The organism is Cupriavidus sp. YAF13, from assembly GCF_052113425.1.
Taxonomy (GTDB): Bacteria; Pseudomonadota; Gammaproteobacteria; order Burkholderiales; family Burkholderiaceae; genus Cupriavidus.
In genome coordinates, this window is the sequence record NZ_JBFRDD010000044.1 from 1 (window position 1) to 56,302 (window position 56,302).

Sequence of the window (56,302 nt, forward strand, 5' to 3'; positions counted from 1 at the left end):
GCCTTAAGGCGATACTCAGACATGGGTCCCTCTTTTCCGCTCTTTGCGCCGAATCCCGAGGCGCCCCATACGGCCTAGGTGAACCTTGACGGCTCGCTTCGCATCGCGTTGGGGTGTTTCCCGCCCTTCGGGCGCTTTACACGGCTACCACAGTTGGTTGATCTTGCCGCTGGTTGGCTCCCCTCTCCCGCCTGCGGGAGAGGGGATGGGGGAGAGGGCGGGCGATTGCAATTTCGTGATGGTTCCACGCCGCAAGGCTTTCTAACTAACAATCCCCAGATGCCAGGGCACGAACTCGTTGTCGCCCAGCCCTAGCGCCTCGCTCTTGGTCGGTCGCCCAGAGGCCGCGTCCAGGATATGTTCAAAAATCCGCTGGCCCATCTCGTCCACGGTCAATTCGCCGTCCAGCACCAGCCCGCAGTTGATGTCCATATCGCCTTCGAGCCGCGTGTACATCGGCGTATTGCTCGCTAGCTTGATGGTCGGCGCCGGCTTGGAGCCGAACATCGACCCGCGCCCGGTGGTGAAGCAGATCAGGTTGGCGCCGCTGGCGATCTGGCCGGTGGCGGCGACGGGATCGTAGCCGGGGGAGTCCATGAAGACGAAGCCGGCTTGCTCGATGGGCTCGGCGTATTCATAGACGGCTTGCAGCGGAGTGGTGCCGCCTTTCATGGCGGAGCCGAGCGACTTCTCGAAGATGTTGGCGAGGCCGCCTTGCTGGTTGCCGTGGCCGACCACGCCGTTGAACTGGGCGTTCTGGCCGGCGGTGTAGCGCTCCCACCAGGCCAGGCGGTCCAGCAGTTTCTGGCCGACTTCCGGCGTGACGGCGCGGCGCGTGAGCATGTATTCCACGCCATGGATCTCGGGGGTTTCCGACAAGATGGCGGTGCCGCCGTGGCGCACCAGGATGTCCATGGCCGCGCCAAGCGCCGGGTTGGCGCTGATGCCGGAGAAGCCATCGGAGCCACCGCATTCCAGGCCGATCTTCAGGTGGCTGGCGGGCACGGGCTGGCGTGTGGCGGTATTGGCGCCGGGCAGCATTGCCTCGATGGCGCGGATGCCGGCCTGGATGGTGGCCGCCGTGCCGCCGCTGTCCTGCATRACCATGGTGCGCACGTGGCTGCCGGGCACCAGGCCTTGCGACTCCATCAGGCCCGCTACCTGGTTGCGCTCGCAGCCCAAGCCCACGATCAGCACGCCGGCCAGGTTGGGGTGGCGCGCATAGCCCGCCAGCGTGCGCCGCAGCACGTCGAAGTGCTCGCTGGGCGAGGACATGCCGCAGCCGCTGCTTTGCGCGAAGGCGGCCACGCCGTCCACATTGGGATAGGCCGCCATGCGCTCGGGCGTGAAGTGGTCCGCGATATGCCGGATCACCGTGGCCGAGCAGTTCACCGACGACAAAATGCCGATGAAGTTGCGCGTGCCAACGCGGCCGTCGGGCCGCACGAACCCCATGAAGGTGGCGCGCTCGGCCTCGGGCACATAGTCCACCGGCCGCACGTCCTGGCAGAAACCCGGGTCGCGATAGAAATCCACCAGTGCCAGGTTGTGCGAATGCACGTGATCGCCGGCCTCGATGTCGCGCTCGGCCACGCCGATCACGGTGTCGAACTTGCGGATCTGGGTGCCCTTGGCAATGGCGCAGGCGGCAATCTTGTGCCCCGCGGGCACCTGGGCGCGCACGCGCAGCCCCAGTTCAGGCAGGCTCTGGCCAAGGCTCAGGGCGTCCCGGGCAATCAGGACGTTGTCGTTCGCATGCAGGCGGATCAGGGCGGCGGAGTTCACGTTGGGTCAGCCTTGTTGCAGCAGTTCTTTGAGCTTGAGGCGCTGGATCAGGTGGGTTTCCTGGTCGTACACCGTGCTGATGTAGCGCTTGTATTCCGGGCCGTCCAGGTACATCACCGGCGCGTCGATGCGGGCCGCGACCTGCTGGAATTCCTTGCTGGCCACGGCCTGGCGGAAGGCGTCGCGCAGCTTCTTTTCCACCGTGGGATCCAGGCCGACGGGCGCGCCGATGCCGTTGGGCGCTTCCACCACCACGTTGTAGCCCAGTTCCTTGAGCGTCGGCGTGTCCTTGAAGCGCGGCGTGCGCTGGTCGCCCCAGGTGGCCAGCAGGCGCAGCTTGCCGGCTTCCACGTGGGGTGCCCAGGAGCTGGAATCGGCCAGCAGGTCGACCTGTCCGGCGAGCACGTCCTGCAAGGCCTGCGCGCCGCCCTTGTAGGCAATGGCATTGAAGCGCACACCGGCGGCCTGCGCGAATTCCTCCATGCCCACGTGGGTGGCGCCGCCGATGCCGGCATGCGCATAGGTGAGCTTGCCGGGATGCGCCTTGGCTTCCGCCACGACGTCCTTGAGCGACTTGAAGCGCGAGTTCGCCGGCACTGCGATGCCGAAGGTCTGGCCGGAGGTGCGCGCCAGGTAGGTCAGCTCGCTGCGCGGGTCCAGCTGCAGCATGCCTAGCTGCGAGAAGCGCGTCACCGAGATCGGCACCTGGCCGATGGTGTAGCCGTCCGGCTTGGCGCGGGCCAGTGCCTTGGTGCCGATCATGCCCGATGCGCCGGCGCGGTTTTCCACCACGATGGATTGCTTGAGTACGCCGGACGCCACCTGGCACAGCGCGCGCATGGACTGGTCGGCGGTGCCGCCGACGGGCCACGGGCAAATGAAGGTGATGGGCCGGTCCGGATAGCCGGCGGCACGTGCGAGGCCCGGCAGCAACAGGCCGGCACTACCAGCCGTCGCAGCCGTGGCGGCAGCGGCGCCGCTGATGAGCAGTCGGCGCCGCCCGTGGTTGATGCCGTGGGGTGCGGTCATGTGTCGTCCTCGCAGGGTGTCGTTATTGGAGTCATGGGCTGGTGGCAATGTCCACCGGTCAGGCTGGATTGTGGCAAAGCCGTTCATAACAATCCAATCAATCATCGGAATGGCTTCATAACCTTAAAGTTAAGTAGAATCGCGCCATGCCCCAGATCGACCGCGCCCTGCGCTCCAATATCAAGCTGCGCCACCTGCAACTGGTGGTGGCGCTGGACGAGTTTCGCCATCTCGGCCACACCGCCGAGTTCCTCTCCGTCAGCCAGCCAGCCGTCTCCAAGATGCTCACCGAGGTGGAGAAGACGCTGGGCCTGACGCTCTTCACGCGTTCCACGCGCGGCACCGAGCCCACGCCGGCGGGCGCGTCGCTGGTGCGTTTTGCCCGCTCGGTGCTGGCGCAATACGAGCGCACGCGCGACGAGATCGCTGCGGAGGCCAGCGGCGCCGCCGGGCGCACCCGGGTGGGATCGATGGGCGCGGCCCTGCCGGTGCTGCTGGCGCAAGCCGTGGGCCTGCTCAAGCAGCGCTCGGCCCAGGCCACCGTGCTGGTGGAGGAGGGCGACCTGCCCCACCTGCTGCCCAAGCTGCGCATCAGCGAACTGGACCTGATCGTGGGGCGGCTGGAGCCTGGCTACGCCGCACCGGACCTCATTACCGAGCCGCTCTATAACGAGCCGATGGTAGCGGTGGTGCGCAGCGGCCACGCGCTGGCAAGCCAGCGTGCACCGGGCTGGGCGGACCTGGCCGGCATGCCTTGCGTGGTACCGCCGCCATGGGCCTCGCTACGGGTCAAGATCGAGCAGGAGTTCTACCGCCACGGCCTGCAGCCGCCAACCGACCTGATCGAGTCGTCGTCCTACCTTGCCATCACCACCTTCGTCTCCCAGCTAGATGCCGTGGGCTTCCTGGCCAGGTCGGTGGGGCAGCAGTTCGAGCGGGAAGGCCGCTTCCATGTCCTGCCGATGGACGTTGCGCTGGAGCTGCCGCCGGTGGGCGTGATCACACTGCGCGAGGGGCGGCCCACGCCCAGCAGCATCCAGCTGGTCGAATGCCTGCGCGCGGCGGCGGGGCAATTGGCCACGCCGCCGGGTGGCGCGAAAAAGCCGGCGCGCGCGCCGCGGCGCGCGAATTAGCCAGCCCGCCGCGATCAGCGCGGCGTGGCTAGCAGGGACTTCGCCAGAGCATGAAACGCCGGGATCGTCGTCGCGTCGTGCCGAGCTCGGCGTGGAAGCCGGCGCGGCGGCGAATGTCAGCGTTGGCGTGAGCTACCGTGGGCAACTGGCCTCGCAGGTGCGGCTCTAAGGCGCCGGGACGACGCACCACATTGCGGCGTCGTCCTGCCAGCTGGCACTGATATAGTACGCACCCGCGCCGCCCCATGGTGCGGCGCGGGTGCGTGCCGCGCATGTGCCTTCGGCCCGCGAGTGCGCCCTGATCCCGATTCCCTCGACATGTAAGAAGAATCTATTTTTTTGTCTTACATGGCATGTCTCCTGCTTTGTTGGTCTGCAACGCCTTCATGTATACAACGCGGGATACAAGCGATGACCAGCAAGACGCCTCTGCGCCGATCCGCCGCCAGCCTCGGCAGTTGCCGAACGCTGCCTGAGTGGCAACAGCTCTACAGAACGCAAGGCGCCTCGCCCGCGGACGCGCTGGCGCCGTTCCTGGCGCTGGACGCAGCGGACCCGGCGTGGATCGCGCGCCTGGATGCGGCGCGGTTGCAGGCCCAGCTGGCTGCGCTGGCGGCGCGCGTTGAAGAAGCGGGCGGCAAGCTCGATGGGTTTCCCCTCTACGGCGTGCCGTTCGTGGTGAAAGACAACATCGACGTGGCGGGGTGGCCCACCACGGCGGCGTGTCCCGCGTTTGCGTATGTGGCCGAGCGCGATGCCGGCGCGGTGGCGCGGCTGCGCGCGGCCGGGGCCATCGTGGTGGCCAAGGCTAACCTGGACCAGTTCGCCACCGGCCTGGTGGGCGTGCGTTCGCCTTACGGCGCGGTGCCTAACAGCTTCGATGCGGCATATGTCAGCGGCGGCTCCAGTTCGGGCTCGGCGTCTTCGGTGGCGCGCGGCTGGGTGCCGTTCTCACTCGGGACCGATACGGCGGGCTCGGGGCGCATTCCCGCGGCATTCAACAATATCGTGGGCCTCAAGCCCACCCGGGGCTGGCTCTCCAGCGCCGGCGTGGTGCCGGCTTGCCGCACGCTGGACTGCGTCTCCGTGTTTGCGCTGACGGTCGAGGATGCCGCGCTGGTGGCGGAGATCGCCGGCGGCTTCGACCACGACGATCCTTACTCGCGCACCTATCCGCAGTGCGCGCCTGCCGCGCTGGCGCCATCGCCCGTGCTGGGCATTCCCGATGAGCTGGTGTTCTTTGGCGATACGCAGGCGCAGGCCAGTTTCAAGCAAGCGCAGGCGGACTTGCAGGCCATGGGCGCCAAGCTGGTGCCGATTGATTTTTCGCCATTCGCCGAGCTGGCCGCGCTGCTCTACCAGGGGCCATGGGTGGCCGAACGCTTCCTGGCGGTGGGCCAGCTTCACGCCAGCCAGCCGGAAGCCATCGATCCGGTCGTTCGCGTCATCGTCGAGGAAGCGGGCCGCTATAGCGCGATGGACGCGTTTGGCGCCGAGTACCAGCGCGCGGCGCTGACCCGTGCTATCCACCAGGCGCTGGCAAATGTCGATGCGCTGGTGGTGCCGAGCGCGCCGTCGATCTATACGCTGGCCGCCGTGCAAGACGATCCGATCGGCCTGAACGCGCGGCTTGGCACCTATACCAACTTCACCAACCTGGCCGACCTGTCGGCGCTGGCGCTGCCGGCCGGTGCGCGCGAGGATGGCCTGCCTGCGGGCATCACGCTGATTGCCCCGGCCTGGTCGGACCGCGCGCTGGCCCGTCTTGGCCGGCAGTGGCAGGCGGCGCAAGCGTTGCCGCTGGGCGCCACCGGGCGGGCTTGTCCCGTTGGCGCACCGCGCGCCACGCCGGTCACGCCGGGGTCGGTGCGGCTGGCCGTGGTCGGCGCCCACCTTAGCGGCATGCCGCTTAACCATCAACTGCTCACGCGCCACGCGGCCTTTGTGGAGGCTTGCCGCACGGCGCCGTGCTACCGGCTTTATGCGCTGGCGGACTCGATCCCGCCCAAGCCCGGGCTGGTGCATATCGGCAAGGGGCAGGGCGCGCCGATCGAAGTCGAGCTCTGGGATGTGCCACTGGCCAGCTTTGGCGCCTTCGTCGCGGAGATTCCCGCGCCCCTTGGCATCGGCAAGCTGCTGCTGGAAGACGGCCGCCAGATCACCGGGTTCATCTGCGAACCCCGGGGCCTGGAAGGCGCCCGCGATATCACGGCATTTGGCGGCTGGCGCGCTTATCTCGCCAGTGCAAACGCCAGCGCGAACTGATCCGGGAGCGCCGATGTTCCACACCGTACTGATCGCCAATCGTGGCGAGATCGCCGTGCGCGCCATTCGCACCTTGCGTGCCCTGGGGATCAAGAGCGTGGCCGTGTATTCGGATGCCGATCGCAATGCCGCGCATGCCCGGCTGGCCGATGTGGCCGTGCCGCTGGGTGGCGAGCGTGCGGCGGATAGCTACCTGGTGGCCGAGCGCGTGTTGCAAGCTGCGTTGGACACCGGTGCGCAAGCCGTGTTTCCGGGCTACGGCTTTCTGTCGGAGAGCGCGGAGTTTGCCGAGGCCTGCGAGGCGGCGGGACTGGTTTTCATTGGCCCGACGCCGCACCAGCTCCGCGAGTTCGGGCTCAAGCACCGGGCGCGCGAGCTGGCGGCCGAAGCAGGGGTGCCGATGACGCCCGGCACCGGCCTGCTCTCCAGCGTGGAAGAGGCCCTGCGGGAGGCCGCGCGCATCGGCTATCCCGTCATGCTAAAGAGCACGGCCGGCGGGGGCGGCATCGGCCTGTCGCGTTGCGCTGATGACGCCGAGCTGAGCGCGGCCTTTGACAGCGTGCAACGGCTGGGCGAGCAGTTCTTCAAGGATGGCGGCGCCTTTATCGAGCGCTGCCTGGACCGCGCGCGGCATATCGAGGTGCAGATCTTTGGCGATGGCGCGGGCCGCGTGGTGGCGCTGGGCGAGCGGGATTGCTCCACGCAGCGCCGCAACCAGAAGGTGGTGGAGGAAACCCCGGCGCCGCACTTGAGCGAGGCCACGCGCCACGCGCTGCACCAGGCCGCGATCCAGCTGGGCGAATCGGTGCGCTACCGGTCTGCCGGCACGGTGGAGTTCATCTACGACGTGGAGCGGGAGGATTTCTACTTCCTGGAGGTCAATACCCGGCTGCAGGTGGAACATCCCGTGACCGAGCTGGTCACCGGGCTGGACCTGGTCGCCTGCATGCTGAAGGTGGCCGCGGGCGATGCGCTGGACTGGGATGCCATCTCCCGCCCGCCCCAGGGCACGGCCATGGAGGTGCGGCTCTATGCGGAGGATCCGCTCAAGCAGTTCCAGCCCTCGCCGGGCACGCTGACCGAGGTGGCGTTTCCGGACGGCGTGCGCGTCGACGGCTGGGTCGAGGCTGGCACGGAGGTGTCCGCCTTTTACGATCCGCTGCTGGCCAAGCTGATCGTCCACGGCCCCACCCGCGAAGCCGCGCGCGCAAGGCTCGCAGCAGCGCTGGCCGCTACGCGCCTCTGCGGCATCGCCACCAACCTGGACTACCTGCGCCAGATCGTCGACTCGCCCGAGTTCACCGCGGGCCGCGCCTTCACGCGCATGCTCGACAGTTTTCCCTACGCGCCGGCAGTCATCGAAGTGCTGGAGCCGGGCACCTATACCAGCATCCAGGACGTGCCGGGGCGCATGGGCTACTGGCATATCGGCGTGCCGCCGTCCGGGCCGATGGACGACTACGCCTTCCGGCTGGCCAACCGCATCGTCGGCAATCATCCGGGCGCGGCCGGACTGGAATGCACGCTGGTGGGGCCGCGCCTGCGTTTTCATAGCGCAGCCGTGGTCGCGCTGGCCGGCGCGCCTTGCACGGCGACACTCGACGGGATGAACGTCCCGCTCTGGGCGCCAATCAGCGTAGCCCCGGGACAGGTCCTGGCGCTCGGCAAGGCCACGCAAGGCTTGCGCACCTACCTTGCCGTGCGTAATGGCTTCGATGTGCCGGTCTATCTGGGCAGCCGGTCGACCTTCGTGCTCGGGCAGTTCGGCGGGCATGCCGGCCGCACGCTGCGGCTGGGCGACATGCTCCCGCTCGGCCAGCCACATCTGGCGGCCAGCGGCATCGAGGCGCCCGTGACGGCGCCGCAGGCCGCACCCGCGGCACTGGTGCCGGCCTACGGCCAGCACTGGGAGATCGCGGTCCTGCACGGACCGCATGGCGCTCCCGACTTCTTTACGCCGGCATCGATGGAGACTTTTTTCGCTACGGAGTGGGAGGTGCACTACAACGCCAACCGCCTTGGCGTGCGCCTGGTCGGGCCCCGGCCCGAATGGGCGCGGCGCGACGGCGGCGAGGCGGGGCTGCACCCATCCAACGTGCACGACTGCGAATACGCAATCGGTGCCATCAACTTCACCGGGGACTTCCCGGTGATCCTCACCAACGATGGCCCGAGCCTCGGCGGCTTTGTGTGTCCCGTCACGGTCGCCAAGGCCGAGCTGTGGAAAGTTGGCCAGCTCAAGCCGGGCGACCGGATCCGCTTCCGGCCAATCTGCTTCGATGCCGCGCGCGCCTTGCAGGCGGCGCAGGACCAGGACATTGCCGGGCTGCGGCAAGTCACGCGTGCGCCGCCGGCGCCGGCGCCGGCGTGTTCCACCGCCATCCTTGCCGGGCGCGCGGCCAGCGGGCATCACCCGGCCATCGCCTACCGCCAGGCGGGCGATGGCTACCTGCTGCTGGAGTACGGCGAGAACGTGCTCGACATCGGCCTGCGGCTGCGGGTGTACCTGATGATGGAGGCGCTCAAGGCGCAGCCGGTAGACGGCGTGCTGGAGCTATCGCCCGGCGTGCGCTCGCTGCAGGTGCGCTATGACGGCCAGCGCATCCATCAGGCGGCGTTGATCGAGGCGCTGCTCGCCATCGAGACCGGCTTGCCGGACGTGGCCAAGCTGAAGATCCCCACGCGCGTGGTGCACCTGCCGATGGCCTTCGAGGATGGCGCCACGCTGGACGCCGTGCAGCGCTACCGCGAGACGGTCTGCGCCGACGCGCCATGGCTGCCGAACAATGTCGATTTTATCCAGCGCATCAACGGCCTGGCGCATCGCGACGAGGTGCGGGACATCGCGTTCTCGGCGCGCTATCTGGTGCTGGGGTTGGGCGATGTCTACCTTGGCGCGCCGTGCGCGGTGCCGCTTGACCCGCGCCACCGGCTGCTCACCTCCAAGTACAGCCCCGCGCGCACCTTCACCGCGGAAGGCACGGTTGGCATCGGCGGGGTCTATATGTGCATCTACGGCATGGACTCCCCGGGCGGTTACCAGTTGATCGGCCGCACGCTGCCGATCTGGAACAAGTTCCTCAAGAACCCGGTGTTCGCGCCCGGCGCGCCGTGGCTGCTGCGCTTTTTTGACCAGGTGCAGTTTTACCCGGTGGCCGAGGTGGATCTGGACCGGCTGCGCGAGGATTTTCGCGAAGGACGCGCCACGGTGCGCATCGAGCACGATGTCTTCGACTATGGTGCGTACCGCCAGTCGCTCGTGGACAGCGCGCACAGCATTGCCGCCTTCCAGGCGCGGCAGCAGGCGGCCTTCAGCGCGGAGGTGGCGCACTGGAAAGCCCATGAGGCCAACGCCGCGCCCATCGAAGTACCGGCCGCCTTGCTCCAAGACGAGCACGACGGCCATGCCGTGACGGCAGAGATGAGCGGCAGCGTGTGGAAGGTGCTGGTGCAGCCCGGCGAGCAGGTGCGGGCCGGGCAGCCGCTGCTGGTGGTCGAGGCCATGAAGATGGAGCTGACCGTGCTGGCCCCGGTGGCGGGCACGCTGTTGGCCATGCGCTGCCGCGCGGGCTCGGCGATCAAGGTGGGCGACCGCCTGGCGTCGATCGCCTGACAAGCGCGGAGCGTGCCTCAGCGCGGCTTGATGAACTTCAGCGTCATGCGGTCCGATTCGCCGATGGCCATGAAGCTCGCGCGGTCGCGCTCGCCGCCGCGCAACGTCGGCGGCAACGACCACACGCCATCGGGATGGTCGTGGTTGTCGCGCGGGTTGGCGTTGATCTCGCTGCGCCCGGCGAGCGCAAAGCCGGCCGCGCGGGCGTGGTCGATGACGTAGTCTTCGGTGACGTAGCCGGTGGCGATCATCTGCTCCAGCGAGGTGCCGGGCGTGGCCCGGTGCTCCTCCACGCCCAGCACGCCGCCGGGTTTGAGCACGGCGTAGAAGGCGCGCAGGCTGTCGTCCAGGTGGCCGTCCTTGATCCAGTTGTGGATGTTGCGAAAGGTCAGCACCAGGTCGGCGCCGCCCGGCGGGGCGATATCGGTAAAGGCGCGCACCGGCAGCGTGCCGACTGCGACCTTGCCGTAGTTGCCCGGATCCTGCGCCAGTTTCTTCTCGAAGTTTGCCCTTGAACGCTTGCCTTCCTCGCTGGCATCCGCGGCGCTCACATCGTAGTGCGCGGCGTACAGCTTGCCGTGGTCGCGCAGCACCGGGGCCAGGATCTCTGTGTACCAGCCGCCGCCCGGCGCAATTTCAATCACCGCCTGGTCCGGCTGCAAGCCGAAGAACCGTAGCGTTTGCAGCGGATGGCGGTACACGTCGCGGGCCTTGTTGGCGGCGCTGCGCTGCGGGCCGGCGATGGCGGCGGCGAGTGCTTCGTCTCCTGCGGCAGGCGCGGCGTTGGCCGCGCTGGCCAACATGCCGGCACTGGCCAGCAACAGCAGGGCGTGCCGCACGAATCGGCGCCGGGCAGAGGAGGGAGTCATGGCATTCCTTGCTGACGGTAAGTGGTAAGTGGTGAGTGGTAAGTGGTGAGCGGTGAGCGGTGAGCGGTGGCTATCCATCGCCGCCCCTGAATCTGGACGCAGCCTGGCCGGTTTGTCAAGCCGGGTCATGCCTTTGCCGCGTTGGCCCGTGCCGCCCTCAAGGAAGCGTCTTAGGAAATGCGTTTTTATTCGTTCTCAATCCAGCAGCGTCATTTCATAGTTGAGCCGTGATGGCTATAGGCGGTTGCCGTCAACGACAAAGCGTGCATCGGGCAGGCCCGGCTTAGCCCGCACGCGGACAACATGCTGCAAGGAGAGCGTTTCATGACAGTCGCATTGGAAGACAAGATCAAGCATCCCGTGCTGGAAGCCGCTCGCGGCGTGGCACGTTCCTCCGGCCTGCCCTATGCAGGCCGCGTGACGCCGCAGCAGGCCTGGGCGCTGTTCAGCGCCGGCGATGCGGTGCTGGTCGACGTACGCACGGCGGAAGAACGCAAGTTCGTCGGCTATGTGCCCGATACCCTGCACGTGCCCTGGGCCACCGGCACCAGCCTGACCCGCAACCCGCGCTTTGCGCGCGAGCTGGAAGCCAAGACCGGCAGGCACGCCGTGGTGCTGCTGCTGTGCCGCAGCGGCAACCGCTCCGCGCTGGCTGCCGAAGCCGCCACCAAGGCGGGGATCGCGCATGTGTTCAACGTGCTCGAAGGCTTCGAAGGCGAGATCGACGAGCGGCAACGGCGCGGCAAGAGCGGCGGCTGGCGCTTTCACGATCTGCCGTGGATCCAGGACTGAGCCGCGGCTGGCGCAAGCAATCAATCGAGATCCACAAGCATAGCGATCAACAAGCCGCCGGAACCATCGCGCGGACAACGCAGAACGGGGAGTACCACAGTGGCTGACTTCGAGATCGGCGAGATCGTGCTCGCCCTCCAGCAGGTGCGCCAGCAATGGAGAGAAGGCCAGCAACGCTTGCTGGAGCCGGGCGGGCGCGACCTGCCTTCGCGCGATGCGCTGGCGCAGGTGGTCGCCACGCTCAAGGGTGTGCTGTTTCCCATGCGGCTGGGGCCGCCCGATTTGCGCCAGGAAAGCGAGAACCTCTACATCGCGCATTCATTGGACGCGGCGCTGCATGGGCTGCTGGCCCAGGCCAGGTTGGAGTTCCACTACGCCGCACGCCATGCCGAACGCGATGAAGCCGCGCTAAGGGCGCGCGCGCTAACGGCCGTGCGCGAGTTCGCCGCCGAGTTGCCACGCATCCGCGGCCTGCTCGACAGCGACGTGCTCGCCGCCTTCCATGGCGACCCCGCGGCCGGCAGCGTGGATGAGGTCCTGCTCTGCTATCCCGGCATCCTGGCCATGATCCATCACCGCATCGCCCACGCGCTCTATGGCCTCGGGCTGCCGCTGCTGGCGCGCATCGTGGCCGAGCTGGCGCACGCGGAGACCGGCATCGACATCCATCCCGGTGCGCAGATCGGCGGCGGCTTCTTTATCGATCACGGCACGGGCGTGGTGATTGGCGAGACCACCATCATCGGCGAGCGCGTGCGGCTGTACCAGGCGGTGACGCTCGGCGCCAAGCGCTTCCCGCGCGATGCCACGGGCAAGCTGGAGAAGGGCCTGCTGCGCCATCCCGTCGTCGAGGACGATGTGGTGATCTACGCTGGCGCCACCATCCTTGGCCGCGTCACGCTGGGCCGCGGCGCGGTGATCGGCGGCAATGTGTGGGTCACGCAGGATGTCGCCGCCGGCGCCCATGTGACGCAGGCCGTATCGCGCAACGAGACCGCCAGGGCGCCGGGCGCCAGCGAGCTGCCGCGCGTGATCGAGGCGAGCTTGCCATGACTGACCTGGTGCGGACTTTGGGCGCCACCGTGCGCCAGTTGCGTGAGGCGCACGCGTGGTCGCAGGAAGAGCTTGCGGAGCATGCGGGCATGAACCGCTCGTATATCGGCGAGATCGAGCGCGGCAGCGCGATTGCCTCGATCGTCACGGTGGAAAAGCTGGCCGCGGCGCTGGGCGTGCCGATCTCGTGGCTGCTCGGATCGGGCGCCGCACACGTCTCGCTGCGTGATGCGCAGGTGGCTGGCACGCGGTCCTAGCCATCGCCGCCGATCCACACGAACCACGCGCAAATTCATGCGCAAATCCACGCGCATTGCCGTCTATAGCATGTTGAACGGGCCGGGCCGTCTCCCGATAATCGCTGCGGCAATAACGATTCTTGTTTTTCTCATATAGCAATCAGCTCACAGCTAAACGGAGTAGCACATGTCGGTAAACGGGAGCGGCCAGACGGCGCTCGGCGATAACGCAGCACGGCAACTAGCCAATGCCACCAAGACCATCCCCCAGCTTGCGACCATCACGCCACGCTGGTTGACGCATTTCCTGCAGTGGGTGCCGGTGGAAGCCGGCATCTACCGCCTCAACAAGGTACAGGACCCCGAGTCCGTCAAGGTCGCCTGCACGCAGCGCGATGACGAGGGCAAGCTGCCGCGCACCTTTGTCAATTACGAAGAGCAGCCGCGCGAGTATTTCCTGAACGCGGTCAGCACGGTGCTGGACGTGCATACCCGCGTCTCCGACCTGTACAGCAGCCCGCACGACCAGATCAAGGAACAGCTGCGTCTCACCATCGAGACCATCAAGGAGCACCAGGAAGGCGAGCTGATCAACAACCCGGACTACGGCCTGCTGGCCAATGTGGCTGAAGCGCAGCGTGTTTTCCCGCTGACCGGCGCGCCCACGCCGGACGACATGGATGAGTTGCTGAGCAAGGTGTGGAAGGAGCCCGCGTTCTTCCTGACCCACCCGCTGGCGATTGCCGCTTTTGGCCGCGAATGCACGCGCCGTGGCGTGCCGCCACCCACCGTGAGCCTGTTCGGCTCGCAGTTCATCACCTGGCGCGGCATTCCACTGATCCCGTCGGACAAGGTGCCGGTGGCCGACGGCAAGAGCAAGATCCTGCTGCTGCGCGTGGGCGACAAGCGCCAGGGCGTGGTCGGCCTGTTCCAGCCGGGCGTGGCGGGCGAGCAGGGCCCGGGCCTGTCGGTACGCTTCATGGGCATCAACGACCAGGCTATCGCTTCGTACCTGATCTCGCTGTACTGCTCGCTGGCCGTGCACGCTCCGGATGCGCTGGCGGTTCTCGATGACGTGGAGATCGGCAAGTACCATGACTATCCTGACACCTACAAGTAATCCGGTGAGTCCGTCGAATCCGCCGGCCAGCCCGTCGGCCGCGCTGCCGGGTGCGCCTTCGGTGCCGCCCGGCCTGCCGGATCCGGCGGTGCTGGCGCGCCTGGCGGGGGCGTTTTTCTCGGCCCTGCCGGGGACATCGCCGGCTGCCGCGCAGTCGCTGCCCGTGGTGAACAACCCGGCGCCGCCGGGTTCGCCGGTGGCGGGTCCTGGCGGCACGGGCACCGGCGTGCCGGGCGCGGCGATCCCGCAGGGCCATGTGCCCGGCGCCAACCTGCTGCCCGCCGCGCCTACGCATGTGCTCTTGCTGCCTAACCGCGCGCCGGCCTTGCGGCCGGCCTCGGTGGCGCAGAATGGCCTGCCCGACACGGTAGCCACGGTGGCGCCCGCGGTGGAAAGCCGCTTCGGCGGGCAGGCGCTGGGCGTGCCGCATGCCGCGGCGCCGTCGCCGCAGTCATCGGCCGCGCCTGCCTACTACTTCCTGGAGGGCGTGGGCCGCGACGGGCATGGCGGCGCGTCGAGCCTGCGCGAGATCGCCACGCTCGGCGATCCGCTCTCGCTGCATCTGCCGCAGCAAGGGCCGGGCGCTTATGGCTATGGGCGCGAGCAAGAGGAGACGCTGCCGTGGGCTTCGTCCTCGGCGCGCGTGCCGTTCGACGTCAACGCCATCCGGCGCGATTTCCCGATCCTGCAGGAGCGCGTCAACGGCAAGCAACTGGTGTGGTTCGACAACGCCGCCACCACGCACAAGCCGCAGTCGGTGATCGACCGCATCTCGTACTTCTATGCGCACGAGAACTCCAACATCCACCGCGCCGCCCATGCACTGGCCGGGCGCGCCACGGATGCCTACGAGGCCGCGCGCAGCAAGGTGCAGCGCTTTATCGGCGCGTCTTCGCCCGACGAGATCATCTTCGTGCGCGGCACCACCGAGGCGATCAACCTGATCGCCAAGACCTGGGGCGCGCAGAACGTGGGCGAGGGCGACGAGATCATCGTCTCGCACCTGGAGCATCACGCCAATATCGTGCCGTGGCAGCAGCTTGCCGCGCAGACCGGGGCCAGGCTGCGGGTGATTCCGGTGGACGATTCCGGGCAGGTGCTGCTGGATGCGTACCGCCGGCTGCTCAACGACCGCACCAGGATCGTGTCCGTGACCCAGGTCTCGAATGCCCTGGGCACCGTGGTGCCGGTCAAGGAGATCGTCGACCTGGCGCACCGCGCCGGCGCCCTTGCGCTGGTGGACGGCGCGCAGTCGGTCTCGCACATGCGGGTGGACGTGCAGGCCATCGATGCGGATTTCTTCGTGTTCTCGGGCCACAAGGTGTTCGGGCCCACCGGCATCGGCGTGGTCTACGGCAAGCGCGAGCTGCTGGAGGCCATGCCGCCCTGGCAAGGCGGCGGCAACATGATTGCCGACGTGACCTTCGAGCGCACCGTGTTCCAGCCGCCGCCCAACCGCTTCGAGGCCGGCACCGGCAACATTGCCGATGCGGTCGGGCTGGGCGCCGCACTGGACTATGTGGAGCGGGTAGGCATCGAGAATATCGCCCGCTACGAGCACGACCTGCTGGAGTACGCCACCCACCTGCTGCAGCCCATCCCGGGTGTGCGGCTGGTAGGCACGGCGCGCGACAAGGCCAGCGTGCTGTCCTTCGTGCTCAAGGGCTATGAGACCGAGGAAGTCGGCCGCGCGCTCAACGAGGAAGGCATCGCCGTGCGCTCCGGGCATCACTGCGCCCAGCCCATCCTGCGCCGCTTTGGCGTGGAGGCCACGGTGCGGCCGTCGCTGGCCTTCTACAACACCACGGACGAGGTGGACCGGCTGATTTCGGTGGTCAGGCGGCTTTCGGGGCGCCGTTGAGCCTGAAAACGCGGGGCGTGGGGCGGATAACCCCCCTGAATATGCATGAATCGGGACGCGCCCTGCGTTTTCTTCTAAAATCCGCTATCTTCTCACCTTGATCGGCGCGTCTTCCAGCCTTCGGACCGGAGCCCGCCTTGTTGAACGCAACCGGCAAGCTACCGCCAAGCCTTTGGTATCAGGCCACAACAGGCCATCGACGCCGGCGCCATCCAGCGCATACAGCGCCTTATTCATGAGCAATCTCAACCAGCAAGCCATCCTCTCCGTCCACCACTGGACCGACACGCTCTTCAGCTTCACCTGCACCCGCGACCCCGGCTTCCGCTTCGAGAACGGCCAGTTCGCCATGGTTGGCCTGGAAGTGAACGGTCGTCCGCTTCTGCGTGCCTACAGCATCGCCAGTGCCAACTACGAGGAAACGCTGGAATTCTTCAGCATCAAGGTGCCGGACGGCCCCCTGACGTCGCGCCTGCAGCACTTGAAGGAAGGCGACCAGATCTTCGTCGGCAAGAAGCCCACCGGCACGCTGCTGGTCGACAACCTGCTGCCGGGCAAGACCCTGTGGCTGCTGGCCACCGGCACCGGCCTGGCCCCGTTCCTGTCGATCATCCGCGACCCGGAAGTGTACGAGCGCTATGACAAGGTCGTGCTGACCCACACCTGCCGCTTCGTCGAGGAGCTGGCCTACCGCGAGCTGATCCAGGAACACCTGCCGCAGCACGAACACCTGGGCGAGCTGATCCGCGAAAAGCTGGTCTATTTCCCCACCGTGACCCGCGAAGAGTTCGACAATCAGGGCCGCATCACCGACCTGATCGCCAACGGCGAGCTGTTCGAGCGCCTGGGCGTGGAGCCGTTCTCGCTGGAGAACGACCGCATCATGCTGTGCGGCAGCCCGGACATGCTCAAGGACATTCGCGCGATGTTGACCGAGCAGCACTTCACGGAAGGCAATATGAGTGCGCCGGGCCACTTTGTGCTTGAAAAGGCATTTGTTGGCTAAGCGTTCCGGCACGTAGCGCGGCACATGGCGCCTTAGCGCGATGAAGGCCGCGAAAGCCATGACGATCGCCGGGGTTCCCCGGTGATCGCTCAATCCCGCTGGCGGGACATCACCCAGAAGTGAATTCCCAGGGTGGTCAGGAAGACACCCCCCAGCTGTATCCACGCCAGTTCCGTCCCCAGCGACAGACAGAGCCCCGCAGCGCCGGCGGCGGTGCCCGCACGCCCGTGCCATCTACGCGTCCTGTCATGTCTCTCTTGCGTCATGCTTGCGTTCCTTCGCTGACGAGCGCCACTCACCCAGTGCGCCGCCACTAAGCCACCGCCACCACCGGCACCCCCCGTTCCCGCCCCACATCCGGCACCGCAGCCATCAGCGTGCGCGTATAGCCATGCCGGGGTGCGGCAAAGACCGCATCCGCCGGCCCGACTTCGACCAGCCGCCCGTGCTGCATCACGCCCACCTGGTCGCACAGCTGGCGGATCACCGCCAGGTTGTGGCTGATCAGCAGGTAGGTCAGGCCGAGTTCGTCCTGCAGGTCGCGCATCAGGTTGAGTACCTGGGCTTGCACCGAGACGTCCAGCGATGACGTGGGCTCGTCGCAGATCAGGAAGTCAGGGTGGCTGACCAGGGCGCGGGCGATGGCGATGCGCTGGCGCTGGCCGCCGGAGAACTGGTGCGGATAGCGCCGGCCGGCGTCCGGCGACATGCGCACGCGGCGCAGGGCCTGCGCCACACGTTCCGCGGTGTCTTCCGGGCTCTTGCTGAGCCCCAGCGCCTGCAGCGGCTCGGCGATGAGGCGGTCGATGCGCCAGCGCGGGTTGAGGCTGGCGTACGGGTCCTGGAAGATCATCTGGAAGCGCCCGGGCAGGGTGGCCGCGGCTTGGCGGTCCGCCCAGCGGTCCACGCCGTGGATGCTGATGCGTCCCGCGCCGGGCCGGGTCAGGCCGGCAATCATGCGCGCCACGGTGGACTTGCCCGAGCCGGATTCGCCCACCAGCCCGAAGGTGGTGCCGCGCGGGATGGCGAAGCTGACGTCGCGTACCGCGTGCAGCACCTTGCGCGGCTGGCGCGCGAGGGTGCGCAGCAGCCAGCCGGCGGAGAGATCGAAGTCGCGCGCCAGGCCCTGCACCTGCACCAGTGGCGCGGCGTCTTGCTTGGGCTCAGGGCGGGATGCCTGCGCCGGCAGCGGCGCCACGGCGCCTTCCTCCGGCACCGGCAGGCGGTGCAGCCGCTGGTGCACGGAGGGAATGGCGGCCATCAGCGTGCGCGTGTAGGCCGCGCGCGGGTGGTCGAGGATGTCGCGTACCGCCCCGGTCTCCAGCACGCGGCCCTGATACATCACCAGGACGCGGTCGGCGGCCTTGGCGATCACGCCCATGTCGTGGGTGATCAGCATGGCGGCGGTGCCGCGCTCGCGGCAGACGCGGCGCAGCACCTGGATCACTTGCGCCTGCACGACCACATCGAGCGCGGTGGTGGGCTCGTCGGCAATCAGCAGTTCGGGCTCGCCGCACAGCGCCAGCGCAATGGCCACGCGCTGGCGCATGCCGCCGGAGAACTGGTGCGGGTACTGGTTGAAGCGCGTGGCGGGGTCGGGGATTTCCACGTCCGCAAGCCATGCCAGCGCGCGCTGGCGTGCCTGCGCGGGCGATAGCGGCAGGTGGGTGCGGATGGTCTCGGTGAGATGGCGGCCGATGGTGCAGACCGGGTTGAGGCTGGTCAGCGGGTCCTGGAACACCATGCCGATGTGCTTGCCGCGAATGCGGCGCATGTCTTCGCCGCGCAAGGTGTCGATGCGTTCCCCGCGCAGCGTCACGCTGCCGGCGCTGATGCGCCCGGGCGGCTCGATCAGGCCGGTGACGGCATTGCCGGTCATCGATTTGCCGGCGCCGGATTCGCCCACCACGCCCAGGATTTCGCCGGGGGCGATGTCGAAGGACACGTCATCGAGCACGTTCGCCGTGCCGCGATAGGAGTCGAACGCCACGGACAGGCCGCGCACGCTGAGGACGGGCAGGTTTACAGGCATCTTGGTCATTGGAGCTTGGGGTTGAGTGCGTCGCGCAGCCAGTCGCCCGCGAGGTTGACCGAGAGCGCCAGCGCCAGCAGCACCAGCGCGGGGAATAGCAGGATCCACCACTCGCCGGAGAACAGGAAACCCTGGCCAACGCGGATCAGCGTGCCCAGCGAGGGCTGGGTGGGCGGCAGGCCCACGCCCAGATAGGACAGCGTGGACTCCGCCACCACCGCCAGCGCAAAGCTGATGGTGGCGATCACCAGCACCGGCGCCAGCAGGTTGGGCAGGATATGGCGCAGCAGGATGGCCGTGCGCGAGCGCCCGATGATGCGGGCCGCCAGCACGTAATCCTTGTGCTTTTCCACCATCACCGCGCCGCGCACGGTGCGCGCGTATTGCACCCACTCCGACAGGCCGATGGCGGTCACGATCACGTAGAGCGCCATCTCGTCGCGGTAGCCAGCGGGCAGGATGCCGCGTGCAATGCCAAAGATCAGCAGCGCCACCAGCAGCACCGGAAAGGTGAGCTGGACATCGGCCAGGCGCATCACCACGGTATCGAACCAGCCGCCGGCATAGCCGGCCACCAGGCCAAGCGTGACGCCGATGGCCAGCGACAGCGCCACCGCCGCCGCGCCCACCAGCAGGGACATGCGCAAGCCGTAGAGGATGGCGGAAAAAATATCGCGCCCCTGGTCGTCGCTGCCAAGCGGATAGAACGCGCCGGACGCGCCATGCTGCCAAGGTGGCGTGAAGGCATCGAGCAACTCCAGCCCGGCGGGATCGAAGGGGTTCTGCCGCGCCAGCCAGGGCGCGAACAGGGCGGCGAGCACCAGCAGCGCCAGCAGCAGCACGGTAAATTGCGCGGTACGCGAGCGCGCCAGCGCCCGCACCACGGGCGACTCGGCATTGCGCCAGCGGTTTTGCGCCGGGGCGGCTGGAGCGGGGGCGTTTTGCATTGGGTTCATGGCGGAGTCAGGCATGGCGCAGGCGCGGATCCACCAGCAGGTAGACCAGGTCCACCGCCAGGTTGATGCACACGTACAGCACCGCGATCATCAGCAGGTAGGCGGCGATCACTGGCACGTCCACCGCCTGGATCGACGAGATGAATAGCAGCCCGACGCCGGGCCACTGGAACACCGTCTCGGTGACGATGGCGAAGGCGATCAGCGAGCCGAGCTGCAGCCCGGTGATGGTGACCACCGGGATCAGCGTATTGCGCAGCGCGTGGCCGTAGTGGATGCGCCGCTCGGGCAGGCCGCGCGCGCGGGCAAAGCGCACGTAGTCGGTGCGCAGCGCTTCCATCATTTCCGCGCGCACCAGGCGCATGATCAGCGTCAGCTTGAACAGGCCTAGCGTGGCCACCGGCAGTACCAGAGAGGCCCAGCCGGAGCGCGTGAGCAGGCCCGTGTTCCACCCGCCCACGGCCACGGTGTCGCCGCGCCCGAACGAGGGCAGCCAGCGCAGTTCCACGGCAAACAGGTTGATCAGCAGGATGCCGATCAGGAAGGTCGGCAGCGAGACGCCGACCAGCGACACCGTCATCAGCGCGCGGCTGGCCCAGCCGTCGCGCTGTATCGCCGTGTAGACGCCCAGCGCCACGCCGCCCAGCACGGCGACCACCGCCGCCACCAGCGCCAGCTCCAGCGTGGCAGGCGCGCGCTCCAGGATGACTTGCGTCACCGGCCGCTTGACCCGGTACGAGATGCCGAACTGGCCATGCAGCACGTTGCCGAGATAGCGCGCGTACTGCACCGGCACGGGCCGGTCGAAGCCCAGTTCGGCCACCAGCGCCTGGCGGTCTTCGATCGAGGCATCCTCGCCCAGCAGGCTGACCGTGGGGTCACCGATATGGCGAAACACCAGGAAGGCGATAAAGGACACGGCCAGCAGCACCAGCAGCGACTGGCCAAGGCGGCGGAGAAGGTGGACCAGCATCAGCGCGCGCCCATTGTCACGACTTCGCCAGCTTGAACAGCTTGAAGTAGGGCGTGTTCGACGGGTTCACCGGGATGTCGAACTTGCGCACCATGGCGTAGGTCTGGATCTGGTCGTGCAGCGGCAGGTAGACCAGTTCCTTCTGCACCGTGGCCCAGATGCTCTTGATGGTGGCGTCGCGCTGCTTCTGGTCGCCCTCGCTAGAGAGCGAAACGATCTTCGCATCCAGCTCCGGGTTGCTGTAGCGCGTGGCATTGGTGGCGCCGCGCGCGTTCTTGCCGCGCGTGTGGACCAGGTAGTCGAAGATGTAGGCCGAGTCGTAGGTCGGCACGCCCCAGCCATACAGGTAGAAGTCCGTATCCAGGTTGTTGATGGCGGCGGTCTGGATCGCCAGCGGGCGCGAGACCACCGTGGTCTTTATGCCGATGCGGCCCAGGAAGCCGGCAGCGGCCTGGCAGATGGCTTCGTCGTTGAGGTAGCGGTCGTTGGTGCAATGCAGGGTGATGCCGAAGCCGTTGGGATAGCCTGCTTGCGCCAGCAGCGCCTTGGCGCGCGCCACGTCGGGCTTGCCGACCACGTCGAAGGCCTTGTCATAGCCATGCACGAACGGCGGCGCGATGATATTGGTCGGCACCGACAAGCCGCGCATCACGGCCGTCTTGATGGCGTTGCGGTCGATGGCGAGCTGGAACGCCTCGCGCACGCGGCGGTCGGCCAGCGGGTTGCGGTCCTTCACGTCCGAGTACTTCAAGGGCGCGTTGCCCACGTTCAGGCCGAAGAAGATCACACGGTTTTCCGCTGCCTGGTTCACGCGCAGCTTGGGGTCGGCGCGCAGCCGCGCCGTGTCCTGGATCGGCAGGTCCTGCACGAAATCCACCTCGCCGGAGAGCAGTGCGGCCACGCGGGTGGCGGGCGACTTGATCGGCAGGTAGACCAGCTCGTCGATCTCCAGCGGGAACTGGCCGCGGCCCCAGTACTGCGGGAAGAGCTTGAGCACCGTGCGCACGTCCTGCTCGCGCGACACCAGCGTGTACGGGCCGGTGCCGTTCACATTGCGCGTGGCGTAGGTCTCTTCCTTGGCCGAGGCGTTCTGCGGCTGCTCCACGTTGTGCGACTTTGACCATGCCGCGCTCAGGATCTGGATATTGGTCAGGTTGTCGGGCAGCAGCGGGTTGGGGCCAGCGGTCTTGATGCGGATGACGAAGGGCGAAACCTTGGTCACCTCGGTGATCGAGACCAGCAGCGATTTCATGTCCGAGGTGGGCGACTTGGCGCGCAACAGCGAGAACACCGCATCGTCGGCGGTAAACACGCTGCCATCGTGGAACTTCACGCCCTTGCGCAGCTGGAACTCCCATACCGTGGGGTCGTCCGTGCGCTGCCACGAGGTGGCCAGCGTGGGCAGCAGCTTGCCATCGGCGGTGCGGATGATCAGCGGCTCATAGACCTGGTGCAGCAGGTTGTGGTTGGGCCCGTTGTTGACGGCGTGCGGGTCCAGCGTGGAGGCGTCGGCCGAGCGCGCCCAGCGCAGGGTTTCGGCGTGCAGCGCGGGAGCGGCCAGCAATACGGCGGCCAGGGTGGCGACCAGCGCCAGTCGTTGGATCATGTCTGTTGTTCTCACTTACGGTGGTTGTCTTGTAATCAGGAATGCATGGGCTTGCCGGCAACCGCGGGAAAGCGCTGCGACAGCAAGCCGAAGAGCGCGCGCAGTCCCTGCGCCTCGCCGCCGCGCGGGCGGCCCGGGCGGTCGTCCTGGTTCCAGGCGTACAGGTCCAGGTGCAGCCAGGGCGTGCCGTCCGGGACAAAGCGCTGCAGGAACAGGGCAGCGGTAATGGCGCCGGCCAGCGGCGCGGCGGCGGCATTCTGCGTATCCGCGAACGACGATTTCAGCATGGCGTGATAGGGCTGCCACAGCGGCATGCGCCACAGCGGATCGGCCAGCCGCTGGGCCTGCGCGAGCAGGTCGGCGGCAAGGGCATCGTCATTGCTGAACAGCGCGGGCAGCTCCGGCCCAAGCGCCACGCGGGCCGCGCCGGTCAGCGTGGCCAGGTCGATGGCGATGGCGGCGGGCGCGTGCCGCTCGCCCAGCGCGTGATGCAGGGCATCGGCCAGCACCAGCCGGCCCTCCGCATCGGTGTTTTCGATTTCCACCGACGTGCCATTGGCAGCGCGGATCACATCGCCTGGGCGCAGCGCGCCGGAGCCGATGGCGTTTTCCACGGCCGGCACCACCAGGGTCAGCCGCACGGGCAGGCGCGCCTGCATCACCAGTTGCGCAAGCGCAATGGCGTGGGCCGCGCCGCCCATGTCTTTCTTCATCCAGCGCATGCCCTGCGCCGGCTTGATATCCAGCCCGCCTGAATCGAAGCACACGCCTTTGCCGGCCAGCACCACGCGCGGCGCAGCCGGGTCGCCCCAATGCAGCGTGGCCACGCGCGGCGCTTGGGCGCCCGCGCGGCCGACGGCGTGGACCAGCGGGAAGCCCGCATCCGGCAGGGCGTCGCCAATCCATTCCCGGAACTCGGCGCCATGCGCCTGCGCCAGTGCGCGGACTGCGTCCGACAGGCGTGCGGGGCCGAGGACGTTGGCCGGTGTGTTGACCAGCCGGCGTACCAGGCCGATGGCTGTGGCCAGGGGCTGGAGGGTTTGCTGCGTGGCCTGTGGCACGACCAGTTGCGCGAGGTCTTGAGCGCCGCTCGCCGCGTCGTCCACTGTGTCGTCCACCGTGTCGTCCCAGCGCGCGGGCAAGGCGCCGATGGCCCAGCCGAGCGCGGCCAGCGGCGGTTCATCCTGCGCGGCGGCGATTGCATAGCGCCCTGGCGGCAACTGCTTCGGCAGGCCCGCCAGTTGCCACAACGGCTGGGCCGGATCGGCGCCGACGATCACGCCCGCCAGCGCGCCATCGGCATCCGGCAGCAACAAGGTCTTGCCAGGCAACGGGACGAAGCCGGTTGCGCGTGCCCACTGTGCTTGCACCGGCGGCAGTTGTTCCAGCAAGGCCGCAAGCGTTTGCGGTGCCGCCACGTGGAGCGGGATGGCCCCATCGGGCAGCGCGGAGAAGCTTTGAGGCATAGAGCAGGTAGCGGCGGGCTTGCCATGAACAAGGACTTGCTAGACTACCGGCCGGTGCGCATCGGCACAAAGAAGCATATTGCGCTTCCATATTCGCTTGTTGAGGGGGCAGTGCCTGCTTGCCTTTCCAGGCTGGAACCACTCAGAAGAGAACGCGCGTTGTGAATGTAAACATCAGGAATGTCTCGTCGCTGGTCGCCTTGTTGGCGCTGTATGTCCCTGCCGCACAGGCTGCGCAGGCCGGCATGCAATGCGACCGCGCGGCGAGCGGCACGGAGGTCGCGATCTGCGCCGATGCGGATCTGCGCAAGCTCGACGGCAAGCTCTCGGCCGTGTATGGCAAGCTCGCCGGCGCCCAGGCCCCGCAGCGCGCCGCGCTACGGCAAGCCCAGCTTGCGTAGCTGAAGACCCGGGATCAGTGTGGCGCGGACAAGCGCTGCATCAAGGCACGATATGACGAGCGCCTTGCGGCATTGCGGGCGCAGCTGCGCGAAGCCGCCGCCTACAAGCCGGACAGCGTGGACCGGCAGGCGCTGGAGGACCTGCGCCAGGCGGTGGAAGCCATGCGCAAGACCGAGCCGGTGTTCCCGCTAGAGAAGGCCCTCGATGCGATCCGCATCAAGACGGGCATGACAACGTTCGCCAACGTGAAAGAAGACAAGCAAACGGGCGACGACGCGCATTTCCCGGCGACACGCCCCCCAGGCGTCACCAGCGACGAATGGCGCGCCTTGCTGGCCTCGGGCATCGAAGGCGGCGGGGAGAACGGCAACGCTTCCTACACGCTGATGGAAATCGACGGCGACGGCCAGCGCGATCTGATCATCGACCACGCTGGACAGCACCTTGCATGCCGCCCTGACGCGCGCGCTTAGGCAGGCGAGCAGCGCGGTGGCCCGTGATGCCGGCACCATGGACAAGCCTCTTTGCCCGGTTCCGGACACCGTCAAGGGCGATGACCGCGGCGTCTACTACAGCTACGGCCCGGGCCACTACACCTTTGAAATCGTGGCAGACATGCCCGTCTGGGTGGGGCGCCAGTGCTACGTCGGGCAACTGGTCGACTGGTTTGGCGGCTATTCACCCAAGGACGGGCTGTTCGCGCAACTGTGGATGCGCATGCCGGAGGACCAAGCGCAGGCGCAAACGCAAACGTATTCCGTCAAGGGCTTGCGCACCGCTGTCGGGATCAAGGCGTCGATCGGCAAGGTGGAGGGCGACAACGGCATGTAATCCGCCGCTCGCCGCCGCTCGCCGCCCGGCAGCCGGATCACTCGCCGATCTCGACCTCCATGTTGGTGATGGTCGGGAAGTATTTGTCCTCCTTCAGGTTGACGGAAAACGCCACGCCCTTGCGCTTGCCCACCACGAAGCCGGTGTTGCCCTCCAGGTCGGACGCGGCATCCTGCAGCGGCGGCGTCAGTTGCTTGTAGAAGGCCAGCACCTGCTCGATGCTGTCGGTGGTCTGCAGCCTGAGCACACGCTTGGCCTTGGCGTTGCTCAGCGCATCCTGCGCGGTGCGATGAACGATGGCCCGCGGGTACAGCGGCACTTGCGGCGAAAATCCCTTGGGGAGCTTGACCGGCTTGGCCGTGGTGTTGGCGGCATCCAGCGTGATGGTCTCCACCTTGGCGATCTTCTCGCCGGGGTCGGTCTCCAGGTCTTCGGGCACGTCCTGGCTCCACGTCACCAGCGGTTGAGCCTTGGCGCGATCGAGGCCGGGCCGCAGGAAGACGGACAGCCGGCCGTGCTGGTCGTCCTGGCAGCCATTCTTGCCGCATTCGCGGTGCACCAGGGCCGCGGCCAGCACGTCGCCGCGCTCGTCTACCAGCACGGCCGCGCGTTCGGCGCCTTGCGATAGCTGGCGGCGCGACGACAGCACGCGCTGGCCATCGGGCAGTTCCTGCTGGGCCCGGTTGGCGCGCGACTGCAGCCCCGACAGGATCTGCTCGGCCAGCAGGCCGTCCTCCCAATAGTAAGTACCGGAYGCATTGCCGGCAAACCGGGTGATGGCGAGATCCAGCGCGGGGGCTTCCCGGGTTTCCTGCTGGTGGCTGGTGTCCAGGACCAGGACGGCATCCGCGGCCAGGGCAAGGGGCGCGGCGCCGAGGGTGGAAAGCAGCAATGCCAGCGCTGCACAGGAGGCGGGACGAAATCGAAGAGCCATGCGGAAAGGAAAAAGGAGAGGAAAAATGGTAGGGATTGTCAGTCCGGTAATCCGGCAATCCGGCAATCCGATAAACAAGGAAACGGGCTCGGCAGGGTCCGTTTTGACGGGAGGCTGCGAAGCCCGATGTGACCGTAAGTATACTTGGTAATGCTGGGGCGATCGAAGCGGGGCCGTCGGCAACGGCGGCGACCGGCTTGAAATGACTCCCGCATCGTCCTCGCCGCGGTCAGTCGGCGATCTCCACCTCCACGTTGGTGAGGCTCGGGAAGTGCTCATTGCGCTGCGCCTCGACGGAAAACGCCACGCCCTTGCGCTTGCCGCTCACGTAGCCGCTGTTGTCATTCTTGCCAGTCTCCAACTGCCCCATCGGCGGCGACAACCGTTTGTAGAAGGCCAGCACCTGCTCAATGCTATCGGTGGTCTGCAGCCGCACCACGCGCCTGGCCCGGGCGTCGCTCAAGGCATTCTGCCCGGTGCGATAGAGGATGGCCCTCGGGTACAGCGGCACCTGCGGTGGGAATCCCGTGGGGCGCTGGACCGGGCTGGCGCCAGTGCGGCTGGCATCCAGCGTGATGGTCTCCACCGTGGCGATCGTCTCGCCCCTGCCAAGCTTCAGCGCCTTGGGCACATCCTGGCTCCACGCGACCAGCGGCTGCGCCTGTGCGCGCCCGAAGCCGGGCCGCAGGAAGACCGACAGCACGGCATGCTGGCTGTCCTGGCAGATGGATTCCTTGCCGCACTGCCGGTGCACCAGCGCCGCGGCCAGCACGTCGCCGCGCGCGTCGACCAGCACGGCCGCGCGCTCGGCGCCGTCGGAAAACTCCCGGCGCGACGCCAGCAGGCGCTGGCCACCGGGCAGCGCCTGCTCGAACCTGTCCGGGCGCGATGCCAGGCCGGTTAGCAGTTGTTCGGCCAGCAGCCCATCCTCCCAGTAATAGGAGCCGGAAGCCAGGCCGGCGAATCGGGCCACGGCTGGTTCCAGCGCGGAAGCCTCCCTGGTCTCCTGCTCGCTGCCGGTGATCGGGACCAGGACGTATTCATTGGCCAGGGCATGGGGCGAGGCGGCGACGGCGCAGAGAAGCAAGGCCGAAAAAGCGCGGGGGACGGGACGAAATCGAAGAGCCATGCAGAGCGAGGAAAAAGGTAGGGATTGTCAGTCCGGTCAATAAGAAAGCGAGCCCTGAAGGGTCCGATTTAACGGCAGGCCATGAAGCCTGATGTGACTGCAAGTATACTTGGCAAAGCCGGCTAATTGAAGCCGGGCACCAATGATGGGAAACACAGAGAACGATGAACAAGAAGATATCGGCAATCCTGATGGCGGCAAGCACGATCGTGCTTGCCGCTCCGGCGCATGCGCAAGCAGACCCGGCTGTGCTCAAGGGCATGTATGACATGTCCCGCAACGTCGCCGGCCTCACCAGCTACTGTGTCGGGAAGGGCTTCCTGAAAGCCGACAGTGTCAAGAACGCCAGGAAGATGGTCAGCCTGATCGCGGGGATCCCCGGGGTAGATACAAGCGGTGGCGAGGCCAGCGAGGCCGCGGGGCTGCGCGGTAACGTGCTGATGCCGGACGGCAAGGAAGATGGGATTGAAAACAGCCCGCTCGGCGCCAGGCAGTGGTGCAAAGACTCGGCACAAGGCGTGTCGGACGGGTTGAAGAGCGCGGCTGCCGGCTAATCAGAGGCCGCGTCAATCAAGAGGAGGGGGCGCTAAATCGCCCCCTTAATCAGATCTGATTTATACAACAAGGAAAAATGAAAATATTATTCATCGCTTCGCTGGGAATTTTATCGCTAACTCAAGCATCACTATCCTTCGCGGATAATGTCAATGGGAAAAATCTCTATTCACAGAGATGTGCCATGTGCCATGGAGTAGATCTCAAAGGAACGGGACCATTGGCTAATAAGAGCAATCCTCCTACGCCTGATCTTACAACATCCGCTTTCAAAAAACGGCTAAATGAATATCCGGGCGTTATTGTATCATCGGTAATACTTCGTCCAAATGGAGACTTGATTCCAAGAACTTTGAAAGAGAATGGCGTAAAGCTATCGCCGTACCCTTGGAGGATTAATGATCTGCGCGATTTAAATCAATACATGAGTGGTGTGATTTCAAAAAATCGATGATTTTGAGATGAGGGGTGGGCACGGAAATCTAAGCGCCAGGTCAGCCGCGCTGCGGGCTACCGCGCAAAACCGCATATCTTCACTCGTTCTTCTTCCTTTAAGGATCGCCCATCCTCGGCGTATGTTCATGTCTTGGCGATACGGCGCGCATCTCCCGCGCGGCCGCTTCAAATCATCGCAAACCAGGAACAGGAGCCTACGATGAGCGTGGAAATCATTGGCATGATCCAGAGCCAGAAGCAGTCGGAGATCCATCCGGCCAGCGGACCGGTCGTGGATCGCGACTATGTGCGGGCGTTTGCGCAAGCGCATGAGAACGCCGGCTTCGACCGCGTGCTGGTGCCGCATCACTCCACCGGCCCGTCCGCTACGCTCACCATTGCCTATGCGGCTGCCGTGACCGAGCGCGTGCATTTCATGCTGGCGCACCGGCCGGGTTTTACCGCGCCCACGCTGGCGGCCCGGCAGATTGCCTCGCTCGACCAGTTCAGCGGTGGCCGGCTTGGCGTGCACTTCATCTCCGGCGGCTCCGATTCCGAGCAGCAGCGCGACGGCGATTTCCTCAGCCATGACGAGCGCTATGCGCGCACCGACGAATACCTCGGCATCCTGCGGCGCATCTGGACGCAGGACAAGCCGTTCGACCACGAAGGCAGGTATTACCGCTTCACCCAGGGCTTCTCCGAAGTGAAGCCGGCCCAGAAGCCATACGTGCCGATCTTCTTCGGCGGTGCTTCGGACGCGGCGATTGAAGTCGCCGGACGTCATGCCGATGTCTACGCACTGTGGGGCGAATCGCTCGAGCAGGTCCGCGACATCACCACGCGGGTACGCGCCGAGGCGGCCACGCATGGGCGGCAGGTGCGCTTCTCGGTCTCGTTCCGGCCGATCCTGGCGCAAACCGAGACGGCGGCATGGGCACGCGCCAATGCCATCCTCGAAGAAACGCGCCGCCTGCGCGAGGCGGCTGGCCTGGGGCAGGGCGGCCCGCAGCAAAGCGAAGGCGCGCGCCGCCTGCTGGCCGCCGCCGACAGGGGGCCGCGCGTGGACAAGCGCCTGTGGACGGAGATCGCCAAGCTCACCGGCGCGCGCTCCAACTCCACCGCGCTGGTGGGCACGCCGGAGCAAGTCGCCGACGCGCTGCTGGACTACTACGACCTTGGCGTGACCACCTTCCTGATCCGCGGCTTCGATCCGCTCGAAGATGCGGTGGACTACGGCCGCGCGCTGATTCCCCGCGTGCGCGAGCTGGTGGCGCAGCGCGAGGCCGCGGCCGGCGCTGGTTCCGGTGCTGGCCGCAAGGCAGCCTGAAGGGGATGGCGAGCGGCATTATGACGGCATCCCGAAGACAATTCCTGCGCTATGGCGCCTTGGCGGCGGCCAGCGGCGCCTTGCCGTTTTCCGTGTCGGCCCAGGGCCGCCCCGTGCTCAAGGCCGGCGACCAGAAGGGCGGCCTGCGCGCCCTGCTGGAAAGCGCAGGCGAACTCAAGGGCCTGGCCTACGACATCCAGTGGACGGAGTTTCCCGCCGCCGCGCCGCTGGCCGAGGCGCTGAACGCCGGCGCGGTGGATTCCGGCCCGATCGGCGATGCGCCCGCCATCTTCGCGCTGGCCGCCGGCACGCCGATCAGGATCATCGGCGCCAACCGCTCGGACCCGTTCGGCACTGCCGTGCTGGTACGCGCCAATTCGCCCTTGAAGACGGCGGCAGACCTGCGCGGCAAGAACATCGGCACCAACCGTGGCTCCATTGGTCACTTCGTCGCCCTGAAGGCGCTCGAATCGGCCGGCTTGAAGCCCGAGGACGCCAGCCTGCGCTTCCTGCCGCCGGCGGACGCCAAGCTCGCGCTGGTCAACGGCTCGATCGATGCGTGGGCCACATGGGAGCCGTACACTGCGCTGGCCGAGACCAGCGGGCATGCACGCGTGCTGGTGAGCGGGCGCGGGCTGTGGTCCGGCCTGAGCTATCTGGCGGCGACGGACAGCGCGCTGGCCGCCAAGCGCGAGGTGCTGCGCGATTTCCTGCAGCGCGTGGTGCGCGCCCAGGTGTGGTCGTACCAGCATGTGGACGGCTTCTCCGCGGCGCTGGCGCGCATCATCGGCATCCCGCCGGAGGCCGCGCGGCTGCAGTTCGAGCGGCGCCGTACGCAGTGGCGCAACATCGATGCGGCAGTGATTGCCGAGCAGCAGCGCACGGCGGATTTCTACCTGAAGGCAGGGCTGCTCAAGCAGCGGCTGGATGTGCGGACCACGTTCGATACCGGTTTTCCGCTGGCGGTGCAGGCCAACCCGGTGAGCTGAGCGGGCCGCAGGGGCCGTGGAGCGCGCCGCGGCATGTTGTGGCTTCTCGTTTTGCGTGAACGCGACCGGCGCGGCGCCTCAATGCAACGGCACCACCAGCTCGCCCTCCAGCAAACTGACAACCCGGTTACGCCCGCTTCGCTTGGCCTGATACAACGCCTCGTCAGCGCGCGCATAGGCCTGCTCGAAGCTCGTCCCAGGGGGGCTCCAGCTCACGCCGAAACTAGCTGTCACCTGCAGCCCAGCCTTGACCGGAAACACATGCTGCTCGATATGCAGCCGCATGCGCTCCGCCAGTTCGACAGCGGCGTCCAGCGCGCGCGCCGGCAGCAGCGCAGCGAACTCCTCGCCGCCCACCCGGCCGATGACGCCCGTGCCTTGCACCGACCGCTCCAGGCAGTCGACGACGCCGCGGATCACGGTGTCGCCTACAGGGTGGCCCATCGAGTCGTTGACCCGCTTGAAGTGATCGATGTCGAGCACGATCAACGCCAGGCTATCCCCGGCCAGCACCGCGCCGGCCCGCTCGATGATGGCGCCGCGGTTCAGCGCGCCGGTGAGCGTGTCGCGCGTGGCGCGGAATTCCAGCTCGCGGGCCAGGTCCTGCAGGCGATGGTTGAGCCGGTTCATTTCCAGCTCTTCGCGGTCGCTGCGCCGTATCAGGCGCCGGGTTTCGCGCATCAGCCGCTCGTAGTAGCCGATCAGCTCGCCCAGCGTGTCGCGGTATGCCTGGGCACCGGCATCGGGATTGCCGAATACTGCCCTGGCGCCCGCCAGGACGCTGGTTTCCGACTCGAAGAGATCTGGCTCGGACATGCGCGGGTCAGCTCGCCGTGGTGGCGTGGTCGAGGAAATCGATGGCGGGGAAGTCGGCGTGCAGGTCCTGGCCGAATTCCAGGATCGTGTCGTCGTCCACGTCGTGATACCAGTGCACGATGACCCGGTTGCCCTTGTCGGCCGCATCGTTCATGGCGTCGAACATGCCGAACAGGACCTTGGTGCTGGAGCTGTTGAAGTACGTCAGCGCCACGTGCACGGTGACTTCGGTGTCCTCGCAGGCCGCCAGGTATTTGCGCAGGCGCAGGATCACGTCGCCGTAGAACACCGCGGCGTTCTCCGGATAGGATTCGCCTTTGAGGCAGAGCGTGTGCTGCTTGAAATCAAAGCTCACCTCGGGCGAGGTCGGTGTGGCGGCTATGAACAGGTTTTCCATCAGTTTCCCTTTCGATCCCGTTCAGTGATTCAGATGGTGGCGGTAAGGAAGAACATCGTCGATACCGGGTCTGCGTCGATGGGCTGGAAGCTGTACTCCAGCGGCGCGCTGGCATCGCGGGCTACCGTCAGGAATCCCAGGCCGGCGCCCTTGCTGCCTTCCGGCGCTTCGGCGCGCATGGTTTCCTTGTAGGCCTGCTTGATCTGGTCCAGCGTCATGGTGCGCAATGGTTCCAGCGCGGCGCGCAGTTGCCCCACGCGGGTGATCGCCACCGGGTTGGAGCACATCAGCCGGTAGCGGTCTTCCACCATGCAGATGCACACCGAGCCATGGCGCAGCTGGTTGGTGTCCTGGGTGGGCGGCGTGAGCGCGTCGGACGAATAGTGGACGATGTTCTGCGCCATCTCCACGAACGAGGAGAACAGCTTGCGCCGGGTCGAGCCGTCGACGCCGCTCACCGTCAGTTGCAGCCGCACCGCATCGGACATCGCCGCGATGATGTTCTGGGAAAAGTAGCCGACGTAGTAGAAGATCACGTTGCGTTCCCGGGCCATTTCAAAGAATGGCCCATATTCATGGTCAATCGAATTACCGTTCATCTCAGTGCTATAGCAGGCCATTGCAGGACTATTGAACACGAAAGCAGAAAAACGTGAGGTCGTCGCGGCGGCGGTGATGGCCTTGCCACGCGCGATACTGGTCCAGCACGGCCTCGTTGATCTGCGCCGCCGAGGCGTGCCGGCTGCCACGGATCGCTTCGCGGATGCGGCGCTTGCCAAAGGCGATTTCCTTGGGGCCGCCGATCTGGTCGATCAGTCCATCGGTGGTCACAAACACCACGCTGTCCGGCTGGGTCTGGATAAGGCGGTTCTGCCAGGCAAAGTCCAGGTCGGTATCCACATAGCCGACACCCATGCGCTCGCCGTCCACGATCTCGCCTTCCTCCTCGCCGGGCTGGAGCACGAACAAGGCGCTCTTGGCGCCGGCGAATACGAGCCGGCGGCTGGCGTTGTCAAACCAGAAGAACGCCGCATCCATGCCGTCGTTCGAGCCAGGCGTTTCATCATCGCCATCGAGCTGCCCGAGCATCTGCTTGATGCCGCGGTTCACCGCCATCAGGAGCGCGCCGGGGTCGCGCGGGCCGCGCTGCTCGATGGCCTGGATCAGGATGGACGAGGAGATCAGGGTCAGGAACGCGCCCGGTACGCCGTGGCCCGTGCAATCGGCCAGCGCGGCAAACCAGCCGTCCTCGAACGCGGCAAAGTGATAGAAATCTCCGCCAACCACATCGCGCGGCTCCCACACCAGGCCCGCGTCGCCGAGCGTCCTGGCCAGCGCCTCGCGCGAGGGGCGCAGCATCGAGCGCTGGATGGTGCTGGCGTAGTCGATGCTGTGCATGATCTGGCGGTTTTTCTCGGCCTGCATGTCCGCGACCACACGCATCAGCTGCAAGCCATGCCCGATGCCAAGGAAGCGGCCGTCCCGCGCGATGATGAAGCCGTCGGCAAGTGCTTTTTCGCCATACTCCACCGCCTTGAAGGTCAGGGCCTCGATGCTCATCGCGGCATCGACCACCAGCGGCTCCTTGTCCATGAAGGCGATGCAGCTCTTGCGGTTGTACAGCTCACGGTGATAGGGCTTGCTCATCTGCGACATGAAGATCGCGCGATTGATCAGGCCGATCGGCGTGTCGTTCTCGGTCACCGGCAAGCTGGCAAGGTCCCGGTGCTTGCCGAACACATCGAGGACTTCCTGGTTGTTCTGTTCCGTGGTCACCGATGGCGTGGTGACGCAGAGATCCTCGGCACAGGGCTGCCGGAAGCGGGAACGAGCCAAGTGTGAGTCAACCGGAACGTCAGGCATCGCCAGGGCATTCGGACTATTGGGAAGCCGCCGATTGTATGGCGCGCGCATGACGGTTACGTGACATATGGCGCATGCGGCCCGTCCTGTTGCATCCCGTGGCCGTTGGCGCCGTCGCCAGCGCTCAGAATCCCCGGAAATCCCTCGGGGACACGCCGTAGGCCCGGCGGAAGGCGCGGGTAAAGTCAGAGGCGCTGTTGAAGCCGGCCCCATAGGCGATCTCGCCGATGCTGATGTGCGCAAGGCGCAGGAGATCGTCGGCCGCCGAGCGCAACCTGCAGTTGCGGATATACGCGCCAAGGCCGCCTTCGTGCTCGAACATCCGGTACAGGGTTGGGCGCGGCAGCCCGAACGCTTGCAGGATGCTCTCGGGCGAGAGGTTCTCCTGGTGCAGATTGGCCTGCACGTAGCGCTGCACCCGCTCCAGCATGGCGGCGCGGGCGGCCGCGCGCGCGTTGCCGGCAAGGCGCGCCTGCTTGCCGAATGCGGCAACGATCAGGTGCGCGCAGCCGCGGATGGTTTTTTCCGCATCGGCCTCGGACAGTGCCGGGAGGTTGCGGCAGAGCGCCGTCACGTGATCGAAGATCAGGCGCGTCAGCGGCGAGGTATAGGTCACCACTCGGCCATGGATGGACTCGGCATCGGGGATGGCCGCCTCCACCGCGGCGCGCGGCACGAAGAAGGCCAGCACCCGTGCGCGCGTGGGGCGGTGCATGTGCATCGGCTGGTTCATGTCGAGCGCCAGGATGCCCGGCACGAACTGGGCCGATTTGCGCTGCCGGGTGAAGTCCGTCACCGTTTCGGCGATCCCGTCCACGGCCACATGGAAGACGTAGTCGCGCACGCTGTCGGTGGAGATGCGCGCGGTGGTGCGAATCTGGCCCACCGGATCGGTGCGGCTGTCCAGGTAGGTCAGGTCCTTGAGCACATAGGTATCGAGCTCGCCCCGGAAGCCGCCGGCAACCTGCGCGCGCGAAACCGGGACATCGAGTATGCGGCCGACATAGTCGCGCCAGGCCGGCAGCTGCAGCGCCACCGCCTCGTTCGCGACGGTGAAATGCTGGTGCACGATCAGCGGCGGGGTGGCGGCAGGGCAGGCGGACGCAGCCGGCTGGACACGCCTTTGCAGATGGGCAGCAAGGATCCGGCTGACGGTTTCTGAATAAGCCTGGGTCATGATGGCATCGGGGTCAGGAAATAGCTCGCGTCCCATGTCCGAGCCATTGTACCGATGAGGTTCAGCGGCTAGTCGGTTGCCGGTGCGCTCGCTTGCTTCAGTGCGGCCGCGTCGTACTCGCGCACCGCATCGGCGGCGCGGCCGTTTTCCAGCACGCGGAAGCTGGCCGGATCGGCGCCGTCGATGGCGACCAGGTTCACATAGCCAATGATATAGGCGTGCTTGCGGTCGCGCGCAAAGTCCGCGTCAAGGAACTCCAGTGTGGGCAGATGCACGCGCTTGGCCGAGACCGGCCGGCGCCCGAAGAACAACTGGTCGCCGGCCAGCAGGAAGCCAGGGTGCGGTACCTGCAGCGTATCGTGCGGCACGGCTACCGTGAGCGGCTTGTCGTCGCAGAACAATTGCGCGTCGTCCCACGCGTAGCAGCCTGCGATGCGCAAGGCATCCGGGTTCACGCCTTTCTTGGCCTTGCCGCGATAGAAGGCACGGCTGGCATCGCGGGCCCACGGGCCGTGCAGCACGGTAAACCCGGCGGGATCGACCTTGCGCAGGGCTTGCGGCGTTTGATAATGGTTCGGCGCGTAGAACACGGTGACGCCGTCGCTGAGATAGCCATCCCCCAAGGTTTCCAGGCTGGATATCGGGCGCGAGGAAAGCAAGGTCAGCTCGCACGGGTCGTCGGCGTACCGGTGCAGCCAGTGGATGCCATGCGCATCGCCACAGAACACGCCGGTCAGGCCGTGGCCAACGGGCATTTCCCTCGCGGCAAAGGTGGCGGGATCGAGCCCGGCGAGGCGATGGCCGTCGTATTCCACTTCTTGCGCCGGCGTGGCTGGCGTGGCGGGCGCCTGCAGGCGGTGCCACCAGTAGTCCTGCAGCGCGGGCAGGGCCGTGAAGAAGTCCCGCCAGTGCTCCACCTGGCAGTGGTCGAGCGCGGTCATGCGCTGGCCGTTGTCGATGGGGCCGAGCTTGTCGGTCATGCGCAGCGGGCCGTCGCCACTGGGCGCTACCACCAGGCTGGCGCGGTCGGCTTCGATGCGCTGGCCGAAGTAATACACATGCCCGGCATCGGCAATGTAGTTGCCCGGCAAGCCCACCACGGTGGCGCCATCCGCGCCGGTTACGCGCTTGCCGTTGAAGTAGGCCGACTCGGCGTCCACGGCGTAGTAGTCATGCATGCAGGTCACCGGCTCCAGCGGGCCGTTCTCCGGCCAGCGCCAGTCCTGGTAGACCAGCGGCCGGAAGGCCTGCGGGCTGCGGGTGCGGATGGTCTTGCCGGTAATGAAGTAAGCCTGGCGCGCGTCGCGGGCGTAGCGCTCGTTGAGGACTTCGAAGGTGGCGATGTCGGCGTTTTCGATCCGGTAGAAGTAGTACCAGGCCGCGCCGCTGCCTTGCTGGGCCTGCACGATGACGTGCTCGCCGTCGGTGAACCAGCGCCCGGCGATGCAGCGGAACGCCTGCGGATGGGCAATGGGCAGCGGGCTGCCGTCCTTGGCCCAGAGCGGCCGGTCGTTGTGCGACCAGATCACGGTGTCGCCCTCGATGAAGTACGAGGGATGGTTGGTTGGCTGGCGCGATGCGGTCATGGGAAGGTGTTGGGTGCCGGGTGGCGCAAGGTCGACATATTAAACTGTCCGCCCGGATAGGCCATGGCTGGCGAACGTTCGATCATCGCAATTAACGGCCAAGCATTTCTGCCGTCCATATGTGGCGCACCGGCCGCTTGCGGCCGGCGGCCGAGGCGTGCAGGATGTGGGCGGTAATCCATTCCCAAAAATGCGCAGAACAAAGCGGAGACCCTATGTCGTACATGTTGCTGATCGTCGAACCCGTTGGCCAGCGCACCGAGCGTTCCCCGGAAGAAGGGCGCCAGGCTTACGCCAGCATGCAGCGTTTTGCCGAAGGCCTGAATGAGCGCGGGCTGCTGCTGGGCGTCAACTCGCTCACGTCGCAGGCCAAGGGCGTGCGCGTGCAGGTGCGCGAAGGCCGCCGCGACCTGCTCGACGGCCCCTTTGCCGAGGCCAAGGAAATGATCGGCGGCTACTTCCTGCTCGACTGCGCCACGCAGGACGAGGCCATTGCCATCGCCGCCGAGTGTCCCGCCGCGGCATGGTGCACCGTGGAGGTCCGCGAGGTCGGGCCTTGCTTCCTGTAAGGCTGCAAGCGGATGGGGATGCAAGGCTTCATCTAGGTAGTTACCCTTGGTTTGCGGGTTTTTTTGCACAGGATGTCGATCTGGCGGCGCGCGGTTCGTCGTACCGGTAAGAGTCAACGAGATGGCAGCGGCGTGCCGCCGCCATGGCTCACCACCGACAACCAGCCACCTCAAGCTAAGGAGAACCGCGATGCGATTCATGATCCTGGTGAAAGCCACGCAAGGCAGTGAAGCCGGCGCGATGCCGGACGAAAGCCTCTTCGCCGCGATGGCGGCGTATCACGAGCAGCTGGCCAAGGCGGGCGTGCTGCTCGACGCCGCCGGGCTCAAGCCCACTTCCGCCGGCTGGCGCATCCGCTATGCCGGCGGTCAGCGCACCGTCATCGACGGGCCATTTGCGCAAAGCAAGGAAATAGTGGCGGGCTACACGCTGATCCAGGTGCGCAGCCGCGAGGAAGCGATGGAATGGGCGCGGCGCTTCCCGTCGCCGCATGGCGATATGGCCGACGGCGAGATCGAGGTACGGCAGCTGTTCGAGCTGGAGGACTTCGCGCCGAGCCCTGCGGTGGAGCGCTTTCGCGACCTGGACGTTGGCCAGCACTGAGCCAACCATCCCACGATCACCCGATTCCACCCGATCACACCCGAGCCCACCCCAACCTTTGCCGGATCCCGACACCATGCTCAAGCCCATCCTGCTCGCCGCATTCGCCGCCATTGCCCTGTTGCTGATCTACGCCGCCACGCGGCCCGATACCTTCCGGGTTGAGCGCAGCGCCAGCGTCAAGGCGCCGCCGGAGCGCGTGTTCGCGCTCATCAACGACCTCCACAACTTTAACCAGTGGAATCCCTATGAAAAGAAGGACCCGTCCCTGAAGGGCACCTACGGCGCCACGCGCAGCGGGCAGGGCGCCGCCTACGCCTGGGAGAGCGACAAGGTAGGCGTGGGCAGCATGGAAATCGTCCAAACCGTGCCGGCCGCCAAGGTCACGATGCGGCTCGATTTCATCAAGCCGTTCGAGGCGCACAACATCGCCGAATTCACGCTCAGGCCGCAGGCCGATGCCACCAAGGTGACATGGTCGATGGAAGGCGCCGTGCCGTACTTTGCCAAGCTGGTGCACCTGGTCTTCAATATGGACAAGATGGTGGGCAAGGATTTCGAGCAAGGGCTGGTCAACCTGAAGACGCTGGCCGAGGCGCCGGTGGCCCGTTGAGCGGGGCAACCCGCCGAGCCTCCATCCAATCACGCGAAATCGAATCCAAGGACGAATCATGCATAAGCAAATCTACCTGAACCTCCCCGTGGCCGACCTGCAGCGCTCGCAGGATTTCTTCAAGGGCCTGGGGTTCACCTTCAACCCGCAGTTCACCAACGACGACGCCGCTTGCATGGTTATCGGCGAGAACATCCACGCGATGCTGCTCAAGCATGCATTCTTCAAGACCTTCACCACCCGCAAGCTGTGCGATACCACCGAGAGCACCGAAGTGCTGATCTGCATCTCCTGCGAGAGCCGCGCCGAGGTGGACGCCCTGGTCGCCAAAGCCGTGGCCGGCGGCGCAACGGCGCCGCGCGCGCCGCAGGACCACGGCTTCATGTACGGGCACGGGTTCGATGATCTCGACGGGCATATCTGGGAGTTGGTGTATATGGAGCCCTCGGCACCCGGCGCGACCAGCGCGGCTTGAAACACATGGCGACGACGACACCGACGCAGCGGGCGATCGAAGCCGTCTGGCGCATCGAATCCGCCAAGGTCATCGCCCACGTTGCGCGCGTGGTGCGCGACGTGGGCCTGGCCGAAGAACTGGCGCAGGACGCCCTGGTTGCCGCGCTGGAGCGCTGGACCGAGACCGGCGTGCCGGACAACCCGGGCGCATGGCTGATGACCACGGCGAAGAACCGCGCGCTCGACCACTTGCGCCAGCAAGCGCTGCACGCCCGCAAGCACGAGCAGATCGGCCAGGATCTCGAAGCGATGGAGGCCCACGTAGTGCCGGATTTTGTCGATGCGCTGGATGCCGCGCGCGAGGATGACATCGGCGATGACCTGCTGCGGCTGGTCTTCACCGCCTGCCACCCGGTGCTCTCCACCGATGCGCGGGTTGCCATGACGCTGCGCCTGCTGGGCGGGTTGACCACCGAGGAAATCGCGCGGGCCTTCCTGACCCCGGAGCCCACCATCGCCCAGCGCATCGTGCGCGCCAAGCGCACGCTCGGCGCCGCGCGCGTGCCCTTCGAGGTACCCGGGCCCCAGGCGCGCGCGCCGCGCCTGGCCTCCGTGCTGGAAGTGATCTACCTGATCTTCAATGAAGGCTATTCGGCCACCGCCGGCGACGACTGGATGCGCCCCGCGCTGTGCGAGGAAGCGCTGCGCCTGGGCCGCACCCTGGCCGGCCTGGCTCCGGAGGAAAGCGAGGTGCATGGCCTGGTGGCGCTGATGGAGATCCAGGCCTCGCGCACGCATGCACGGGTCGACGCGCAAGGCCGCCCGGTACTGTTGCTGGAACAGGACCGCAGCCGCTGGGACCACCTGCTGATCCGGCGCGGGCTGGTGGCGCTGGCGCGCGCGCAAGAGCTGGACGGGGCGCTCGGCCCCTACGCCTTGCAGGCGGCGCTGGCCGCCTGCCACGCCCGCGCCACCACGGCGGCCGATACCGACTGGGCGCAGATCGCCGCCATCTACGACGCGCTGTCGGAAGTGGCGCCATCACCCGTGGTGGAGCTCAACCGCGCGGTGGCGGTCGGCATGGCTTTCGGCCCCGAGGCCGGCCTGGAACTGGCGAATGCGCTCCTCGCCGAGTCCTCGCTGGCGAAGTACCACTTGCTGCCCAGCGTGCGCGGCGACTTGTTGTGCAAGCTCGGCCGCTTCGACGAAGCCCGCGCCGAGTTCGAGCGCGCTGCCGGCATGACCCGCAACACCCGCGAGCGCGAGTTTTTGCTGGGGCGGGCGCGGGATGCGGGGGCTACCCGGCCATGACTCGCTAGCGCGCATTGCTGCGCGTCACCACCGTCTGCCTGGCAAAACCCTTATATCGGCTACCGAAATAACTAAATTCCCCAATGCCGGAAAGCCGACGATGATCTTAGCCATGGGCCCGGGGGATCGATTGCTCCCGATCTCTGCACAAGCCATCCGGTCGCCGACGATCGCAGGACCGGCGGGCCTTACCATCGAAGTGTTCTAGGGGACTCCAATGATTCCACGGCTACTGTCGACTGCCAGCCTGACGCTGGCCGCATTCTTTGCATCCGGCACTGTCGGCGCGCAGCAACCCGCGCCACAGCCCGCGCCACAAGCCGCACCTCAGGCGGCGCCCCAAGCCCCCATGAATCCAAAGGAAGCCAAGGCGAAATTCGCAGAGACGTTCGCTGCCGCCGATACCAACCACGACGGCAAGCTGAGCCGCGAGGAAGCCGAGGCCGGCATGCCGGAGGTCTACAAGGCCTTCGACAAGATCGATACGCGGAAGAAGGGCGCGATTACGCAGAAGCAGATTGGCGCGTACTTTGCGGCCAAGGCCAAGCAGAAAGCCGCGGCGCAGAATCCGGGAAGCCTGAACTGACCTGGTGGTGCCGGCGGGGAACTTGCGAGCTGAATGCGCCAAGGTTCCGCCGGCAGCGGACGGTGGGACAGCGTCGCAAATGCGGGTCCCTGACGACAGAGATCCCCGGAAAACTGGCCGGATCGAAGCCAGTGCCGGGGAGCTTTAATGATTCCTTGATTCCTTGATTCCTTGATTCCTTGATTCCTTGATTCTCTTTATACCTTTGATACCGGACAACGATGGAGGATCTTTGTTGTCCTTTCGGTCAGGTCAGGAGGTTGAAGGCGAACCCTAGCGCGATCGCGCCGCCGAGCGCCTCCACTGCTGCCAGCGCGAGAAGGTTCTTCAGAATGAAGCTTTCGTCCTGCTTGGTCACCATGGTGTTGTCTCCTGGAGTCGGAATCCCACGGCTGGAATATGGTGGCAAGCTAAGCAGTGCCAATCCACGCTCCAGCCACGTCTTGATTCGCTTCCAGTAGACCGCAACCCGGAGCCGGAGAGAAGCTGGCATAAACCCCTATTCAGGCAGCCGGAGGACCACTGGCCTGAAAGCCGGGAAAGCTGCGGTTCTGGTTTCTATTCCGATCGCAAGGCCTCCTGCGGAGCAAGCCGTGCCGCCCGGCGTGCCGGCAGCACGCCGGCAGCCAGACCGATCACCACCGCCACCAGCTCAGCCAGCATGGCGTAGGACCACGGTGTGTGGACTGGCAGCGCCGGCAACGCCGCCGCGAGCACCAGCGCGATGCCCCATCCCAGCAGCAATCCGATCATGCCGCCGATGGCGGCGAGCAGCGCGGCTTCACCAAGGAAGAGGAGCATGACCTGTGCCTCGGTCGCCCCGATGGCGCGCAAGAGACCGATCTCGGATGTGCGCTCGGCCACAGCGATGGTGAGAATCGTGAGGATTCCCACGCCGCCCACGATCAGCGAGATGGCGCCGATCGCTGCTACCGCGAAGGTGATGGCATCGAGCACGGTGCCGAACACTTCCAGCATCTTTTGCTGGGGCGTGACGGTGAAATCCTCGGCACCATGGCGCGCGCTCAACAGGCGCTTGATGCCGTCCTCCACGTCGGGGAGCGCAGCGGTGGGATCGTAGGTGACCTCGATCTCGACCAGGCTTTCCCGGTTGAACAGGTCCAGGGCGCGGCCAGCCGGTATATAGACCGTATCGTCCAGGTCGAAGCCCAGCATCTGGCCCTTCGCTTCCATCACGCCTACCACGCGATAGCGCTCACCGCCTACGCGGATGCGCGCGCCCAGCGGGTTGTCGCCGCCGAAGAGTTCGCGTGCCACTCTCGCGCCGAGTACCGCCAGCGTTCGCGCGGCGCGCGGATCGTCATCGGGCAGGAATTGGCCGGTGGCCACGCGCATGCTCAGCGCTTCGGTGAACCTGGCCCCGACACCATACAGCGTCACCCGCCTGCTCTTGCCGAGGTAGTCGACTTCGGCGTTGCCCTGCACCAGTGGGTTGGTCACGCGCACGTGGGGGGCATGGCGCAGGGCGATGGCGTCTTCGATCGTGAGCGGGCGCACGGTGTTGATCGACCCGAGCGAAGCGCCGTGGGTCTGGGTGCGGCCTGGCGTCACGCCGATCAGATTGGTGCCGAACTGGGTGAACTCTTCGATCACGAAGCGATGCAGCCCTTCGCCGATCGACGTCAGCAAAATGACCGCGGCGATGCCAACGGCAATGCCCAGTGCGGTGAGCGAGGTGCGGAGCCGGTGAGCAGCCAGCGAGGCGAGGGTGAAACGGATGAAGTCTGCGTAGCGCATGGGTCATCGTCCCGACAGGGCCAGCACCGGATCCAGCTTTGCCGCGCGTTGGGCCGGTGCCACGGCGAAGGCGATGGCGGTCACGACGGCGATGGCCGGCGCCCCCAGCAAGGCCCACCAAGGCGGCGTGAAGGGAATCGCCGGATAGAGCTGCACGGCAAGCCTGCACGCGGCTTCGCCCACAGCCAGGCCCGCGGCCACGCCACCGAGCGCCAGCAGTACGGCTTCGGTGAGGAAGAGCAGCCGGATGTGGCCAGCGGTGGCGCCGAGCGCCTTGAGCAACCCGATTTCGCGCTGGCGCTGGGTCACGGCAATCAGCATCACGTTCATGATGAGGATGCCGGCCACGGCAAGACTGATAGCCGCGATGCCGCCCACCGCCAGCGTGAGCGCGCGCAGGATGCGGTCGAACGTGGCGAGCACCGCGTCCTGTGTGATGACGGTCACGTCGCGCGTGCCTTCGTGGCGCTGGCGAATGATCTCCTCGGCGTCGGCCTTGGCGCCCTGAATCTGCTCGCGGGCCTTGGCCTCGATCAGGATGCGGAACAGCGAGTCGGTGTTGAACAGGGCCTGGGCCGCGGACAGCGGAACGATGACCAGTTCGTCCGTGTTGAAGCCCAGCGATTCACCCTGGCCGGCCAGCAGCCCGATCACGCGAAAGCGCCGGTCTCCGATGCGCAGCCACTCGCCTAGCGCCTGGCGCGTGCCAAACAGCTCTGTCGCCACCCGGGTGCCGATCACGCACACGGGCTGGCCGTGGTGCGGATCGCCCTCGGGCAGGAAGCTGCCCTGGGCTAGCGCCATATGGCGCACCGCCAGCAATTCGGCGGTGGACCCCAGCACCGGCGCTTCGCGCCGCCGCGCGCCGACATGCAGATCCGCGTTCCCGACAATGAGGGGCGCGATGCGCGCGACGGCGGGACTGCGCCTGAGCGCGAGTGCATCGTCCAGCGTCAGGTCGCGCGTGGTTGCGCCCAGCACGATCCCCGGCGCTGCGCCGGCCGTTTCGCTGCGCCCGGGCAGCACGATGACGAGGTTGGTGCCAAGTGCGCCGAACTGGTTCACCACGTATAGCCGTGCCCCCTCGCCGAGCGCGCTCACCGCCACCACGGCGGCAACGCCGATGCCCATGGCGAGCAGGATCAGCAGGCTGCGTGAGCGGTAGCCGCGCAGTACCTGCCAGGTGAAACCGAGGACGTCAGTGAGCCGCATGGTTGTCCTGCCGCGCCTCGTCACCGGCAATGCCGCCGTCCAACATGCGCAGCCTGCGCCGGGAGCGGGCGCCGATTTCCGGGTCGTGCGTGACCACGATCAGCGTTGCCCCCTGCGCATGCAGGCCTTCCAGCACCGCCATGACTTCCTGGCCGGTATGCCGGTCCAGATTGCCGGTGGGTTCATCGGCGAGAATCATCGCCGGGCGCATGGCCATGGCACGCGCGATGGCAACCCGCTGGCACTGCCCGCCCGAGAGCTCGTCGGGCCGGTGCCTGGCGCGGTCTTGCAGGCCGTACTCGCCGAGCAGTGCGTCCACGCGGCGTCGTCGTTCGGCCGGGTCCATCCCCGCGAGCACCATCGGCAGCTCGATGTTCGCGGCGGCGGTGAGGCGCGGCACCAGGTGAAAGAACTGGAATACAAAGCCGATCTTCTCCCGCCGCAAGCGCGCCAGCTCGTCGTCCGGGAGAGCGGTTATATCGCGGCCGCCCAACTGGTAAGTCCCTGTATCGGCGCGGTCCAGCAGGCCCAGGATATTGAGCAAGGTGGACTTGCCGGAACCCGATGGGCCCATGATGGAAAGGTACTCTCCCTGAGCAACCGCCAGGTCGATGCCATGAAGCGCGTGCACAGCCTCGCCGCCCAGCACGAATGTCCGCCCGATGCCGTCGAGCCGGATCATTTTGCTTGCGTCTCCGCGGTAGCCGGTTCTGCCTCGACAGCGGCGATACCCGCCTGGAGGCCAATCCGTTCCGGCGAGGTGACGACGCGCTCGCCGCGCCTGAGCCCCGTGGTCACCTCGGTGAACTCCGCGTTGGCAATCCCGGTGCCGATCATGCGCGCTTCCAGCCGGCCGGCGGCGTTCAGCACCAGCACGCGGTTGCCGGACGCCAGCGCCGTGGTAGGGATGCGCAGCGCCTGGTCGCGGGCATCGGTCACGATTTCCACATCGGCGCTATAGCCCACCAGGAGATGGCGGACAAGGTCGGGACTGTCGAACTGGACTTCGACCTCGACGGTGCGTGCCTGCTTCTCCAGCGCCAGCACATAGGGCGCGACGCGCCGCAGCCTGCCCTCGAAATGCCTGCCGCGATAGGCGTCCAGGGTGACCCGTGCCGGCATACCTACCTGCAGGCGTGCCGCGTCGATCTCGTCGATCGGTGCGGATACATAGAGGCACGAGTCGTCGATCAGGTCCACGGCAGGCAGCGTCGGGATGCCGGGCGGCGAGGGCGTCAGGTACTCGCCAATCTCGCCGTTGACTTCGGCCACCACGCCGTCGAAAGGCGCCTTCAGCACCGTGCGCGCAGTATCCGCGCGCGAGGCGGCGATACGCGCCCCGGCCTCCTTCACCTGCGCCTTCGCGGATTCGCACGCGGCACGCCTGGAGTCGGCGTCGGCATCGGTCCGCTCCACCGCCTGGGGCGAGACGAAGCCTTTCGCCACCAGTTCCCGCGAGCGCCGGGCGTCGCTTGCCGCCACCTTGGCCAGTTCGCACACTTCGCGCACGTGCGCGGCGGCTGTCAGCAACTGGTGTCGCGAGAGTTGCTCGCGCGCAACCAGATCTTCGTTCCAGAGGACGAGGAGTACCTGGCCAGCCTTCACGCGATCGCCCTTGTGGATATTCAGCACCTCGATGCGTCCGGCCGCCGGCGGCGCCAGTTTCGCCCGCCGGCAGGCCGAAACCGAGCCTGCCCGGGTGTTGGCGACAGTGGCCTCGACGCGCCCCTGCTCGACCCTGGCCGTCAGTACCGCTACCGGCTTGGCCCGGGTTGCGTACCAGCCTGCGGCAACGAGGCCTGCGAGTATCGCCACGACCATCGCGATGCGCCTGACGAGGCGGTTGCGCGTTAGCGTTCCTGGCGGAGACAGGGCTTTGTCTGGCATAGGGTAGGGATGCGAAGACGTCGGGTGCGAATGCTGCGATGCATCAGCCTCACCGTCCACCGTCCCGCGGTCTCTGTATCCTAGCCCGTCGCGCCACCAAGCGCCACATGAGGCATCTGCCCCGCCGCCTTGCCGGGAATCGTACGTGCGCCTGCGTTGGCTAGCATGACTGGCCTCGATATCGCGCGATGCGCTGCGCGATGAAAGGCCCGGTCCGGCGCCCTAACGCACCAGCGCCCGCAAGCCCTCCAGCAATTTCCCGATCTCCGCCTCGGTGGTCAGGTAGCTGACCGAGGCGCGGGCGATCTGGCTGAGTCCGCGGGCATGCATATCCAGGGGGGTGTAGGCGACGCCGTTGCTGCCGATCACCACGCCCTGCGCCGCCAGGCTGCGCTGCACCGACACCGGGTCCTGGCCCGCCAGGTTGAACGCCACCAGTCCGGAGCGCTCGTGGCCCTGGTCCAGCACCGTCACGCCGGGTATGGCGGCCAGTTGCACGCGCAGCGCCTGCGCGGTGGCATCGATCCGCGCACGGATGTTCTCAAGGCCGATCTCCAGCGCTTCCTGCAAGGCGTTGGCCAGGCCGCAGCGCAGTGCCATCGAGGCTTCCGCCGATTCGAAGCGGGCCGCGCCGGCCCGCAGCACCGGCTCGCCGTCCGCATCCAGCGGCGCGGAGTACGTGTCGACGAATGCCGGTGTGAGCCGGGGCAGGAAATCCTGCCGCACATAGAGCAGGCCTGTTCCCCTTGGGCCGCGCAGTGCCTTGCGCCCGGCTCCGCTGAGCACGTCGCAGCCCAATTGAGCGACATCGATCGGCAATTGCCCCACCGCCTGCGCGGCGTCGATGAAGTAGGGGATGCCGTGGCGCCGCGCCACCTTTCCGATGGCCGCTGCCGGGTTGATCAGCCCGCCGTTGGCCGGCAGCCAGGTCAGGGCAATCAGGCGCACGCGGTCGTCCAGCATGGCCTCCAGCGCCTCGGGATCCACCGCGCCGCGGTTATCGGACGGAATGACTTCGATCGATGCGCCCGCGCGCTGCGCCGTCAGGCGCATGGTGGCGAGGTTGCCGCCCCATTCGTGGCGCCCGACCAGGATCCGGTCGCCGGCTTGCCAGGCCCCCAGGGCGGCGAACGCGGCGCCCCAGCCGGGCGAATTGCCCGTGGTCAGCGCGATCTCCGCCGGCTGGGCGTTGAGCAGTTGCGCGGCGAGGGTGCGCGCGCGTTCCGTTTGTTCGCGCGCCGCGACGCCGGCTTCCATCGGCCCCAGCGTGGCTTCGCGCCGCAGGTGGCTGTAGATCGCCTCGAGCGTGGCCGCTGACGGCAGGGAGGCGCCGCCGTGGTTGAAATGCGTGGTGCCTTGCGCACCCGGGGTAAGGGCGCGCAGGGCGTCGACGGCGGCAGCGGTAAGGGGGGCTGCGGTGAGGGGGGCTGGCATGGGGGTTCCTGGGGGGGGCCTGGGATGTGCGTCCGGTTCAGGCCGAGGTCAGCGAGATGACCGCTTCGACTTCCACGGCAACCCCGGCAGGCAGCGAGGCCACGCCCACGGCGCTGCGCGCATGGCGGCCTGCATCGCCGAAGACCTGCACCATCAGGTCCGATGCACCGTTGGCGACGGCGCTCTGGCGCTGGAAGTCCGGCGTACAAGCTACAAAAACGCCCAGCCGCACCACGCGGGCCACCCGGTCGAGCCGGTCACCCGTGGCGGCGGCGATCTGCGACAGGACGCCGAGCGCCGACAGCCGCGCCGCCCGCACGCCGTCTTCGTCCGAAATATTGTCGCCCAGGCGGCCCAGGTACGCGGCCTGGCCATGTTCGCGCGAGATCTGGCCGGAGATGAAGAGCTGGTTGCCGTCCTGCACGAACGAAACGTAGTTGGCGGCGGGCGCGGCCGCGGCTTCGAGGGTCAGCCCGAGTTCGGCCACGCGGGCGGAGAGGGAGAGGGTCATTTGGGTTGCGCGGGAAAGAGATTGGGAAGGCCCATCCTATCGGCTTGGCGGCCGGGAAACCAATCAATTCTTGCCTCGCCACACATGAGCAAAACTAATTCGTGGGTGATCGCTTGGCGCCACGTGGCACCAAGCGGCACCACGCGGCACCACGCTGCGTCAGGTGCCGCCCGGCGCATCCTCGGCTGCCTCCGCCATCAGCCAGCCACGGAAGGCCGACGCGGCCTCGCCCAGCGCGCCGCGCGGTGCGACCAGCCACCAGCCTATGCCGGGATCATCCAGTACCGCGTCGGGCAGGGCCTGCACCAGCGCGCCGCTGGCCAGTTGCTGGGCGWTCAGGCGGTGGCGGCCCATGGCGATGCCCTGGCCGGCCAGCGCCGCTTCCACCACGATGTTGTAGTCGTGCAGATGCACGGTCTGCGCCTGGCTCAGGTCCAGGCCAAAGCGGCGTGCCCACGCGTCCCACTCGAACGGCTGCCGGGCATGCGACGATAAAAACGCAAAGCGCAGCAGGTCCTGTGGCTTGGCGGGCCGGTCCGGCCCGGCGATCAGTCCGGGCACGCAGACTACCGACAGGCGCTCCGGCATGAGCTGCTGCGCCTGCACGCCTGGCCAGGCGCCGCGCCCGTAGCGGATCGCCACGTCGACCTCGCCGCCGGCCACGTCGGCCAGGCCGATATCGGGCCGCAACTGCAGGTCGATGCCGGGATGCGCCAGCGAGAACGCCTGCAAGCGCGGCGCCAGCCAGCGCGTGCCAAACGACGCCAGCAGCCCCACGGTCAGCGTCGTGCGCGCCGTGCCGGGCGCCCGTACCTGCTCCGTGCCATCGCGCAGCAGTTCGAACGCCGTGTGCACCTTGGCGTAATACGCCTGCCCCGCGGGGGTCAGCACAACCGCGCGGGCACGCCGCTCGAACAGCGTCACGCCCAGGTCGCTCTCCAGGCGCTGGATATGGTGGCTGATGGCGCTTTGTGACACAAAAAGCTCTTGCCCCGCCAGGCTGAAGCTCAGGCGCCTGGCGGCGGCTTCAAACGCGCGCAGGGTCACGAGAGGCGGCAGGGATCGCATGGAACGCATGAGGCGGAATCAAAAGCGGGAGGCGAGCGCGACATGCTACGCCTGGTTGCGCAGGCCTGCTGGTTCCGCCATGCCTCAAAACGAGGCCGGTCATGCACCATTTGTATCGCCTTATTTGGTGCGCGATGCGTCTGTTACTTCATTTTTCCCGTAAAAAATACATATGTTTCATGGTTATCCATGATGGAACAGTTGTTGCTCAGTGAATAGTATTCAAACGCGATGGCCCGTCGCGTGTCTGCTAAACAAGGAGCGATAAATGAAAGCTGTGAAAGCCACCTGCCTCGGATTGGCAATGCTGGGAGCGATGCTTGGCGCGGGGGCGGTCCAGGCCTCGGGTGTGGCTGCCAGCCCCACGCTGGCCCGGATCAAGGAGTCGGGAACGATCACGATCGGGCACCGCACCACCTCGATCCCGTTTTCCTACTACGACAGCAACCAGAAGGTGATCGGCTACTCGCAGGACATCTGCGACAAGGTGGTGGCCGAGGTCAAGAAGCAGGTGGGGTTGGCCAAGCTTGACGTCCGCATGGTGCCGGTCACGTCGCAGAACCGCATATCCCTGGTCCAGAACGGCACGGTCGACCTGGAGTGCGGGGTCACCACCAACCTGAAAGCGCGCCAGCAGCAGGTGGCGTTCTCCACCACCTTCTTTGTTGCCGGCACGCGCCTGCTGGTCAGGAAGGGCGGCCCGGTCCACGACTTCCCGGACCTTAGCGGCAAGGCCGTGGTCACCAACGCGGGCACCACGTCCGAGCGGATCCTGCGCAAGCTCAACGACGACAAGAAGGCCAACATCACCATCCAGAGCGCCAAGGACTACGGCGAGTCGTTCCTGATCCTGCAATCGGGCCGCGTCTCCGCCTTCATGATGGACGACGTGCTGCTGTCGGGCGCGAAAACGCTGGCGCCGAACCCGGCGGAGTGGGAAGTGGTGGGCACGCCCCAATCGTTCGAAGCCTATGGCTTCATGATGCGCAAGGACGATCCCGAGTTCAAGAAGCTGGTCGACGGCGTGATCACCGGCCTGATGAAAAGCGGCGAGATCAAGGGCCTGTACGCCAAATGGTTCAGCAAGCCGGTGCCGCCAAAGAACATCAATTTCGAGTTCCCGATGAGCGCAGCGGTCAAGAAGGCTTACGACCAGCCGAACGATGAAGCGTTTGAGTAATCCCGTACCCGGAGGAGACCAGCATGACCGTTGTCAAGAACGCCGCCACCCTGGATGATGCGGGGCAAGCGCCTTGCGTTGAGAGCGGGCTGGCTGCAGCCAGCCCGCCTAGCGCATGCCTGGCCAGCTAGCCCCGCCTGGCCGGGACATAGGCGCCGGTCTGGTGCAGCTGGCCTTCGGCGAGTTCGAGCGCCTTGATCGCGCCTTTGCCCTTCTTGGCAAGCAACTGCTCGACCAGGGCTTCCGCCACCGCCACGCCGGCCGTGATGGAGGGAAAGAACGATGGGCTGTCGATGGAGAACAGCAGCGTGCAATCGGCATGCAAGGCAATCGGCGCCACGGTGCTGTCGGTCAGGGCCACCACGCGGCAGCCGGCCTCGCGCGCGGCATCGGCCACGCGGATGCTCTCCTGCGAGTAGGGCGCAAAGCTCACGACCACCACGGCATCCTTGGCCGTCAGGGCGCGCAGCTCCATTTCGAGCGTGCCCGCATCGCCACGGATCAGGTGCACCGTTGGGCGAAACAGCCGATACACGTAGTGCAGGGTGAAGGCGATGGGGTAGCACGAGCGAAAGCCCGCTACATACACATTGGGCGCGGCGCTGAGCAGGTCGGCAGCCTGCGGCATCGACTCGGCATTGTTGGCCCCGGTCAGGTCGAGGTTGCGGTGCTGGGCGTCGAGCATTTCCGTGAGCATCCGGCTTGACCCGCTCTCGCGCACCAGCTTCTTGGCACGCTTGGCGTAGGGCTGCGGGCCGCCGCGGATCGACTCGACAAAGAGCTCGCGCAGGGCCTGCCAGCCCTCGAAGCCAAGGAACTGGGCCAGGCGCACCAGGGTGGCTGGCTGGACACCTGCATTCGCAGCAATCTTGCGCATGGACAGGATGGGAATCTCCTGCGGATGATCGAGCAGGTAGCGCGCCCCGCCCTGGAACTGCGTACTGAGTGTGGCGAAGTTCTCCCGGAGATGAACAAGCAGTTCATCCAGGCTCTGCGGCGGCATGGAGACTTCGGTAGGCATGGGCGGTGTCCTGATTGACGGATGTAACGATTGTTGCACAACTGGTCACACGACGCACTGGACGTGCCTCCGGCGCATCGCGGTGCAGATTGAATCGAGTGAATCTCGTTTATTTACAAAGAAACAAATGTTGCATAACCGGGCGGGCTTTCTTATACTTCGCCGGTGACGGCAGCGCTTCTTTGCCCGATCCTGCATGGAAGGCGAAATTCGGAGCCCCAGGCTGCGCAGGCGCGGTCCAGCTTTGCGGACCGGGAGGCCAGGAGGTGGGCGGAGGTTGTTAAACCAGCGGAAATCGAATCACGGTAAGCAGGGCAGAGAAGTCATGCCGGCATTACCCATTGAGGCCGCCAGCATTGCAGGCCAGGCTCTCACGCACCGCCCATGCCCCCAATTCGATATTCAGTTTCCACACCAAACATCATGACCCACGTATTCCACCGCAATCCCCGCCAGACGCTTGCCGTGGCAGTCGCCGGCAAGGGCATCGAACTCATCGACAGCAATGGCAAGCACTATATCGACGCTTCAGGCGGGGCCGCGGTGTCCTGCCTGGGCCACGGGCATCCCCGTGTGATCGAGGCGATCAAGCAGCAGGTTGACTCGCTCGCTTACGCGCATACGTCGTTCTTCACCACCGAAGTGTCGGAAGAACTGGCCCGCACCTTGGCGCAAGCGGCGCCCGGCGATCTGAACCACGTCTACTTTGTCTCGGGCGGCTCGGAGGCGGTCGAGGCCGCGTTGAAGCTGGCGCGGCAGTATTTCGTGGAGATCGGGCAAACGCAGCGCCGCCACTTCATCGCGCGCCGCCAGAGCTACCACGGCAACACGCTGGGGGCGCTGGCCATTGGCGGCAATGCATGGCGCCGCGAGCCGTTCTTGCCCCTGCTGGTGCCGGCGCACCATGTGGCGCCGTGCTACGCCTATCGCGACCAGGTAGCGGGCGAGACCGACCAGCAGTACGCGCAGCGCCTGGCCGACGAGCTCGAAGCCAAGATCCTCGAGCTCGGCCCGCAGAGCGTCGCCGCGTTTGTGGCGGAGACGGTGGTGGGCGCGACCGCCGGCGCGGTGCCGCCGGTGGCGGACTATCTCAGGCGCATCCGCGCCGTCTGCGACAAGTACGGCGTGCTGCTGATCCTCGACGAAATCATGTCCGGCATGGGCCGCACCGGCTACCTGTTCGCGTGCGAGGAAGATGGCGTGGTGCCCGATATCGTGACCATCGCCAAGGGCCTGGCCGCGGGCTATCAGCCGATCGGCGCGATGATATCGAGTAGCCGCATCTACGACGCGGTGGTGGGTGGCAGCGGCTTCTTCCAGCATGGGCACACGTATATCGGCCATGCCACGGCTTGCGCGGCGGCACTGGCCGTGCAGCGCACCATCACCGGGGACCGTCTGCTGGAAAATGTGCTGGCGCGCGGCGAGCAGCTCCGCGCCCGGCTGCGCGAAACGCTGGGCGGCCACCCCAACGTTGGCGATATCCGCGGCCGCGGCCTCTTTGTCGGCGTGGAGTTCGTGGCCGACCGCGAGACCAAGGCGACGCTGGACCCGGCCCTGAAGATGCATGCCCGGCTCAAGTCCACCGCCATGCAAAATGGGCTGCTGATCTATCCGATGGGCGGCACCGTGGATGGCGTGCGGGGCGACCACGTGCTCTTTGCGCCGCCGTTCATCTGCTCGGCGCAGGACATCGACCGCATCGTCGAGCGCTTTGCCACGTCGGTCCAGGCCGTGTTGCCGGCGACCCGCGGCGCGCTCGCCTGAGCCGGGACGCCAGGCGCAAGACGGGGGGCGGCACGGCGCAACGGGCGGTCGTATTTCGTATTGCCCGTATTAGGCCGTGTTATTTGCCGCCGACCGAATACGGCGGCATCTGGTAGCTCCACGTCTCGCTCAGCGTCTTGTCGCCGGACACCAGCGCCGCGCGCATTTCCACCACCTGCTTCGGATCCTTGACCTTGATCCGCAGGTTCAGCCGCCAGYCCTTGATGACGGGATTGGGTTCCACCACCCTGTCGATGATCTCGGCGTTGCTGCTTACGCTGACCTGCGCGCCTACCTGCGTACCGGGGGGGAGGCTCGCCAGCACGGGGCCTTCGAAATCGACCACGATGCCGGTGCTGCCATCCAGGTGGCGGATCAGGTTGGCCTGTGTGATTTCTCCCGCGGAGCGCAGCGTCTGCTTGACCGAAGCCAGGTTCTTGTCCATCAGGGCGCGCTCGTCAAGGGTCCAGTGCATCGTGTAGTCCGCCTTCAGGGGCTGGCCCTTGGGCGGCAAACGGTCCGGCGTCCAGAAGGCGACGATGTTGTCGTTGGTCTCGTCAGGCGTGGGGATTTCCACCAGCTCGACCTTGCCCTTGCCCCAGTCGCCCTGGGGTTCGATCCAGGCGCTTGGCCGCAGGTCATAACGGTCCTTCAGGTCTTCATACGAGGAAAACTCCCGGCCCCGCTGGAGCAGGCCGAAGCCCCTGGGATTGGTGACCTGGAAGGTGCTGATGGCGAGGTTGCGCGGATTGTTCAGCGGGCGCCACAGCCATTCGCCGCTGCCGGTATGGATGGCAAGGCCGTTGGAATCGTGCAGGGCTGGGCGGAAGTTGTACTGGTCGCGCTGCTGGTTCGGCCCGAACAGGAACATGCTGGTCAGTGGGGCCACGCCGAGCTTGGCAACGGGGCCGCGCAGGAAAATACGCGCCTGCACCTTGAGGACCGAGTCCTCGCCGGGGTAGAGATCGAAGCGGTAGGCGCCGGTGGCACGCTGGGAATCGAGCAGCGCATAGAACACCAGGTGCTTGTCCTGTGGGTCGGGCCGCTCGATCCAGAACTCGCGGAAGGCCGGAAATTCCTCTGCGACGGGCAGCCCGGTATCGATGGCCAGGCCGCGGCTGGACAGGCCATAGACCTGGTTCTTGCCGATGACCCTGAAGTAGCTGGCGCCCAGCACGCTCATGATCTCGTCGAGCTTGTCGGCCCGGTTGATCGGGTAGAGCACCCGGAAGCCGGCATAGCCGAGCTTGCTGGTCGCGGACTTGTCCAGCTTCAGGTCGCCGAAGTCGAAGCGCGCAGGGTCGTACTTGATCTCATGGACCGCGCCGCCCACGATCTCGTTGATGCGCACCGGGCTGCCGAACTGCATGCCCTGGTGGTAGAAGCCCAGGCGGAACGGCGTGCCCTGGTCCTTCCACTCCAGGTTATCGCGCTGGGGCTGGATCTTGATGTAGTCGGCAAACTGCATCTGGCTGAATACCGGAGGCAGGTTGCTGACCGGCGCGGCATAGGGCTTGTCGGCCAGGGTCCTGGCGCGGGGCACCACGTCGTCCAGGGAGAACGCGCTGGCCTGGCTGCCCGCCAGCAGCGCCCCTGCGGCTAGCAGCGTTGGCAAGGCGATTTGCATCTTGTTACGAAACGACGCGGCGATGACGGCAAGAACCACGAATCTCTCCAGAAGAACAGGTTAAGCAAGGCTGCCGCGTCACATGCGGCGGCAGCAGATAGTGTAGTGGCGGTAAACTGTGCTCACAGCGCAGAAAGATAAACGATAGCGTATTTCGCTTCGCGTGCCTGTCAGGCAGGAAACGCGCACCACCCGCGGGGCAGCTACCTTGTCGCGCCACCTGGATAACACTCAGATGAGAATGCTCTGTTTGCTGGCCCTGTCGGCCAGCCTGGTTTGTTCGCCGGTTCTTGCCGGCACCGCGCCGGCTGCCGCCGGCGGCAAGAATGCCTTCGTCGCCGATCTCATCGGACGGATGACGCTGGAAGAGAAGATCGGGCAGCTGCGGCTGATCAGCATCGGCGAGGACATGCCCCAGCCCCAGTTGCTCAAGGAGATCGCGGCGGGCCGGGTAGGCGGTACGTTCAACTCGGTAACGCGCAAGGACAACCGGCCGATGCAGCAGGCGGCGGTGGAGCGCAGCCGCCTGAAGATCCCCATCTTCTTCGCCTACGACGTGGTGCACGGGCACCGCACCATCTTCCCGATCAGCCTGGGCCTGGCATCGAGCTGGGACATGGAAACGGTGGCGCAGAGCGCGCGCGTCTCGGCCATCGAAGCCAGCGCGGATGGCCTTGACATGACCTTCGCGCCGATGGTCGACATCTCGCGCGATCCGCGCTGGGGGCGCACGTCGGAAGGGTTTGGCGAGGATCCGTACCTGGTCTCGCTGTGCGCGCAGGCCAGCGTCAGGGGCTTTCAGGGCACCTCCCTGGCCAACGCAGATAGCGTGATGGCGGTGGTCAAGCACTTCGCGCTGTACGGCGCGGTGGAAGGCGGGCGCGACTACAACACGGTCGACATGAGCCCGCTGCGCATGTACCAGGACTACCTGCCGCCGTACCGCGCCGGCATCGATGCCGGTGCCGGCGGCGTCATGATCGCGCTGAACTCGATCAACGGCGTGCCGGCCACGTCCAACACATGGCTGTTGCGTGACCTGCTGCGCAAGACCTGGGGCTTCAAGGGCATCACGGTGAGCGACCACGGGGCCATCGACGAGCTGACCAAGCATGGCGTGGCCAAGGATGCGCGCGAGTCCGCCAAGCTCGCCATCCTGGCCGGCGTCGACATGAGCATGCACGACTCCGCCTACCGGGATCACCTGCCCGAACTGGTGCAGTCCGGCGAAGTGCCCATGCGCGTCATTGACGACGCGGTGCGCGAGATACTGGGCGCCAAGTACGACCTGGGACTGTTCCAGGAACCCTTCAAGCGCATCGGCGCCGCCGAGCAGGACCCGGCCGACGTCGACGCGCAGAGCCGCCTGCATCGGGAGGCCGCACGCGCCGCGGCGCGCAAGTCGCTGGTGCTGCTCGAGAACCGCGAGCGCACCCTGCCGCTGAAGAAGGCCGGCACGGTCGCGGTCGTCGGGCCGCTGGCCGACGCGCCCATCGACACCATGGGGAGCTGGTCCGCCGCCGGCAAGTCCGCCCAGACGGTGACGCTGCTCCAAGGCGTGCGCGACGCGCTCGGCGACAAGGGCCGCGTGGCCTATGCCCGCGGCGCGAACGTGACCGACGACGCTGGCGTGGTCGGGTACCTGAACTTCATGAACTGGGACAAGCCCGAGATTGTCCAGGACAAGCGTGCCCCGGGGGACATGATTGCAGAAGCCGTGGCGGCGGCGCGCGGCGCCGACGTGATCGTGGTGGCCGTGGGCGAGTCGCGCGGCATGTCGCACGAAGCCTCGAGTCGTACCGCCTTGTCGCTGCCGGGCAGCCAGGAGACGCTGCTCAAGGCGCTCAAGACCACCGGCAAGCCCATGGTGGTGGTGCTGATGAACGGCCGCCCGCTCACCATCAACTGGGTCAAGGACAACGCGGATGCCCTGCTCGAGACCTGGTACGCCGGGACCGAAGGCGGCCATGCCATTGCCGACGTGCTGTTCGGCGACTACAACCCTTCGGGCAAGCTGCCCATTTCCTTCCCGCGCTCGCTCGGGCAGATCCCCACCTACTACAACCAGCTGCGTATCGGGCGCCCGTTCGTGCCGGGCCAGCCGCCAAACTACACCTCGCAATACTTCGAGGAAGCGTCCGGCCCGCTGTACCCGTTCGGCTACGGACTGAGCTATACGGACTTCAGCGTGTCCGGCATCACGCTGTCGAGCCCCACCATGCCGCGCGGTGGCCGCATCGAGGCGAGCGTGACGGTGAAGAACACCGGGCAGCGCGATGGCGAAACCGTGGTCCAGCTCTATATCCAGGACGTTGCCGCCTCCGTGGTGCGGCCGGTGAAGGAGCTGAAGGACTTCCACAAGCTCATGCTCAAGGCCGGCGAGGAGCGCGTGGTGCGTTTTGCCCTCGATGAGGACAAGCTGAAGTTCTTCAATGCCAAACTTGAATACGCCGCCG

General features: G+C 66.7%; 51 protein-coding genes (1 of these 51 cut by a window edge). 25 read left to right on the forward strand and 26 right to left on the reverse strand.

The window, feature by feature from the left end; genetic code table 11:
* Positions 1 to 261: 261 nt before the first annotated feature.
* Positions 262 to 1,785 carry a UxaA family hydrolase gene (locus tag AB4061_RS29190; protein WP_441639713.1) on the reverse strand — a complete coding sequence of 508 codons (1,524 nt, stop codon included), beginning with the start codon at positions 1,783 to 1,785 and terminating at the stop codon, positions 262 to 264.
* A gap of 6 nt (positions 1,786 to 1,791) precedes the next feature.
* Entirely contained in the window at positions 1,792 to 2,814 is a 1,023-nt protein-coding gene (locus AB4061_RS29195; RefSeq protein ID WP_441639714.1) for a tripartite tricarboxylate transporter substrate binding protein, read from the reverse strand.
* Between the two features lie 146 nt (positions 2,815 to 2,960).
* Between AB4061_RS29195 and AB4061_RS29200 the strand changes: the two genes are divergently transcribed.
* From AB4061_RS29200 to uca, 3 genes are all read left to right on the forward strand, one after another.
* Complete coding sequence (locus tag AB4061_RS29200; RefSeq protein ID WP_441639715.1) at positions 2,961 to 3,947, forward strand: LysR substrate-binding domain-containing protein; 987 nt, start codon at positions 2,961 to 2,963, stop codon at positions 3,945 to 3,947.
* A 411-nt stretch (positions 3,948 to 4,358) separates the two neighbouring features.
* Positions 4,359 to 6,212: an allophanate hydrolase gene (gene atzF, locus AB4061_RS29205; protein ID WP_441639716.1), complete on the forward strand. Its 1,854-nt coding sequence runs from the start codon at positions 4,359 to 4,361 to the stop codon at positions 6,210 to 6,212.
* Between the two features lie 13 nt (positions 6,213 to 6,225).
* The gene (gene uca, locus AB4061_RS29210; RefSeq protein ID WP_441639717.1) at positions 6,226 to 9,825 is read left to right on the forward strand and encodes an urea carboxylase; all 3,600 of its coding nucleotides are present in this window, start codon (positions 6,226 to 6,228) and stop codon (positions 9,823 to 9,825) included.
* A gap of 17 nt (positions 9,826 to 9,842) precedes the next feature.
* On the opposite strand, the gene AB4061_RS29215 is transcribed toward uca, so the two are convergent.
* Positions 9,843 to 10,694, reverse strand: a complete 852-nt coding sequence (locus AB4061_RS29215) for a class I SAM-dependent methyltransferase (protein WP_441639718.1) — start codon at positions 10,692 to 10,694, stop codon at positions 9,843 to 9,845.
* 324 nt (positions 10,695 to 11,018) lie between these two features.
* Here AB4061_RS29215 and AB4061_RS29220 point away from each other — a divergent pair, with 324 nt between their 5' ends.
* From AB4061_RS29220 to AB4061_RS29245, 6 genes are all read left to right on the forward strand, one after another.
* Positions 11,019 to 11,486: a rhodanese-like domain-containing protein gene (locus AB4061_RS29220; protein WP_441639719.1), complete on the forward strand. Its 468-nt coding sequence runs from the start codon at positions 11,019 to 11,021 to the stop codon at positions 11,484 to 11,486.
* A gap of 99 nt (positions 11,487 to 11,585) precedes the next feature.
* Entirely contained in the window at positions 11,586 to 12,539 is a 954-nt protein-coding gene (gene epsC, locus AB4061_RS29225) for a serine O-acetyltransferase EpsC (RefSeq protein WP_441639720.1), read from the forward strand.
* Complete coding sequence (locus AB4061_RS29230) at positions 12,536 to 12,796, forward strand: helix-turn-helix domain-containing protein (protein ID WP_441639721.1); 261 nt, start codon at positions 12,536 to 12,538, stop codon at positions 12,794 to 12,796. Before epsC ends, AB4061_RS29230 begins: the two co-directional genes overlap by 4 nt.
* 169 nt (positions 12,797 to 12,965) lie before the next feature.
* On the forward strand, positions 12,966 to 13,898 hold the full coding sequence (locus AB4061_RS29235; protein WP_006157090.1) for a family 2A encapsulin nanocompartment shell protein: 933 nt from the start codon (positions 12,966 to 12,968) through the stop codon (positions 13,896 to 13,898).
* Complete coding sequence (locus AB4061_RS29240; protein ID WP_441639722.1) at positions 13,873 to 15,759, forward strand: family 2A encapsulin nanocompartment cargo protein cysteine desulfurase; 1,887 nt, start codon at positions 13,873 to 13,875, stop codon at positions 15,757 to 15,759. Before AB4061_RS29235 ends, AB4061_RS29240 begins: the two co-directional genes overlap by 26 nt.
* 235 nt (positions 15,760 to 15,994) lie before the next feature.
* Positions 15,995 to 16,765 (forward strand): ferredoxin--NADP reductase, encoded by a 771-nt coding sequence (locus AB4061_RS29245; RefSeq protein WP_043354426.1) that lies wholly within the window; start codon positions 15,995 to 15,997, stop codon positions 16,763 to 16,765.
* An 89-nt stretch (positions 16,766 to 16,854) separates the two neighbouring features.
* On the opposite strand, the gene AB4061_RS29250 is transcribed toward AB4061_RS29245, so the two are convergent.
* Genes AB4061_RS29250 through AB4061_RS29275 form a run of 6 tightly spaced genes read right to left on the reverse strand, consistent with a single transcriptional unit; the run spans position 16,855 to position 23,798 of the window.
* Positions 16,855 to 17,031: a hypothetical protein gene (locus tag AB4061_RS29250; protein WP_441639723.1), complete on the reverse strand. Its 177-nt coding sequence runs from the start codon at positions 17,029 to 17,031 to the stop codon at positions 16,855 to 16,857.
* Positions 17,032 to 17,078: 47 nt separating this feature from the next.
* On the reverse strand, positions 17,079 to 18,806 hold the full coding sequence (locus tag AB4061_RS29255; protein ID WP_441639724.1) for a dipeptide ABC transporter ATP-binding protein: 1,728 nt from the start codon (positions 18,804 to 18,806) through the stop codon (positions 17,079 to 17,081).
* Positions 18,803 to 19,753 carry an ABC transporter permease gene (locus tag AB4061_RS29260; protein ID WP_441639725.1) on the reverse strand — a complete coding sequence of 317 codons (951 nt, stop codon included), beginning with the start codon at positions 19,751 to 19,753 and terminating at the stop codon, positions 18,803 to 18,805. The genes AB4061_RS29255 and AB4061_RS29260 overlap by 4 nt, the downstream gene beginning before the upstream one ends.
* Before the next feature lie 7 nt (positions 19,754 to 19,760).
* Entirely contained in the window at positions 19,761 to 20,726 is a 966-nt protein-coding gene (locus AB4061_RS29265) for an ABC transporter permease (RefSeq protein ID WP_441639726.1), read from the reverse strand.
* Positions 20,727 to 20,742: 16 nt separating this feature from the next.
* Positions 20,743 to 22,332 (reverse strand): ABC transporter substrate-binding protein, encoded by a 1,590-nt coding sequence (locus AB4061_RS29270; protein ID WP_441639727.1) that lies wholly within the window; start codon positions 22,330 to 22,332, stop codon positions 20,743 to 20,745.
* 35 nt (positions 22,333 to 22,367) lie between these two features.
* Positions 22,368 to 23,798: a leucyl aminopeptidase family protein gene (locus tag AB4061_RS29275; protein ID WP_441639728.1), complete on the reverse strand. Its 1,431-nt coding sequence runs from the start codon at positions 23,796 to 23,798 to the stop codon at positions 22,368 to 22,370.
* A gap of 161 nt (positions 23,799 to 23,959) precedes the next feature.
* Between AB4061_RS29275 and AB4061_RS29280 the strand changes: the two genes are divergently transcribed.
* The 3 genes from AB4061_RS29280 (at position 23,960) to AB4061_RS29290 (ending at position 25,031) form a co-directional block, all read left to right on the forward strand.
* Entirely contained in the window at positions 23,960 to 24,199 is a 240-nt protein-coding gene (locus AB4061_RS29280; protein ID WP_441639729.1) for a lysozyme inhibitor LprI family protein, read from the forward strand.
* 72 nt (positions 24,200 to 24,271) lie between these two features.
* Positions 24,272 to 24,673: a hypothetical protein gene (locus tag AB4061_RS29285; protein ID WP_441639730.1), complete on the forward strand. Its 402-nt coding sequence runs from the start codon at positions 24,272 to 24,274 to the stop codon at positions 24,671 to 24,673.
* Positions 24,645 to 25,031 (forward strand): hypothetical protein, encoded by a 387-nt coding sequence (locus tag AB4061_RS29290; protein ID WP_441639731.1) that lies wholly within the window; start codon positions 24,645 to 24,647, stop codon positions 25,029 to 25,031. The genes AB4061_RS29285 and AB4061_RS29290 overlap by 29 nt, the downstream gene beginning before the upstream one ends.
* A gap of 37 nt (positions 25,032 to 25,068) precedes the next feature.
* Here the strand turns inward: AB4061_RS29290 and AB4061_RS29295 are convergent, their stop codons facing one another.
* On the reverse strand, positions 25,069 to 25,923 hold the full coding sequence (locus tag AB4061_RS29295; RefSeq protein WP_441639732.1) for a hypothetical protein: 855 nt from the start codon (positions 25,921 to 25,923) through the stop codon (positions 25,069 to 25,071).
* 271 nt (positions 25,924 to 26,194) lie between these two features.
* Positions 26,195 to 26,938 (reverse strand): hypothetical protein, encoded by a 744-nt coding sequence (locus AB4061_RS29300; RefSeq protein WP_441639733.1) that lies wholly within the window; start codon positions 26,936 to 26,938, stop codon positions 26,195 to 26,197.
* A gap of 320 nt (positions 26,939 to 27,258) precedes the next feature.
* Here AB4061_RS29300 and AB4061_RS29305 point away from each other — a divergent pair, with 320 nt between their 5' ends.
* From AB4061_RS29305 to AB4061_RS29320, 4 genes are all read left to right on the forward strand, one after another.
* The gene (locus AB4061_RS29305) at positions 27,259 to 27,648 is read left to right on the forward strand and encodes a hypothetical protein (protein ID WP_441639734.1); all 390 of its coding nucleotides are present in this window, start codon (positions 27,259 to 27,261) and stop codon (positions 27,646 to 27,648) included.
* Between the two features lie 77 nt (positions 27,649 to 27,725).
* Positions 27,726 to 28,103, forward strand: coding sequence for a c-type cytochrome (locus AB4061_RS29310; RefSeq protein WP_441639735.1), 378 nt, complete (start codon positions 27,726 to 27,728; stop codon positions 28,101 to 28,103).
* 201 nt (positions 28,104 to 28,304) lie between these two features.
* The gene (locus AB4061_RS29315) at positions 28,305 to 29,414 is read left to right on the forward strand and encodes an LLM class flavin-dependent oxidoreductase (protein WP_441639736.1); all 1,110 of its coding nucleotides are present in this window, start codon (positions 28,305 to 28,307) and stop codon (positions 29,412 to 29,414) included.
* A 20-nt stretch (positions 29,415 to 29,434) separates the two neighbouring features.
* Entirely contained in the window at positions 29,435 to 30,403 is a 969-nt protein-coding gene (locus tag AB4061_RS29320) for an ABC transporter substrate-binding protein (RefSeq protein WP_441639737.1), read from the forward strand.
* Positions 30,404 to 30,481: 78 nt separating this feature from the next.
* Here the strand turns inward: AB4061_RS29320 and AB4061_RS29325 are convergent, their stop codons facing one another.
* The 6 genes from AB4061_RS29325 to AB4061_RS29350 form a co-directional block, all read right to left on the reverse strand.
* Complete coding sequence (locus AB4061_RS29325) at positions 30,482 to 31,219, reverse strand: GGDEF domain-containing protein (protein WP_441639738.1); 738 nt, start codon at positions 31,217 to 31,219, stop codon at positions 30,482 to 30,484.
* A 7-nt stretch (positions 31,220 to 31,226) separates the two neighbouring features.
* Positions 31,227 to 31,616, reverse strand: a complete 390-nt coding sequence (locus AB4061_RS29330) for a DUF1987 domain-containing protein (protein ID WP_441639739.1) — start codon at positions 31,614 to 31,616, stop codon at positions 31,227 to 31,229.
* A 29-nt stretch (positions 31,617 to 31,645) separates the two neighbouring features.
* Positions 31,646 to 32,215 carry a SiaB family protein kinase gene (locus tag AB4061_RS29335; protein WP_253930976.1) on the reverse strand — a complete coding sequence of 190 codons (570 nt, stop codon included), beginning with the start codon at positions 32,213 to 32,215 and terminating at the stop codon, positions 31,646 to 31,648.
* A 28-nt stretch (positions 32,216 to 32,243) separates the two neighbouring features.
* On the reverse strand, positions 32,244 to 33,479 hold the full coding sequence (locus tag AB4061_RS29340) for a SpoIIE family protein phosphatase (RefSeq protein WP_441639740.1): 1,236 nt from the start codon (positions 33,477 to 33,479) through the stop codon (positions 32,244 to 32,246).
* A gap of 124 nt (positions 33,480 to 33,603) precedes the next feature.
* Positions 33,604 to 34,692: a helix-turn-helix domain-containing protein gene (locus tag AB4061_RS29345; protein WP_441639741.1), complete on the reverse strand. Its 1,089-nt coding sequence runs from the start codon at positions 34,690 to 34,692 to the stop codon at positions 33,604 to 33,606.
* Between the two features lie 32 nt (positions 34,693 to 34,724).
* Positions 34,725 to 36,242, reverse strand: coding sequence for a DKNYY domain-containing protein (locus AB4061_RS29350; RefSeq protein ID WP_441639742.1), 1,518 nt, complete (start codon positions 36,240 to 36,242; stop codon positions 34,725 to 34,727).
* 215 nt (positions 36,243 to 36,457) lie between these two features.
* Between AB4061_RS29350 and AB4061_RS29355 the strand changes: the two genes are divergently transcribed.
* The 6 genes from AB4061_RS29355 to AB4061_RS29380 all read left to right on the forward strand — a co-directional run bounded on the left by AB4061_RS29355 (position 36,458) and on the right by AB4061_RS29380 (position 40,381).
* Positions 36,458 to 36,811, forward strand: a complete 354-nt coding sequence (locus tag AB4061_RS29355; RefSeq protein WP_441639743.1) for a YciI family protein — start codon at positions 36,458 to 36,460, stop codon at positions 36,809 to 36,811.
* 190 nt (positions 36,812 to 37,001) lie between these two features.
* Positions 37,002 to 37,415 (forward strand): YciI family protein, encoded by a 414-nt coding sequence (locus tag AB4061_RS29360; protein WP_441639744.1) that lies wholly within the window; start codon positions 37,002 to 37,004, stop codon positions 37,413 to 37,415.
* 76 nt (positions 37,416 to 37,491) lie between these two features.
* Positions 37,492 to 38,028 (forward strand): SRPBCC family protein, encoded by a 537-nt coding sequence (locus AB4061_RS29365; protein ID WP_441639745.1) that lies wholly within the window; start codon positions 37,492 to 37,494, stop codon positions 38,026 to 38,028.
* Positions 38,029 to 38,086: 58 nt separating this feature from the next.
* Complete coding sequence (locus AB4061_RS29370) at positions 38,087 to 38,503, forward strand: VOC family protein (protein ID WP_441639746.1); 417 nt, start codon at positions 38,087 to 38,089, stop codon at positions 38,501 to 38,503.
* 5 nt (positions 38,504 to 38,508) lie between these two features.
* Positions 38,509 to 39,795: an RNA polymerase sigma factor gene (locus tag AB4061_RS29375; protein WP_441639747.1), complete on the forward strand. Its 1,287-nt coding sequence runs from the start codon at positions 38,509 to 38,511 to the stop codon at positions 39,793 to 39,795.
* Between the two features lie 217 nt (positions 39,796 to 40,012).
* Positions 40,013 to 40,381 (forward strand): calcium-binding protein, encoded by a 369-nt coding sequence (locus AB4061_RS29380; RefSeq protein WP_441639748.1) that lies wholly within the window; start codon positions 40,013 to 40,015, stop codon positions 40,379 to 40,381.
* Positions 40,382 to 40,939: 558 nt separating this feature from the next.
* Here AB4061_RS29380 and AB4061_RS29385 read toward each other — a convergent pair.
* From AB4061_RS29385 to AB4061_RS29415, 7 genes are all read right to left on the reverse strand, one after another.
* A complete protein-coding gene (locus AB4061_RS29385) occupies positions 40,940 to 42,139 on the reverse strand; it encodes an ABC transporter permease (protein WP_441639749.1) in 1,200 nt (399 codons plus the stop codon).
* Positions 42,140 to 42,142: 3 nt separating this feature from the next.
* Positions 42,143 to 43,351 (reverse strand): ABC transporter permease, encoded by a 1,209-nt coding sequence (locus tag AB4061_RS29390; protein ID WP_441639750.1) that lies wholly within the window; start codon positions 43,349 to 43,351, stop codon positions 42,143 to 42,145.
* Positions 43,338 to 44,033: an ABC transporter ATP-binding protein gene (locus tag AB4061_RS29395; RefSeq protein ID WP_441639751.1), complete on the reverse strand. Its 696-nt coding sequence runs from the start codon at positions 44,031 to 44,033 to the stop codon at positions 43,338 to 43,340. Before AB4061_RS29395 ends, AB4061_RS29390 begins: the two co-directional genes overlap by 14 nt.
* The gene (locus AB4061_RS29400) at positions 44,030 to 45,166 is read right to left on the reverse strand and encodes an efflux RND transporter periplasmic adaptor subunit (protein WP_441639752.1); all 1,137 of its coding nucleotides are present in this window, start codon (positions 45,164 to 45,166) and stop codon (positions 44,030 to 44,032) included. The genes AB4061_RS29395 and AB4061_RS29400 overlap by 4 nt, the downstream gene beginning before the upstream one ends.
* A 294-nt stretch (positions 45,167 to 45,460) precedes the next feature.
* Positions 45,461 to 46,672 (reverse strand): aminotransferase class V-fold PLP-dependent enzyme, encoded by a 1,212-nt coding sequence (locus AB4061_RS29405; RefSeq protein WP_441639753.1) that lies wholly within the window; start codon positions 46,670 to 46,672, stop codon positions 45,461 to 45,463.
* Positions 46,673 to 46,709: 37 nt separating this feature from the next.
* Complete coding sequence (locus tag AB4061_RS29410; protein WP_441639754.1) at positions 46,710 to 47,183, reverse strand: RidA family protein; 474 nt, start codon at positions 47,181 to 47,183, stop codon at positions 46,710 to 46,712.
* Between the two features lie 159 nt (positions 47,184 to 47,342).
* Positions 47,343 to 48,260 carry a LysR substrate-binding domain-containing protein gene (locus AB4061_RS29415; protein ID WP_441639755.1) on the reverse strand — a complete coding sequence of 306 codons (918 nt, stop codon included), beginning with the start codon at positions 48,258 to 48,260 and terminating at the stop codon, positions 47,343 to 47,345.
* A 295-nt stretch (positions 48,261 to 48,555) separates the two neighbouring features.
* Here AB4061_RS29415 and AB4061_RS29420 point away from each other — a divergent pair, with 295 nt between their 5' ends.
* Positions 48,556 to 49,431, forward strand: a complete 876-nt coding sequence (locus AB4061_RS29420; RefSeq protein WP_441639772.1) for a glutamate/aspartate ABC transporter substrate-binding protein — start codon at positions 48,556 to 48,558, stop codon at positions 49,429 to 49,431.
* A gap of 127 nt (positions 49,432 to 49,558) precedes the next feature.
* Here AB4061_RS29420 and AB4061_RS29425 read toward each other — a convergent pair whose 3' ends face one another.
* Positions 49,559 to 50,452 carry a MurR/RpiR family transcriptional regulator gene (locus AB4061_RS29425; RefSeq protein ID WP_441639756.1) on the reverse strand — a complete coding sequence of 298 codons (894 nt, stop codon included), beginning with the start codon at positions 50,450 to 50,452 and terminating at the stop codon, positions 49,559 to 49,561.
* 423 nt (positions 50,453 to 50,875) lie between these two features.
* On the opposite strand from AB4061_RS29425, the gene AB4061_RS29430 reads away from it, so the two are divergent.
* Positions 50,876 to 52,219, forward strand: a complete 1,344-nt coding sequence (locus AB4061_RS29430) for an aspartate aminotransferase family protein (RefSeq protein WP_441639757.1) — start codon at positions 50,876 to 50,878, stop codon at positions 52,217 to 52,219.
* A 79-nt stretch (positions 52,220 to 52,298) separates the two neighbouring features.
* Here AB4061_RS29430 and AB4061_RS29435 read toward each other — a convergent pair whose 3' ends face one another.
* A complete protein-coding gene (locus AB4061_RS29435; protein ID WP_441639773.1) occupies positions 52,299 to 53,846 on the reverse strand; it encodes a glucan biosynthesis protein G in 1,548 nt (515 codons plus the stop codon).
* A 241-nt stretch (positions 53,847 to 54,087) separates the two neighbouring features.
* On the opposite strand from AB4061_RS29435, the gene bglX reads away from it, so the two are divergent.
* Positions 54,088 to 56,302: the 5' portion of a beta-glucosidase BglX gene (gene bglX / locus AB4061_RS29440; protein WP_441639774.1), read on the forward strand. Its footprint extends 74 nt past the window's final position; the window shows 2,215 of its 2,289 coding nt (coding positions 1–2,215); its start codon is at positions 54,088 to 54,090; its stop codon lies beyond the right edge, outside the window.

Excerpts from the sequence above, each read along its gene's own strand:
- AB4061_RS29275 (WP_441639728.1), bottom strand. The coding sequence starts at position 23,798 with ATGCCTCAAAGCTTCTCCGCGCTGCCCGATGGGGCCATCCCGCTCCAC.
- AB4061_RS29240 (WP_441639722.1), top strand. The coding sequence starts at position 13,873 with ATGACTATCCTGACACCTACAAGTAATCCGGTGAGTCCGTCGAATCCG.
- AB4061_RS29360 (WP_441639744.1), top strand. The coding sequence starts at position 37,002 with ATGCGATTCATGATCCTGGTGAAAGCCACGCAAGGCAGTGAAGCCGGC.
- AB4061_RS29425 (WP_441639756.1), bottom strand. The coding sequence starts at position 50,452 with ATGCCTACCGAAGTCTCCATGCCGCCGCAGAGCCTGGATGAACTGCTT.
- AB4061_RS29310 (WP_441639735.1), top strand. The coding sequence starts at position 27,726 with ATGAAAATATTATTCATCGCTTCGCTGGGAATTTTATCGCTAACTCAA.
- AB4061_RS29215 (WP_441639718.1), bottom strand. The coding sequence starts at position 10,694 with ATGACTCCCTCCTCTGCCCGGCGCCGATTCGTGCGGCACGCCCTGCTG.
- AB4061_RS29345 (WP_441639741.1), bottom strand. The coding sequence starts at position 34,692 with ATGGGACGCGAGCTATTTCCTGACCCCGATGCCATCATGACCCAGGCT.
- AB4061_RS29380 (WP_441639748.1), top strand. The coding sequence starts at position 40,013 with ATGATTCCACGGCTACTGTCGACTGCCAGCCTGACGCTGGCCGCATTC.
- AB4061_RS29235 (WP_006157090.1), top strand. The coding sequence starts at position 12,966 with ATGTCGGTAAACGGGAGCGGCCAGACGGCGCTCGGCGATAACGCAGCA.
- AB4061_RS29325 (WP_441639738.1), bottom strand. The coding sequence starts at position 31,219 with ATGTCCGAGCCAGATCTCTTCGAGTCGGAAACCAGCGTCCTGGCGGGC.
- AB4061_RS29265 (WP_441639726.1), bottom strand. The coding sequence starts at position 20,726 with ATGCTGGTCCACCTTCTCCGCCGCCTTGGCCAGTCGCTGCTGGTGCTG.
- AB4061_RS29430 (WP_441639757.1), top strand. The coding sequence starts at position 50,876 with ATGACCCACGTATTCCACCGCAATCCCCGCCAGACGCTTGCCGTGGCA.
- AB4061_RS29245 (WP_043354426.1), top strand. The coding sequence starts at position 15,995 with ATGAGCAATCTCAACCAGCAAGCCATCCTCTCCGTCCACCACTGGACC.
- AB4061_RS29370 (WP_441639746.1), top strand. The coding sequence starts at position 38,087 with ATGCATAAGCAAATCTACCTGAACCTCCCCGTGGCCGACCTGCAGCGC.
- atzF (WP_441639716.1), top strand. The coding sequence starts at position 4,359 with ATGACCAGCAAGACGCCTCTGCGCCGATCCGCCGCCAGCCTCGGCAGT.
- AB4061_RS29395 (WP_441639751.1), bottom strand. The coding sequence starts at position 44,033 with ATGATCCGGCTCGACGGCATCGGGCGGACATTCGTGCTGGGCGGCGAG.
- AB4061_RS29200 (WP_441639715.1), top strand. The coding sequence starts at position 2,961 with ATGCCCCAGATCGACCGCGCCCTGCGCTCCAATATCAAGCTGCGCCAC.
- AB4061_RS29390 (WP_441639750.1), bottom strand. The coding sequence starts at position 43,351 with ATGCGGCTCACTGACGTCCTCGGTTTCACCTGGCAGGTACTGCGCGGC.
- AB4061_RS29335 (WP_253930976.1), bottom strand. The coding sequence starts at position 32,215 with ATGAACGGTAATTCGATTGACCATGAATATGGGCCATTCTTTGAAATG.
- AB4061_RS29410 (WP_441639754.1), bottom strand. The coding sequence starts at position 47,183 with ATGACCCTCTCCCTCTCCGCCCGCGTGGCCGAACTCGGGCTGACCCTC.
- AB4061_RS29260 (WP_441639725.1), bottom strand. The coding sequence starts at position 19,753 with ATGAACCCAATGCAAAACGCCCCCGCTCCAGCCGCCCCGGCGCAAAAC.
- AB4061_RS29340 (WP_441639740.1), bottom strand. The coding sequence starts at position 33,479 with ATGCCTGACGTTCCGGTTGACTCACACTTGGCTCGTTCCCGCTTCCGG.
- AB4061_RS29270 (WP_441639727.1), bottom strand. The coding sequence starts at position 22,332 with ATGATCCAACGACTGGCGCTGGTCGCCACCCTGGCCGCCGTATTGCTG.
- AB4061_RS29320 (WP_441639737.1), top strand. The coding sequence starts at position 29,435 with ATGACGGCATCCCGAAGACAATTCCTGCGCTATGGCGCCTTGGCGGCG.
- AB4061_RS29355 (WP_441639743.1), top strand. The coding sequence starts at position 36,458 with ATGTCGTACATGTTGCTGATCGTCGAACCCGTTGGCCAGCGCACCGAG.
- AB4061_RS29220 (WP_441639719.1), top strand. The coding sequence starts at position 11,019 with ATGACAGTCGCATTGGAAGACAAGATCAAGCATCCCGTGCTGGAAGCC.
- AB4061_RS29250 (WP_441639723.1), bottom strand. The coding sequence starts at position 17,031 with ATGACGCAAGAGAGACATGACAGGACGCGTAGATGGCACGGGCGTGCG.
- AB4061_RS29420 (WP_441639772.1), top strand. The coding sequence starts at position 48,556 with ATGCTGGGAGCGATGCTTGGCGCGGGGGCGGTCCAGGCCTCGGGTGTG.
- AB4061_RS29385 (WP_441639749.1), bottom strand. The coding sequence starts at position 42,139 with ATGCGCTACGCAGACTTCATCCGTTTCACCCTCGCCTCGCTGGCTGCT.
- AB4061_RS29365 (WP_441639745.1), top strand. The coding sequence starts at position 37,492 with ATGCTCAAGCCCATCCTGCTCGCCGCATTCGCCGCCATTGCCCTGTTG.
- AB4061_RS29305 (WP_441639734.1), top strand. The coding sequence starts at position 27,259 with ATGAACAAGAAGATATCGGCAATCCTGATGGCGGCAAGCACGATCGTG.
- AB4061_RS29330 (WP_441639739.1), bottom strand. The coding sequence starts at position 31,616 with ATGGAAAACCTGTTCATAGCCGCCACACCGACCTCGCCCGAGGTGAGC.
- AB4061_RS29230 (WP_441639721.1), top strand. The coding sequence starts at position 12,536 with ATGACTGACCTGGTGCGGACTTTGGGCGCCACCGTGCGCCAGTTGCGT.
- uca (WP_441639717.1), top strand. The coding sequence starts at position 6,226 with ATGTTCCACACCGTACTGATCGCCAATCGTGGCGAGATCGCCGTGCGC.
- AB4061_RS29375 (WP_441639747.1), top strand. The coding sequence starts at position 38,509 with ATGGCGACGACGACACCGACGCAGCGGGCGATCGAAGCCGTCTGGCGC.
- AB4061_RS29405 (WP_441639753.1), bottom strand. The coding sequence starts at position 46,672 with ATGCCAGCCCCCCTCACCGCAGCCCCCCTTACCGCTGCCGCCGTCGAC.
- AB4061_RS29315 (WP_441639736.1), top strand. The coding sequence starts at position 28,305 with ATGAGCGTGGAAATCATTGGCATGATCCAGAGCCAGAAGCAGTCGGAG.
- AB4061_RS29350 (WP_441639742.1), bottom strand. The coding sequence starts at position 36,242 with ATGACCGCATCGCGCCAGCCAACCAACCATCCCTCGTACTTCATCGAG.
- AB4061_RS29255 (WP_441639724.1), bottom strand. The coding sequence starts at position 18,806 with ATGACCAAGATGCCTGTAAACCTGCCCGTCCTCAGCGTGCGCGGCCTG.
- AB4061_RS29195 (WP_441639714.1), bottom strand. The coding sequence starts at position 2,814 with ATGACCGCACCCCACGGCATCAACCACGGGCGGCGCCGACTGCTCATC.